Origin of the sequence: Streptomyces sp. MUSC 14 (assembly GCF_001866675.1) — a bacterium.
GTDB lineage: Bacteria > Actinomycetota > Actinomycetes > Streptomycetales > Streptomycetaceae > Streptomyces.
In genome coordinates this window covers 1-57671 of the sequence record NZ_MLYN01000052.1, presented here as the reverse complement: position 1 = coordinate 57671, position 57671 = coordinate 1, and the positions used below count along the sequence as shown (strand labels likewise).

The window sequence follows — 57671 nt, the reverse complement described above, 5'->3', positions numbered from 1 at the left end:
CATCTGCTGGGAGAACCGGGTGGTGCCGGTGGCCACGCCGATCTCCTGCGGAGGCACCACATTCTGTACGGCCAGCATCAGCGGTTGCAGACACATGCCGAAGCCCAGGCCCATCAGGATCATGATGAGGATGAGCACCGTCATCGAGGTGTCCGGCTTGACGGTGGCGAACAGGAACATGGCGACCATGGAAAGGCCGAAGCCGATCACGGTGACCGCCTTGTAGCGGCCGAGCTTCGCCATCGTGCGGCCGGCGCCGATCGAGCCGGCCATCGTGGCCAGCATCCACGGCACCAGCAGCAGGCCGGACTGGGTGGGGCTCTTGCCCAGGACGATCTGGAGGTAGAGCGGCGGCAGCAGGAAGCCGCCGAAGCTGCCGAAGCCGAGGACGAAGTTCAACACGTTGCTGACGCTGACCACCCCGTTCCGGAACAGCCGCATCGGGATCAGCGCGTTCATGCCCATCCGGATCTCGATCAGCACGAAGGCGATCAGGCCGACGACCGCGAGGGCGAACAGCGAAAGCGAACGGGCCGAGGTCCAGCCCCAGCCGCTGCCCTGTTCGGCGACGACCAGGATGGGCACCACGCCGATGATCAGGGTGAGGACGCCCCAGATGTCGATCTTGCGCTCCACGCGCTGGTGCGGGACGTTCAGCGCCTTCACGACGATGGCGAGGGCGGCCAGGCCCAGCGGGATGTTGACGAGGAAGATCCAGCGCCAGCCTGCCACGCCGAGGAACGAGTGCAGTCCGGCGAACGCGCCGCCGATCGGCGGGCCGATCACGCTGGCCACACCGAACACACTGAAGATGTATCCGGTGTATTTGCCGCGCTCGCGGGGCGACACGATGTCGCTGAGGATGACCATCGGCAGCGACATGACACCGCCGGCGCCGATGCCCTGCAGGGCGCGGAAGGCGGACAGTTCCCACAACGACTGCGCCGCGGTGGAGGCCAGCGAGCCGACCAGGAAGATCACGATGGCGGCGACGTAGAGGGGCTTGCGCCCGTACATGTCGGACAGTTTGCCGTACAGCGCCATCGAGATCGTCGACGTGACCAGGAACGACGTGGTCACCCAGGCCTGCTCGGCCTGGCCGTGCAGTTGGTCGGCGATGGTGCGCAGGGCCGTGACGACGACCGTCTGATCGAGCGCACCGAGCAACAGGCCCACGATCATGGCGCACAGCAGAAGCACGAATGCCCGCGGGGTCATCCCGGTCGGGCCGATGGTCTGTGCCTCCGTGGAGGCGGTCTGCGACATTTGCTCTCCTTTTGCTTGCCCGCCCTGCGGGGCACCGCGCAACCGGGCCTGGGTCATGCGGACGAGACCGGCAGGTGAGGAAACAGGCCGAAGATGTAAAGTGGGGACTGTCCCCGGAGAACGGTATCGGGGACAGTCCCCGTTTGCAACGCCGGAGGTGCCATGCCACGCAGGAGCGCAGCGAGCGAGGGGCAGGAACGCTCTGCGCGGCGGGTCGACGCCCGCCGCAACCGGGAGAAACTCCTGGCCGCCGCGGACGAGGTGCTGACCGCCCACGGGCCCTACGCACCGCTGGACGAGATCGCGAAGCGGGCGGGGGTCGGCAACGCCACGCTGTACCGCCACTTCCCCACCCGGCAGGCGCTGTTGGAGGCGATCTACTGGACCGAAGTGGAGGCCCTTCAGGCGGCCGGCAAGGAGCTGGAGGAGGCGAGCGACCCCGCCGAGGCCCTGGTCTCGTGGCTGCGCGCGTTCATCCGCCACGCCACCGCCAAGCGCGGCCTGGCGAGCGCCCTGGTGGCCGTGGTCGATGACGACGACTCTCCCCTGCTGGCCGCCTGCCACGACGCGATCCGCTCGGCAGGCCGGCCGCTGTTCGAGCGGGCGCAGCGGGCCGGCGCCATCCGGCCCGACATCACCCTCGACGAGCTGCTCATCCTGGTCACCGGCATCACGCTGGCCTTCAAGCGCGGCGACATCCTCGACAGCAGCACCCGGATGCTCACCTTCCTGATGGAAGGCGTACGCCAGGAGAAGTGACGGCTCACATCTCGACGGGGCCCGGGAAGGCCAGCTCGGGTCCCAGCCGGGACTGCAGGTGCTGGCGGGAGACGATGCCCAGCTTGCGGTAGATCCGGGTCAGGTGCTGCTCCACCGTGCTGGCGGTGACGTAGAGCTTGCCGGCGATCTCACGGTTGGTGTGCCCCTTCGCCGCGAGCTCGGCGACCCGCCGCTCCGCGTCGCTGAGCATGTCGGCCGCGGTGTCCTGCATGGCGTTCGGCACGGCCTCCGACGTCACGGCCCGTTCGGCATGGCAGGACTGCGCGATGCTGTTGGCCTTGCGCGCAACCGACCGGGCGCGGCCGGTCTGGCCCAGCTGGGTGTAGACATGGTGCAGGGCGGTCAACGCGCTCACCAGCTCGAACCTGTCACCACTGCGGTGCAGGACGTCCACCGCCTCACGCAGCACCGGCGGCCGGAGGCGCAGCTCGCGCGTCGCAGCCAGCACCCCGAGCGTACGTCCTCGCGCCCGCAGGTGGCCGGGCCGCATCCGGCGCAGCTGATCCTGCGCGTAGCGCGCGGCGGCGTCGCGGTCACCGAGCTGCAGGTAGGCCGCGGCGAGCTCGGCGCGCCACGGCAGTATCCCGGCCAGCTCCAGACCCCACTGCTCCAGCAGGTCGCCGACGGCCCGGAAGTCGTCCACGGCGGCCTCCGGTAACCCGCACTCGATGTAGTAGCGGCCTCGCGCGAGCAGGTAGAACAGGCCGGACGGCGTCTCGAACATCACGTCGGGCACGCGCAGGGTGAGCGTACGAGCGGCCTCGTCGTGCTTGCCCAGCAGCGTCTGTGCCGTCAGCAAGGTGCTCACCGGGAAGCCCGCGAGCACCCCCCACTCGGCGACGGGGACGAGCTCCAGCGCGGTGAACGCGTGCGTCTCCGCGGCGTCGAGGGAACCCCGGTGCAGGGCTATCTCGGCGGCCACGCCGCAGAACCACGCGTGCCGGGTGGGCGCCTGCTCGGTGAGGCAGGACTGCATCAGCGCCTGGCAGCGCTGCTCGGCCTCGTCCAGCCGGCCGGCGTGGAGCAGCGTATGAAGCGCGAGGACCAGCGGGAGCAGGCTCACGTCGTTCAGCGGCTGGTACCGGAGCACCTGGTCGGCGTGGACCAGGCTCTCTTTGGTGGGCCACTCGCCGAGGGTGTTCTTGAAGTGGTCGAGCATACGGTGCCCGATGCTGACGGCGGGCGTGGCCGACGAGCCGGTCTCCACGGCCTCGGTGTCCGCGCCCCGGAAGATGCCCGGGTACATGACGGTCAGCCAGATCCGGAGCATCTCGAACTCCCCGGTGGACCGGGAGCCGGGCAGCGACGTGGCGGCGACCCGCGAGAGCGCGGCGCCCGCGTCCGCCACCCGGCCCTGGATCGCCAAGAACATGATCGTCATCACCGCGTCCCCGCCCCCCAGGCGGCCGTTGAGCACCGCCTCGGTCAGCTCGGGGAGATGACTGGCCGAGCAGGCCGGGTTGACCCGCCACTCCGCCCGCAGCAACGAGGCCAGGATCCTGACCCGCCGCCGCTCGTCGCCGTCCACCTGGTAGGCCAGCCGCAGCAGTTCGATCGCCCGCCTCACGCGGCGCTCGGCCAGCGCCTGTTCGGCCCCCTCGACCAGGATCGGCACCGCCCGGGCATCGTCGAGGCGGCCGGAGGCCAGCAGGTGCCGCGCGATGCTGAGCGTGTCCGCGCCGTTCGCCTTCAGAAGCTCGACGGCACGCCAGTGCAGTTCGGCCCGTTCGGCAGCGGACAGGGCGTTCAGCACGGTGGTGGCGAACGCCCGGTGCCGCATCCGGCCGGCGTTCACCAGGCCGATCCGGGCGAGCACATCCGTGGCCGCGGCGACCCGGTCCGGCGCGACGCCCGTGAGCCGGACCAGCGCGGGCCGCGAGGAATCGTCGATCACCGCGATGCCGGCCGCGACCCGCACCGTCACCGGGTCGCACCGGTGCAGCACGATCAGCACCGCCCGTTCGACCTCGTCCCCGGCGACCGGGATGACGGCGGGGGCGTCGCGGCTGTCCCGGCGGGCCGCCCGGGTGTCCCCCGCGAAGGCACGGACCAGCAGCGGGTTGCCGCCGGTGAACGCGTGCACGTTGGCCGCCAGGGCCACCGCCGCGGTCTCGTCCAGACGCTCGGCCAGCAACTCGGTGACCCCGGCAGGGGACAGCGCGGTCAGCTCCAGGCGCCGGCAGTGGGCCTGTGGGTAGAGGTCGGTGTAGAGCAGCCGATGGTTGGCCGGGGTCGTCTCGATGTCGTCACGCCAGCCGAGGACGATCAGGAGCCGGGCCGCCCCGGCCCGGCGGGTGAGGTAGACGAGCCACTGCTGGGAGAACGCGTCCAGGTGCTGCGCGTCGTCGATGGCGATCACCACGGGGCGCTGCTCGGCCAGTTGCAGGACGGGTGCCGCCAGCCCGTCGAGCACCCGGGAGCGGCTCACTCCGTCCGTCGCCGCGTCGGCGAGCATCCGGTGGTCGAGGAGTTGGCCGACGGCGGCCGCCGTACCGCCGTCGAAGGTCTCGCCGGCGAGCAACTGGCGCACAATGCCCAGGGAGAGAGCCCTTTCGGTCGGCGCCCCGCTGGCTCGCAGCAGCCGTGCTCCGACGGCGCGGACCCGGCAGGCGAAATTGTCGATCAGGGCCGTCTTCCCGTTCGCCGCGGCGCCATGGACCACGACGACGCGCACTCCCACAGAAATCGATTCGTCAAATGCAGCATTTAATTCAGCAAATTCTGCTTCACGCTCGATCATGAGAACTGACCTCACCTTCTTCGGACGCGATCAGATACCCGGGCATGGAATGCAGCTCTTCGAGACGCTGGTTCTCTCGGTTCCTGAAGTCGAAGGCGTTCCGGGCTTCGAGCTTGATGAGGTGATGGTTACCGGGCCGCGTCGCGCGGGTCACTCGGAAACGTACGGGACGCTCTGCGGTGACCACATCCGTCACCGAACCCGCCCTCACGCGGCGCCGCCAAGGAGTCGAGCCGCCGTTTCGCCGAGGAAGGGACCACGGTTGACCGTGACCGAGGAACCTGCTTCATCAGACAGTCCTTGTGGTGGTGGCCGGTCGGACCTGGTACGTATCGGGCCGGAGCGGAACCCGGGCCGCTTGTATCCGTCGCAGCGTAGGCAGGCCGGCGCGGTACACGCTTGAACCACAGCGTCATCCGTGTGGAATATAAGCGCCACCAGAAAGCGCCGGAGAAATAAATGTAGGTGAATGACCAAAGTACCACCCGGCGCAGGTCAGGGACCTGGCACGGATGACTACACTGCGGCGACGCCAGCGGCACCCCCGGGTGAAACCGGCCGCAGGCTCCGCACCGTCACCGTCCGTAGAAGCAGATACGTTCATGCCACCGTCCCCCGAATCCACGAACGACGGGTCGCCTGCCATTGACGAAGACGCGATGTGCGACGGGAGTACTTCATGGGTGCCGATCACAGGGCAAGGGCGGTCGAGTGGTGCCGAAGCCGTCGATTACCCGATCCAGGGCAGTGCTGCCTCGGCCGAAGCGGATCCTGTCACTACGACACCGGTGACACCCTCGGCACACCGGGAGCCGTGGAAGCCGGCGGCACGGTGCTGAACGGTGCCGCGGGGGTGCCGGACGGCTCGCGTGGGGCGTTCTCCCTGGACTCCACCGTCCCCGGCGCGGTACCGCGAGGTTACGACGCCTTCCGTGACGCGTGGGAGACGCAGGTCGGCGCTGCCTTCCCGCTGCCGAACTTCACTCCGGACACGACCGCCGACCTCCGGGCCAGGACCCGCGTCGCCAGACTGTGTGACGTGGCGATCACCGATATCCACATCGCGTCCACCCTCCGGACCGCGGCCCCTGCGGGAGGGTGCGACGAACAGGTGTGGCTGCATGTGGTGCGGCGCGGCGCATGGATGCTGGGTGGGCCCGAGCGCAGCGAACAGACCGTACCGGCCGGGCAGTTCCTCCTCCGGCACGTCGGCCGGCCGTTTCACTTCGAGGCGGTGCCGCACACCACTGCGGAGCTCCTCGTCCTTCCCCCCGAGCCGCTCGCGCCGCTGCTCGGGAACCGGAGCATCGCCGGACCGGCGGACACCGCTGAAGTACGCCTCCTGACGGCCCATGCGAACATGGTCCACGCCACCATCGCCGACCTCGATCCGGCCGGCGTCCACGCTGCCCACAGCACCCTGATCGAACTGGCCAAAGCGGTGGCCTGGCGGCGTTTCGACGATGCGGAGCCCCTGCTGGTCCCGGCACTCGCCCAGGCGGCGAAAGAACTCTCCGACCGCCATCTCGCCGACCCCGAGCTCACCCCCAGGATGCTGGCGCGCGAACTCAAGGTCTCCGTCCGCACCCTCCAGCGGGCCTTCGCCACATCGGGAGAGTCACCGACCGCCTACATCCGCCGCCGGCGGCTGGAAGAGGCCAGGCGCGCTCTCACCGCGCAGTCCGGCCGGCTGAGCGTCTCGGAACTCGCCGCCCACTGGCAGTTCGCGGACACCAGCCACTTCACCCGGGCCTTCAAGAAGCACTACGGCCAGACACCCACCGAGTACGCGCACGCGCACAGGCCGGCCTGAACTTCCTGCGACTGTTCGGCCAACTGCGCAGCGCGCATGCCCCGTTCAGCAGTGTGACGCCGTCACGGCGCTTCGGACGGCGGCACCGGCCCGGAACGCCGCGACCGCCAGGGCGCACCCGGCATGACGACAGCCACTCAGTCGAATTCCCGCACGGGGCGCCGCCTGGTCACCGCCTCCCGTACGGTGGCGTAGCCGAGATAGCCGAGCCGGCCCACCGGGCCGAAGCGCTCCGCCCGTACGATGCCGTCCTCGATCATCGCGTCGTCGATGTGTACGTGCACGACGTGGCCGATGACGACGCTGTTCCGGTTCGGTCTGCCGTCCACGCCGGGCAGTTCGATGGTGCGCAGGTAGCGGCATTCGAGGCTTGCCCTGGCCGCCGCCACGGACGGCGGGGCCACCTTCTTGGACGGCCGCATCGCGACCCCCACCGTCTCCGGCTCGCTGACATGGTGCGGAAACGGCTCGGAGCAGGCCACCGCCAGATCGACGAGGTCCTCGGTGACCAGGTTGCAGACGAATTCCCCGGTCTCCTCCGCGTTCATCTGGCTGTCCTTGCGGCCGGCCGAGGAGAACATCACGTACGCCGGGTGCTCCGCGATCAGGTTGAAGTAGCTGTACGGGGCGAGGTTCACCACCCCGAACTGGTCCTGGGTGGACATCCAGCCGATCGGCCGGGGCACGATCAGCGCCTTCAGGGGGTCGTGCGGCAGCCCGTGGTCGCGCAGGTCGGGGTCGTAGTCCACGTCACCACGCCACGGGAATGTGCCGGTAGCCGCGAACCGCCGTACCGGACGTGATCGTCAGCTCGCCCGGATCGACGGCCAGTCGCAGTGCCGGAACCATCTCCACCAGTTTGGCGAACACGGTCTGCACCTGTACCCGGGCGAGGTGTGCGCCGAGGCAGTGGTGGATGCCGTGGCCGAAGGCCAGGTGCTGGTTCGCGCCCCGGTTCAGGTCGAACGCGTGCGGGCAGGCGAACTTGGCCTCGTCCAGGTTCGCCTGCGCCGTGTCCACCCAGATGATGGTGTCCGACGGGATGGTGTGACCGCCCAGCTCGACCGCGCGGGTGGTGTAGCGCGGCACACCGGGCAGCCCGTCACCGGCGACCGGCTCGATCCGCAGCAGTTCCTCGACCGTGGCCGGGATCAGGCCGGGGTCGGCCACCGTCCGTTCCCAGTGCTCGGGGCGGCTGAGCAGCCAGACCACACCGACGCCTATCTGGTTGACCGTGGTCTCCAGACCGGCCAGCAGGATCACCTGGGCCAGCCCCTGCAACTCCGACGTGGTCAGCGCGTCGTCCGTGTCGCGCTTGTGGATGAGCTCGCTGAGCAGGCTGTCCTCCGGCTCCCGCTGGCGCAGCGCGATCAGCTCCGTGAAATATTCCTCCATGGCGTTCTTCGCGGCACGTACGGTGTCGAGGTCGGCGGTGTCCGCGGTCTGGACGAGCGTGTCGGACCAGCCGCGGAACGCCGGGACGTCGCTCTCCGGCACGCCGAGCAGCCGGCAGATGATCGTGCTGGGGAGCGGCAACGCCAGCGCTGGGTAGAGGTCGGCGCCCGGGCCCGCGTCCAGCATCTTCTGGATCAGCTCGGTGGCCAGCTTCTCCATGCCCGGGCGCATCGACTCGACCCGGCGCGCGGTGAAGGCGTTCGAGACCAGCCGCCGGATCCGGGTGTGGATCGGCGGGTCGGACGCCAGGGTCTGCGTCGGGGTGCCGTCCGGCTCCGTCCGGGGCACCTGGCCCACGGCCAGGAACTTCGACCGGAACACCGCGTTGGCGAAGGTGTCGGAGTCACCGAAGACCCGCAGTGCGAGGTCGTAGCCGGTGATCACCCAGGTCTTGCCCATGGGTGAGTCGACGGCCCGGATGCCCGGGCCGCCGGTCTGGGCGGTGCCCTCCATGTCGGAATACCTCTCTCGTCGGTTTCAGTAGATGCCCTCGGGGGTCGCACGCAACCGGTGCAGCGGCTGCACGTTCGCGACGCCGTCGGTCGGCCATGACCCCTGTGTGTCGAAGCGGACGGCCTGGTCCCGCTCGAGGATGTTGGGCAGGAAGAGGTCTTCGTGCAGCGCGGTCATCCGCACCTGGCCGACCTCGCCGTACGGCACCACGCGGCGCCAGTCGCGGATGTCCACCACGTCGTGGTTGACCTGCGGGTAGTTCGGGACGCACGGCATCAGGTCGCCGTCGTCGCGGGCGGGCAGGCCGCCGCTGTTGCCCAGCGTGTTGCCGTACTGGTACTGCACGAGACCGCCGTCGAGCGCGGCGACGAACCCGCGGTACATGTCCGGGGTGATGTGTGTGCCGGTCAGTGTCACCCCGTCGAGTTCGGCGACCAGGTCGGGCCGCTTGCCGATCAGGAACTGCAACAGCGCCGCTGTGGTGGACAGGTAGTCGACGTGGAAGGTGCCGAGCACGTCGGCGATCTGCTCGATGAGGTGGTCGGTGTACTCGGCGGCGTCGCCCGCTCGGCCTGCCCGGGTCATCCGCTTCACCCAGCGCGGGTCCATGTCGATGGTGTAGACGACCGAGGCGAAGTGGTCCGCGAGCTCGTAGGCGCTGTGGCCGAACAGGTGCGGCCCGCTCGGGCCGGCGTGCAACCAGGCCCGGTCGGCGGCGAAGCCACCGCTCTCCCACAACCGGCGGCGGTAGGCGGCTCGGTGGTCGAGCATGTTCTTGGTGTGGAAGACCCGGCAGGGCGAGCCGGTGGTTCCGCCGGTCTCCCAGATCTTGCCGCGCAGCGGCCGGGGCACCGACTGCGGCACCATCTGCGCGGGGTCCTGGCTGCGCAGTACCTCCAGCGGGAACGGCCCGAAGGCGACCAACCCGTCGTACCCGGTGATCTCCAGCGGGTCGAAGGACAGCTCGGGCAGCCGGCTGAGCCAGTAGGGGCTGCCGCTCTGCGGGTCGAAGTGCCGGCGCAGCACATAGCGGGTCCACTCGTCGCGGTCCCGTGCCAGCCAGTCGTCCACGGCCTTGCCGTAATCGATCACCGGAAGTCCACTCCCAGCTCGAACATCGTCGACATCGCCTCCTCCAGGTCGTCGGGGGTCTGCACCTGGACCACCGGGAACGGGTACCGGTTCATCTCCGGTGCCGTGCCGGAGGCGAGGGTGATCCCCAACCGCGCGCCGAACTTGGTCAGTTCGGAGTGCAGGAAGGTGACGCTGACGTAACTGGTGTAGTTCTCGACGAAGTCGGCGCGCACCCCGGCCGCGTCCACTCGGCCCGGCACCCGCCCGGAGAAGAGCGGCAGCTGCGGATCGCGGAAGTCCACCGTGGCGAGATACGGCGCCATGACGTCCTTGATGTACTGGTTCAGGGGGCAGTGCAGCGCGCCCCAGCCCGGATAGACCTGTACGGTCCCGGGCCGGTCCGGGGTCTTCTCGAGCTCCTCTGCCAGCGCCGCCAGATCCTCGCGGTAGCCGGAGATCATCAGGATGCGGGAACCGTCGGCGAGCGTGCCGAAGTTGTTGGCGCCGACGTGAATGTCCGGGTGGTGGTCGCCGACGTAGAACTGCTCGTCCTCGCCGGCCGGCAGCATCAGGCCGCCGAAGGCGAGTTCACGGCCGTCCGGCGGGGTGTCGGGCACGTTCTTGTCGCTGTAGAGGAGGATCTCGCAGAGCTCCTGCCGGCTGATCGAGCCGGTGAGCGCGGCGCCGATCATCTCGCCGAGGCTCACTCCGCCGATCGCCCGCGGCCGTACGCCCATCCGGAAGAGCACGTCCGCGACGCCGAAGGAGAGCGCGATCTGACGGAACTGGGCCTCCGACCGCCTCTCGGGACGGGTGGTGAAGTCCTCCTCCAGCAGCGCGGGGAAGCTCGTCCCGGTCCACTCCCCGACCTCGGCGCAGGCCTGCCGCACCTCGGGATACCTCTCGTACAGCTCGATGCCGGCCGGCGCGAACGAGAATCCGCCGGACAGGACTAGACAGAGCGTCATCGATCTCCTCGGTTCCAGTGGTGAAATCGCCGGCGAACCGCTCAGCCCTGGCTGCGCACCAGGTAGGGCGCGACGCTGGAGAGCTTCTCGCAGGTCTCCTCGAACTCCCGGTCGGGCATCGAGTCGGTGACGATGCCGGCGCCGGCCCGCAGCCAGGCGCGCCCCTCCTGGCCGTACATGGCCCGCAACACGAGGGCGGCGTCGAGGGCGCCGTCATGGGTGAAGGTCAGCACCGCGCCGGAGTAGAGGCCGCGGCGCGTCTCGTCCAGCCGCACGATGGCGTCCAGCGACTCGCGTTTGGGGACGCCCGAGGCCGTCACCGCAGGGAAGACCGCCTCCAGCGCGTCCCACGGCGTGTGCGTCGCGCCGAGTGTGCCGCTCACCAGCGAGGCGAGGTGCTGCACGCTGCCGCGCTCCTTGATGTCCATGAAGTCCCGCACGGCGACGGTCCCGGGGCGGCAGACCCGGCGCAGCTCTTCCTGGGACGTCCGGACCGACACCGCGTGCTCGTAGATCTCCTTCGGATCCGACTCCAGGACCCGGCGGGCCTCGGCGTCGTTGCCGGCACCCCGGCCGAAGGCGCGGGTGCCGGCCAGCGGCTGCGTCATCACCTGCCCGGTCTCGTCGACGGTGAGCACCACCTCGGGGCTGAAGCCGGCCGACTCCCACGAACCGAGCCGCAGCAGGAAGGAGCGTGCCGGGTTGTTGCTCTCGCGGCCCAGCTCGTAGGTGGCGGCGAAGTCCAGCTCGAACGGGACGTCTACCGTGCGGGAGAGGATCACTTTCTGGTACTGGCCCAGACGGATCTCCTTGACCGCCTGGGCGACCCGCTCGCGGTAGCCGCCCTCGTCGGTCCGGATGTCGACCGCGCTGACGACGGGCCGGGGCGGCTCCGCCACGTCCTCCAGGATCTCGCGTATGCGCTCGTTGTCGGCGGCGTCCCAGGCGCGGCTGACGACGCCGCGCTCGTCGATCAGCACCTCGACCCGGGGTACGATCATCCGGGCCAGCTCGCCCTCGACCGGGACGGCTCCACGCGTCGCCAGGGCCGGGAGCAGGGCCGCGAACTCGAACATGAGGTAGCCGTACGCCGTCCAGTTCGCGACCGGCGCGGAAGCCTCCAGCGCGGCCCCCAGTGCGGCGCTCGACGAGCCCGTCCACGGCGTCGCGGACTCGCCCGCCCCGGTGACCGTCCGCACGTTCTCGGCGTCCAGCGTGACCGTGGTCAGCGCGCCGCCTGCGAACGCCCAGACGCCGTTGCGCTCGTAGACCACGTAGTCCTCGAACAGCCCGGCCCGTGCCAGTCGCATGACCGCCGAGAGCAGGGAGCGCGAGCCCAGCTTCTCGGTTCCGTAGGAGATTTCCGCGTAGGACCTCATGACACTCCTCGTACTCCTTCGTGAGGCCGGGCCGCGCCGGCCGGCGTGCCGCCCGTCCGCGCGTCGTATTCGTGGATCCAGCCGAACGTGTCGGGGAACCGCTTGAGCTCCTCGTTCCGGCTTCGTGCGGCGGGGCCGACGGGCAGGTGCAGCAGATCCGAAGCGAGCAGGGAACTTCGCTGGACGAGCCGGGTGCGGGCGCGGCGCAGCCGGTGGTAGCGGGCGAACGCTTCCCGGTAGGAGTCGCGGGTGGCTCCGGCGAGGCAGCCCGCCAGCACGACGGCGTCCTCGATGGTCTGGTTGGCGCCCTGGCCGTGGTGCGGCAGCATGGCGTGCACGGCATCGCCGATGAGCACCGCGCGGTCCCGGCTCCAGCAGCGCACCGGCGGCTGGCTCAGCAGGCCCCACCGCACGCTCTGCGGCACCGCGCCGAGCATTTCCACCACGGCCGGGTGCCAGCTTGCGAAGGAGCCCGCCAGTTGGCCCGGCTCGGCCGCCACCGGGCCGGAGCCGTCGGGCCAGCCGGCCGGCCCGTCCAGGACGGCGAGGAAGTTCACCAGGTCGCCGCCGACCGGGTAGTGCAGCACATGCGCGGCAGGTCCGACCCAGAACTGCAGGGCCTGCGGGTCCGGCATCGCCGGCATGCGGCCGATCGGGACCAGACCGCGAAAGCCGCTGGTTCCCGTGTAGAGCGGGGGCTGCTCGGCCGTCACCCAGGACCGTACGGTCGAGTGCACGCCGTCGGCACCTACCACGATGTCGGCCTCGAACTCCGTGCCGGCGGCCGTCTCGACCACCAGGGCGCCGCCGCGGCCGCCCGTGCGCAGTCCGGTGACGCGCTCGCCGAGGCGCAGCGCGGTGTCGCCTGTCGCGCCGGCCAGGGTGCGTTGCAGGTCGATGCGTTGGACGCAGTAGTACGGCGCTCCGAAACGCTCGTGGTAGGCGCCGTCGAGGCCGATGGGGTGCGCGACGAGCCGGGTGCCGTCGAACCCGTCACGGAAGACCAGTTCGCTCGGCACCACCGCGGCCTCGGCCAGCGCGGGGCCGAGACCGAGGCTCTGCAGCAGCCGGGTGGCATTGCCGGAGAGCGCCACTCCGGCGCCGATCTCCCGCAGCTCGGCCGCCTGTTCGAAGACGGTGGCCGTGATCCCGTGCCCGTGCAACGCGATGGCCAGGGTGAGGCCGCCGAGACCGCCTCCGACCACCGCGACGCGCAGTTCGCGGTGTGCCTCCATGACGGTCCCTCCTCACATGGGGGTGGCGAACATGATGAGCTTGACCTCGGCGCCGCCCTCGCCGGGCGCGAACGGGCGCCAGCCCATGAAGCCCGTCTTGCCGAGGAACCGGCCGCCGGTGCCGACGCCCGGGTAGTAGACCCACTGGCCGGAGAAGAGCGAACCCCAGTCGATCCAGCCCTGGATGCGCACCGAGCCGGAGCCGTCCTCCAGCACGATGTCGTTGGTCAGATAGGCCATCAGCTGGTCGTCGGACTCCCGGCGCATCATGATGCGGAAGCCGCCGGTCGTCGTGGCGATCTTCTTGCCGTCCTTGTCGAACAACTCGTGGGTGTACGAGCCGCTCTGCCCCACCTGCGGGTCGTCGTAGTCCTCGATGGTGTTCTCGACGTGGACGGCCGTCTCGGTCAGTTCCTCGAAGCTGTCGATCATCGTGCTGCTCCTTCGCTGGGTCGGGTCAGGCCTTGCGGTAGACGTCCTTGACGACGATCCGGTCGTCGCGCAGGACGAAGAGGTCGATACCGCGGGCGTGGACCTTGCCGTCACCCGACTGCAGCGTCCACCGCACGAGGTACTCACCGTCGCCGAACGGGACCGGGTCCTCGAAGCGGCCGTCGATGTCCTGCGCCAGCAGCTGTTCGTGCAGGCCGTTGAGCTTGACGATCAGGTCACCGATCTCGTTCTTGCGGTAGGTGGTGCCGGGCTCCGAGCCGTCCGGGGTGATCCACACGCCGTCGTCGGCGAAGCAGTCCACCGCGGCCTCGATGTCGCCCGCCTGACTGGTGCGCAGGAAACGCGCGATGGCGTCCTCGGTCATCGTGTTCTCCGTTCTCGTTTGGTCCGGCCGGGTCAGTCCGCGGTCCGGTCGAGCAGCACCGGCAGCCGTTCCAGGCCGCGGAACTGCAGGCTGTAGCGCCAGGCCAGCTCGTCCAGCGGCGCGGCGGCCCGCCAGCGCGGGAACCTGCGCAGCAACGCGCCGAGCACGATCTCGCCCTCCATCCGGGCGAGCGGCGCCCCGACGCAGTGATGGATCCCGTGTCCGAAGGCGACGTGGCCGCTCGCCGCCCGGGTGACGTCCAGCCGGTCCGGCTCGGGGAACCGCTCCGGGTCGCGGTTGGCCGAACCCAGAGCGATGAACACGAGCTCGCCGGCCGGGATCGTGGTGTCGCCGACGGTCACCGCCTCGGCGGTGCAGCGCAGGGTGGACAGGTTCAGCGGGGCCTCGTAGCGCAGGAACTCCTCGACCGCGCCGGGGATCAACTCAGGTCCTTCGCGCAGCAGTTGCTGCTGATCGGGATGGTCCAGCAGGGCGTACACGCCGCTGCTGATCAGGTTGGCGGTGGTCTCGTAGCCGGCGTTCATCACCAGGAAGACCGTGGAGAGGATCTCCGCGTCGGTGAACACGTCGTCGCCGTCGAGTTCGAGCAGCGCGGTGATGAGGTCGTCGTCGCGCCCGGCGTGCGCGCGCTTGTCCGCCACCAGCGACTTGATGTACTCCAGAGACGCCATGTACGCCTGGTACTTCTCGGCCGGGCCGGTGTCCACACCGGTCAGCAGCCTGTTCCACTCGCGCAGGTCGCCGTGGCCGGAGCGGGGCACACCGAGCAGGTCGCCGATCACCGAGATCGGGACGGTCATCGCGATCCGGTCGACGAGGTCGATCTCCTCCCCCGGCTTCACCTCGTCGAGCAGCGTCTCGGTGATCTCCTCGATCCACGGCCGCAGGCTCTCCACGCGGCGCATGGTGAACGCCTTGCCGAACAGGCGCCGCAGCCGCGTGTGGTCCGGCGGGTCGCTGAACAGCATGCTCTCCGAGCTGATCGCGCCGCCGCCCTGGCCCTCCTCGACCTTGTGCACCTCGATCGTCCGGCCCACGGCGGCCGCGTCCTTGGACAGCCGCGGATCGGCCAGCAGCCGGCGGGCGTCCTCGTAGCCGGTGACCAGCCAGGCGTGCAGTCCGGCGCCGAGGGTCTTGATGATGAGCCGTTCGGCGCCGCCCTGTTCGCGCATGCTCCGGTAGGTCAGGTAGGGGTTCTGGGTGAAGTTCCGGCTGAGCAGGTCGACCTCGCTCGCTGCTTCGCTCATGACACTTCCTTCGTGGTCGGGCCTGCTTGCTGGGGCTGCGCGGGCGGCCGGGCCAGCCAGTCGCTGATCGCCGTGGCGGTGGTCGCGGCATGGTCGTCGACCATGCTCAGGTGGTTGCCGGGCACGTCCACGGCGTCGTGGCCGGGTCCCCACCGGGCCTGCCACTGCTCGCCGGCACTCCTTGGGCCGTCCATCCGCTCGGTGGCGCGCAACAGCAGGGTGGGCACGCCGATGTCGGCCGGAGCCCAGTCCTCGAACATCTGCAAGTGGTGGGCCATGGCGGTGAGTTCGGCGCCGCGCAGCGGCTGCGTCGCCGTCCATTCCGCGTACGCGTCGCCGAGCAGGCCGAACTGGATCTCCGCCAGACCGGCGCTGCCGGGCACGTGGCTGTCCAGCAGTACGAGCGACTCCGGCCCGGCGTCAAGGGCGTTGAGCCGGTCAGCCGCCTCGTGCGCGATCCAGCCTCCGGAGGAGTATCCGATCAGGACGTACGGCCCCCGCACACTGCCTCGTACCGCCTCGGCGACCGCGGTGACCAGGTCGGCCCGGGTCGTGGGCAGGGGCTCGCCGTCGGCGTAACCGGTCAGCGGCAGCACGGTCATGTCGTGCCCGGCGCGCAGGGCCACGGCCATCCGGGAGTACTGGTAGACGTTGGAGGGCGCGACCACGGACGGGATGCAGACCAGGGTCCGGCCGCCGTGGCCCTGGGAGAAGCGCACCGGTTCCCGCATGGGCGGCGGTCCGGCGCTCACCCTCAGTCGGGCGGCGACGGCGAGCAGGTCCAGCCCGTCGCGCACCTGACCTTGCGCGCAGGCCTGGGCGAACAGGTCCGGCAGCGGGTCGGCGGCGGGACGTGCCGGGGTCGCCGGTACGTGCGACGGTGTGGCGGGTACGGCAGGTGCGGCGGGCGGCGGTTCGAGGTCGTCGAGCTCGGCGAGCCGTTCGGCCAGATGCTTGGCGACCGCGTACGGGGTCGGCTGGTCGACGACCAGGGCGCGGGGCAGGTCCAGCCCGGTGACGATGGCCAGCCGCTGATTGAGCCAGGTCGCGGTCAGCGAGTCGAAACCCAGCTCGGCGAAGCCCCGGCCGGCATCCACCTCGTCGGGGGTGCCGTAGCCCATCAACTGCGCCACCTGGTCGCGGACCTCGGCGAGCAGGATCTCGTCCCACTCCTCGCGCGGGCGGCCGGCGAGCCTGCTGCGTACGGACGGCGCGTCGGTGACCGCCTCGGCCATGACGGCGTCCGGCACCGGTGCGCCCGCCCCGGCGGCGATGCCCTGACTCGCCATCAGGCTCGCGCCGGGCGGCAGGTGGTCGACCAGCCAGTAGCGGCGGCGCTGGAAGGCGTATGTCGGCAGGTCCAGCTGGGCGGCGCCGGTGCCCGCGTACACGGCACGCCAGTCGATCGGCAGACCACGTACGAACAGGGCGGCAGCCGCGTCCAGCAGCGCGGCCGACTCGGTCCGGCCCGTACGCAGCGCCGGCACGAAGACCCGCTCGGGCACGTCCGGCCCGACGGGCGGCAGGCAGTCCCGGCCCAGGGCGGCGAGCACCCCGCCCGGGCCCAGCTCCAGGAAAGTGGCGACGTCGGCCTCGGCCAGCTGTACGACGCCGTCGTGGAACCGGACCGCCGCCCGGACCTGGGTGACCCAGTAGTCGGCGTTGCGCATCCGCTCGCCCCGGTCCGCCTCGCCGGGCGCCAGCGGCACGATCGGGATGCGCGGCGGATGGTAGGTCAGCCCCTCGATCGCGGCCCGGAAGTCGCCCAGCATCGGCTCCATCCGCGGCGAGTGGAACGCGTGGCTCACCCGTAGCTCGCGCGGGCGCAGGCCCTTGTCCGTCAGCGTCCTCGTCAGTTCGGTGAGCGTCTTCCGGTCACCGGAGAGCACCACGGAGGCGGGGCCGTTCACGGCGGCCACGGAGACCAGGCCGGCGAGCCCGTCCAGCAGGGGCAGGATGTCTTCCTCGGCCGCTCGGACGGCGACCATCGTGCCGCCGGGGGCCATGTTCTGCATCAGTGCCGCCCGGGCCGCGACCAGCGTGCACGCGTCGTCGAGCGACAGGATCCCGGCCACGTGCGCGGCCGTGATCTCGCCGATGGAGTGCCCGGCGACGAAGTCCGGGCGTACGCCCCACGACTCGACGAGCCGGAACAGGGCGACCTCGACGGCGAAGAGCGCGGGCTGGGCGAAGCCCGTGCGGTCCAGCAGCCCCTCCGGATCCTCCTCCGCGAACGTCAGGTCGCGCAGTGAGTGGCCGAGCGGCTTGTCGAGGTGCGCACAGACCGCGTCGAAGGCGTCGGTGAACACAGGCTGTTCCGCGTAGAGTTCGCGGCCCATGCCGGGCTGCTGCGCCCCTTGCCCGGTGAACAGGAAGGCGAGCCTGCCGCGTACGGTCGCTCCCGTGGTGACCCTGGCGTCGGGCCCGCCCTCGGCCAGCGCGGTGAGCCCGGCCAGCAGGCCGTCGCGGTCGGCGGCGACGATCACGCCCCGGTTCTCCAGCGCGGCGCGGGTGGTGGCCAGCGAGTATCCGACGTCGACCGGATCGGCCGGCTCGTCACGGCTCGTCAGGAAGGCCGCCAGCCGTACGGCCTGTGCGCGCAGAGCGGCGGGAGTACGGCCGGAGACCGGCCACGGAACAGCCGCGAGGGTACGGTGCGGGACGCCGTCGCCCTCCCGCCCGCCGCCGTCGTCGGATACGGCTTCCAGGATGACGTGGGCGTTGGTGCCGCCGATGCCGAAGGCGGAGACGCCCGCCCGCCGGGGCCGGTCACCCGTCGTCGGCCACGGCCGCGACTCGTGCAGCAGCTCGATGTCGCCGGCCGCCCAGTCCACCTCGGTCGACGGCGGGTCGGCGTGCAGGGTCTTGGCCAGCACGCCGTGCCGCAGCGACTGCACCGTCTTGATCAGCCCGCCCACCCCGGCCGCCGACTGGCTGTGGCCCAGGTTGGACTTCAGCGAGCCCAGGAGCAGCGGGCGGCCGGACGGCCGGCTCCGGCCGTACGTGGCCAGCAGCGCCTGCGCCTCGATCGGGTCGCCCAGCGTGGTGCCGGTGCCGTGCGCCTCGACAGTGTCGACATCGGCGGCGTCGAGGCCGGCCGCGGCCAGTGCGGCCCGGATCACCCGCTGCTGGGACGGGCCGCTGGGCGCGGTCAGCCCGTTCGAGGCCCCGTCCTGGTTGATGGCCGAGCCGCGTAGCACGGCGAGCACCCGGTGACCGTTGCGGCGGGCGTCGGAGAGCAGCTCGACCACGATCATGCCGACGCCCTCGGCCCAGGACGTGCCGTCGGCGGCGTCGCCGAAGGACTTGCACCGGCCGTCCGGAGCCAGCCCGCGCTGGGTGCTGAACTCGACGAACGAGCCGGGCGTGACCAGTACCGACACACCGCCGGCCAGGGCCAGCGAGCAGTCGCCCGCGCGCAGTGCCCCGGCCGCGAGGTGCAGCGCGGTCAGCGAGGAGGAGCAGCCGGTGTCGACGGTGACCGCCGGTCCCTCCAGGCCGAGCAGGTAGGAGATCCGGCCGGAGATGATGGCCCCGGCCAGTCCGCCCAGCAGCAGCCCCTCGAAGCCGGCCGGATACCGGGCCAGCAGGGCGGCGTAGTCCGTCACGCTCGGGCCCACGAACACCCCGGTGCGGCTGCCCTTCAGCGAGTTCGGGTCGATCCGCGCCCGCTCCAAGGCCTGCCACGACGTTTCGAGCAGCAGCCGCTGCTGCGGGTCCATCGCGATGGCCTCGCGGGGCGAGATGCCCCAGAATCCCGCGTCGAAGTCCGCGAGATCATCCAGGAAGCCGCCCTGCCGGGTGTAGCTGGTGCCGGGGTGGTCGGGGTCGAGATCGAACAACGATTCCAGGTCCCAGCCCCGGTCGTGCGGGAACGGGGTGATGGCGTCCCGGCCGGTGACCGCGAGCTCCCAGAGGTCCTCCGGGGAGCGCACGCCGCCCGGGTAGCGGCAGGCCATGCCGACGATCGCGATCGGCTCGCCGGCCTGCCGCTCCAGGTCTTCGGCGCGCTTGCGGGCCTGCACCAGGTCCGCGGTGACCCGCTTCAGGTAGTCCCGAAGTTTGTCCTCGTTGTTCATTCGCTCCTCGACTTCCCGCCGGTACCGGTGCTGGCACGCCGTCTGCGCGCGGACTACTCGCCCGGGCGGCCGAGTTGCTCGTTGATGAAGTCGAACAGCTCGTCGTCGGAGGCCGCTTCGAGCGTCTGCACATCGCCGTGGGCGCTCGCGGTCTGCCCCGCCCCGGTGAGCCGGCCGAGCAGCCGCTGCACCCGTCCGACCAGCAGTCCGCGTACCTCCTGGTCGGACGGCATCGCGGCGAGCGACGCCTCCAGCCGGTCGAACTCGGCGAGCGCCAGGTCGGCGGCCGACGGCACGCCGGCCGCCACCTCCGCGCGAAGGAACGACGCCAGGACCGCCGGAGTCGGGTAGTCGAAGACCAGGGTCACCGGCAGTCGTAGCCCGGTCGCCGCGTTGAGCCGGTTGCGCAGCTGCACCGCGGTCAGCGAGTCGAAGCCGACCTCCTTGAAGGCCCGTTTGCGGTCCACCTGTTCCGCGGAGTCGTAGCCGAGCACCGCTGCGACATGGGCGCAGACCAGGTCGAGTACGGCCGGTTCCCGGTCCTCCTCGGGCAGCGCGGTGAGCCGCTCGATCAGTGCGCCGCCGCGTACCCCCGCACCGGATCCCTCCGTCGACGCCAGCTGCCGTACGTCGGGCAGGTCGGCCAGCAGCGGGCTGGGCCGCAGGGAGGTGAAGCGGGGGTGGAAGCGGGCCCAGTCGACGCGTACCACCACCGGGCACGGCTCGTCGTCGGCGACGAGCCGGTCCAGGGTGGCCAGTCCGGTGTCCACCGGCAGCAGCGGGAGCCCGCCGCGGCGCAGCGAGTCGGCCGCCCCCTCGTCGGTCAGCATGCCCGCCTCCCAGGGGCCCCAGGCCACCGAGACGGTGTGGCCGCCGCGGTCGTGCCGCTCCCGGGCCAGGGCGTCGAGGTAGGAGTTGGCCGCCGAGTACGCAGACTGGTTGCCGACACCCCAGGTCGCCGAGATCGACCCGAACAGCAGCACCGTCTCGACGCTGTCGTGGTCGAGCAGTTCGTCGAGGTGAGCCGCGCCCAGCACTTTGGCCGCCAGGATGCCGCCGAACTCGTCGAGCGTCGTCTCCGCGAGCGGGCCGCCGTCGAGGCTGCCGGCGGCGTGCACGACCGTCGTGAGCGGCTGGTCCGCGGGCAATGAGGCCAGCAGCTGCGCCACCGCGGCCCGGTCGGCGACGTCGCAGGCAACCACCGATACCGGGACTCCCTTGTCGGCCAGTTCCTCGACCAGGCTCTCGGCGCCGGCCGCGGTGGCTCCGCTGCGGCTGGCGAGCACCAGATGCCCGGCGCCGCGGGCGGCCAGCCAGCGGGCCACCTCGGCACCGAGGCCGCCCGTGCCGCCGGTGACGAGTACCGTGCCGCCCGGCCGCCACTGTGGCATCTCCGGCTCGGCCGGTGCGGTTGCCCGGACGAGGCGGCGCGCCAGAACGGCCTGGGCCCGGACGGCGACCTCGTTCTCGCCGCTGGCGGCCAGCACCCCGGCCAGTTCCGCGACCGTGTGATCGTCCACGGTCTCCGGCAGGTCGACCAAGCCGCCCCAGAGCCGGGGGTGTTCGAGGCCGGCCACCCGGCCGAAGCCCCAGACGAGCGCCTGGGCGGGCGAGCCGATGCGGTCGTCCGCTCCGGCCGCCACCGCGCCACGGGTGACCGCCCAGAGCGGGGCGTCGAGTTCGGTGTCGAGCAGGGCCTGCGTGAGCACGACCGTGCCCGCCAGGCCCTGCGGCAGGGCCGCCGAGTCTCCGTACGGGGACTCGTTCTCGGCCAGCAGGGACACCACCCCGTCGAGCCGGGTGCCGTCCGCGACGACGCCCCGGAGCAGGCCCGCCAGCGCCGTCCGGTCCAGCTCCGCCGTCGGCACGGAGAGCGTGACCAGGTCGGGCACGTGGGCGGCGAGACGACGTACGGTCTCGGCGGCCCATCCGTTCTCCGGTTGCCCTTCTGCGACGACCGCGAGCCAGGTGCCGGTGATCGGTTCGGGAGTGCCGTGCGACACGGTGCGCCACTCGATGCGGTAGTGCCAGTCCTCGGCGGTCCTGCCTGTCGCGGCGTCGAGGGCGGCGCGCAGCTGCTCGGGACGGACCGGCCGGGCCACGATGGAGTCGAAGGTGGCGACCGGGCGGGCTGCCTCGTCGGCCAGCAATATGGTCGAGGAGTCCGCACCCTTGCGCCGGAAGGCCACCCGCAGCGAGCTCGCGCCCTGGGTGTGCACGGTGACGCCGTTCCAGGAGAACGGCATCAGGGCCTCGCTCTCGCTGGTGATGAGTCCGACGACCGGCACCTGCAGGGCCGCGTCCAGCAGCGCCGGGTGCAGGCCGAACCGGCCGGCCTCGCCACGGGCCACGCTCGGCAGCGCGACCTCGCCGTACATGTCGTCGCCGTGCTGCCAGAGAGCGCGGATGCCCTGGAAGGCGGGCCCGTAGGAATAGCCGCGTTCGGCGAGGCGGGCGTAGATGCCGGTGACGTCGACGGGCTCCGCGCCGGCCGGCGGCCAGACCTTGAGATCACCCGGCACCGGCCCGGTGCCGATCGGGGCCAGGGTGCCCTCGGCGTGCAGGAGCCACTCGCCGCTCGCGCCGGTCTCGGTACGGCGCGAGTGCACCGTGACGGACCGCCGACCGGTCGAATCGGCCGCGCCGACCGCCACTTGCACGGCCACACCGGACTTCTCGGGGAGTACCAGCGGCGCGTGCAGGCTCAGTTCCTCCACGAGGGCGCAGTCGACCTGGCGCCCGGCGTGGGTGACCAGCTCGACGAAGGCGGCGCCGGGAAGCAGCGTCGTGCCGAGCACGACGTGGTCGGCCAGCCACGGATGGGTCGCCAGCGACCACTTGCCGGTGAGCAGCATGTCGTCACCGCCCGCGCGTTCCACCGTGGCGCCGATCAGCGGGTGGTCGCCGGAGGTCAGCCCCAGGTCGGTGGCGCCGACGGCCGCCGGGCCGCCGGTCTCGACCCAGAGCCGACGGCGCTGGAAGGCATAGGTGGGCAGGTCGATCCCCTGGCCGGCGGGGAAGGCCGCGGCCCAGCGTACGGGCGCGCCGTGCACGAACACCTGGGCCAGTGAGCGGGTGAACTCGGCGTCGCCGGTGCCCCGGCGCAGCGACCAGCACGCGCTGATCTCGTCGCCCCGGGTCCGGGCGATCTCCTCCAGCGATTCGATGAGCGCCGCATGCGCGGAGAGCTCCACGAAGCCGCGATGTCCGTCGGCCAGCAGCGCCTCGACGGCCTCGCTGAACCGCACCGTCTCGCGCAGGTTCCGGTACCAGTACCCGGCATCGAGCGCGGTGCCGGACAGCGGCGCGGCAGTGACCGCGGAGTAGAACGGCACGGCCGCCTCGGCGGGCGTGACATCGGCCAGCGCCTCGATCAGCTCGTCGCGGAGCTGCTCCATGTCCTGCGAGTGCGACGCGTAGTCGACCAGGAGCTTGCGTACCCGTGTCCCTTCCGCTTCCAGCGCGTCGAGAAGGCCCTGCAACTGGTCGTCGGCGCCGGAGACGACCACGGACTCCGGTCCGTTGACCGCTGCGACACTGAGCGCCGGACGGTCGGCGATGCGCTCCCTGACCCGGTCGGCGCTCAGGCCGATCCAGCCCATTCCGCCGCGCTCGGCAAGGCCGTTGATCAGCCGCGAGCGCAGTGCGGCGATGTGGGCGCCCTCGGCCAGGCTGAGGACGCCGGCCACCACGGCCGCCGCGATCTCGCCCTGGGAGTGGCCGACGACCGCGGCCGGTTCGACACCGAGCGAGCGCCACAGCCGGGCCAGCGACACCATGACGGCGAACAGCGCGGGCTGCACCGCGTCCACCCGGTCCATGCTCGGTGCGCCCGGCGCTCCGGTGAGGACGTCCCGCAGCCCGGCGCCGTCCCAGCCGACATGGGGGGCCAGCGCGGCGTCGCACTCGGCCATGGCGGCGGCGAAGACCGGGCTGGCGTCCCACAGGTCGACCGCCATGCCGAGCCACTGTCCGCCCTGGCCGGGGAAGACGAAGACCGGGCGGTCCATGTCGTCGCCCTCGCCCAGCACGACGTCCTCGGTCAGGTCGGTCTCGCCGGCGGCGATCGCCGTGAGCCCGGCGGTCAGCGCCGCCACGTCTCCGGCGAGCACCACGGCCCTTCGGTCGTGCACACCGCGGCTGGTGACGAGCGAGCGGCCGAGCGCGTCGAGGTCCACGTCGGGGTGCTCGGCGAGGTAGGCGGTCAGCGCGGTTGCCTGGCCCCGCAGCGCCGCGGCGCCCCGGGCCGAGACCACGAACGGCTTCGCGGCCTGGGTGAGTATCCGGTCGGGCGCGGGCGGGGCGGGCGGTTCCCCGGTCCGCGGCGCCTGCTCCAGCACCACGTGCACGTTGGTGCCGCTGATGCCGAAGGCCGATACGGCGCCGCGGCGGGGCCGGTCCAGCTCCGGCCACCGGCGCGCCTCGGTCAGCAACCGCACCGCGCCGTCCGACCAGTCGACCTGCGGGGTGGGCTCCTCGGCGTTCAGTGTGCGGGGCAGGACGCCGTGCCGTAGTGCCTGCACCATCTTGATCACTCCGGCCACGCCGGCGGCGGCCTGCGCGTGGCCCAGGTTCGACTTCAGCGAGCCCAGCCAGAGCGGGCTCTCGTCGGAGTGTTCCTGTCCGTATGTGGCCAGCAGTGCCTGCACCTCGATCGGGTCGCCGAGCCGGGTGCCCGTGCCGTGGCCCTCCACCACGTCCACCTCGGCGGCCGTGACCCCTGCGTTGGCCAGCGCCTCGCCGATCACCCTCTGCTGCGCGCGGCCGTTCGGCGCGGTCAGCCCGTTGGAGGCGCCGTCCTGGTTCACGGCGGAGCCCTTCACCACGGCGAGGACCTGGTGGCCGTTGCGGCGCGCGTCCGACAGCCGTTCCAGTACGAGCAGGCCGACGCCCTCGGCCCAGCCGGTGCCGTCCGCCTCGGCGCCGAACGCCCGGCAGCGGCCGTCCGGCGAGAGGCCGCCCTGCCGCGCGAACTCCTGGAAGACCACCGGCGTGGACATCACGGCCGCGCCGCCGGACAGCGCCAGGTCGCACTCGCCGGTGCGCAGCGCCTGCGCCGCCATGTGCAGGGCGGTCAGCGAGGACGAGCAGGCGGTGTCCACCGTGACGGCGGGCCCCTCCAGGCCGAACTCGTACGCGATCCGGCCGGAGGCGACACTGGCCGCCGTACCGGTCAGCAGGTGGCCCTCCAGGCCGTGCGGATCTCGTGAGAGCAGGTTGCTGTAGTCGTAGCCGCTCAGGCCGGCGAAGACGCCGGTCCTGCTGCCGCGCAGTGTGGACGGGTCGATGCCGGCCCGCTCGAAGGCCTCCCACGCCGACTCGAGCAGCAGCCGGTGCTGTGGGTCCATCGCCGTGGCTTCGCGCGGTGAGATGCCGAAGAACTCGGGGTCGAACTCGGTCGCGCCGGGCAGGAAGCCGGCCGCCCGGGTCGTGGTCGTGTCGACCCGGTCGGGGTCGGGGTCGAACAGCCCGGCCAGGTCCCAGCCACGGTCGGTCGGGAACTCCGTGGCAGCGTTCCGGCCCTCCTCGACCATCGCCCAGAGCGATTCCGGTGAGTCGACCCCGCCGCCGTATCGGCAGGCCATGCCGACGATCACGATCGGGTCGGTGGCACCGCCGGTGCCGGCCGCGACGGGGGCGAGCGCCGCCGGGCCGGAGCCGACGATCTCACCGAGCACGTACTGGACGAGCAGGCCCGGATTGGGGTAGTCGAAGACCACGGTCGGAGGCAGCCGCAGGCCGGTGATCGCGGCGATCCGGTTGCGCAGTTCCACGGAGGCCAGCGAGTCGAAGCCGATGTCCTTGAACGCGCGGTCCGGCGAGACGTTCGACGCCGAGCTGTGCCCGAGCACGGCCGCCGTCTCGGCGACGATGGTGTCCAGCACCACCCGCTGCCGGGCGGCCGGGGACTGCGCGAGCAGGCGGCGGACCCACGACCTGGCATCGCCGCCGCCCGCGCCGGCCGTCCGGCGGGCCCGCCCGGTGACCTGGTTACGCAGGAGCGGGGGCACCTCTCCGCGGAAGGCGGCGAGGTCGAGCCGGACCGGCAGCACCACCGGGGCTCCGACGGCGAGGCCGGCGTCGTAGAGGGCCAGGCCCTCGTCGTCGGACATCGCCTTGATGCCGCCGCGGGTCATCCGTGCCCGGTCGGTGTCATCGAGGCCGGTGGTCATGTTGCCGGCCGTCGCCCACAGGCCCCAGTCGAGCGAGACGGCGGGCAGGCCCAGGCTGCGGCGATGCCGGGCGAGGGCGTCCAGGAAGGCGTTGGCCGCGGCGTAGTTGGCCTGGCCCGGCGCGCCGAACGCCCCGGCGGCCGAGGAGTAGAGCACGAAGGCGGAGAGGTCGAGCTCTTCGGTCAGCTCGTGCAACAGCCAGCCCGCGTCCACCTTGGGTCGCAGCACCTTGTCCAGCCGTTCGGTGGTCAGTGAGCCGACCACTCCGTCGTCGCTGACACCCGCGGTGTGCACGACGGCGGTCAGCGGGTGCTCCGCCGGGATCCCGGCCAGCACCCCGGACAGCGACTCCCGGTCGGACACGTCGCAGGCGACGGTCGTCACCGACGCGCCGAGCCCGGTCAGTTCGGCGGCGAAGTCGGTGGCGCCGGGGGCGTCCGCGCCGCGGCGGCTGGCCAGCACCAGATGACGTACGCCGTGCGCGGCGACCAGATGCCGGGCGACCAGGCCGCCCAACGCGCCGGAGGCGCCGGTCACCAGCACCGTGCCCTGCGGATCCGCCGGCACCGGCACGGTGAGGACGACCTTGCCGACGTGCCGGGCCTGGCTGAGGAAGCGGAACGCCTCCGGGGCCCGCCGGACGTCCCAGGTGGTCGTCGGCGGCAGCGTCAGCACGCCGCGGCCGAACAGCTCCAGCACCTCGACGAGCATCTCGCGCAACCGCTCGGCCGGCACTTTGACCAGGTCGAAGGCCTGGTAACGCACACCGGGGAAGGCAGTGGCGGCCCAGTCGGCGTCGCGGATGTCGGTCTTGCCCATCTCCACGAACCGGCCGCCGCGCGGCAGCAATCGCAGCGATGCGTCCACCAGCTCGTTGGCGAGCGAGTTGAGCACCACGTCGACGCCACGGCCTCCGGTGGCGTCGAGCAGTTCCGGCTCGAACTGCCCGGTGCGCGAGTGGGAGATGCGTTCCTGCGGGATACCCAGCTCGCGGACGGCCGCCCACTTGCCGGGGCCGGCCGTCGCGTAGATCTCGGCGCCCAGATGGGTGGCGAGCTGCACGGCCGCGATCCCGACGCCGCCGGCGGCGGCGTGGACGAGCACGGATTCGCCGGGTTGCAGGTCTGCCACGTCGACGAGGCCGAAGTACGCCGTCAGGTAGGTGATCGGCACGGTCGCGGCCTGGAGGTACGACCATCCGTCGGGCATCGGCACGACGGTGCGGTGGTCGGCGACGGCCAGCGGCCCGAACGGTCCGAAGAACAGACCCATCACCTTGTCGCCGGGCTTCAGGCCGGTCACCCCGGGGCCGACCTCGGTCACCACGCCGGCCGCCTCGCCACCGAGCACCTCCTGGCCCTGTACCAGGCCGAGGGTGCTCATGACGTCGCGGAAGTTCATCCCGGCGGCCCGGACGGCGACCCGTACCTGACCCTCGGTCAGTGGCGCGACGGCCTCCGGGGACTCGATGAGGGCGAGCCCGTCGAAGGTACCGGGCCGGGCGGCGGACAGGCGCCAGGCAGGCAGTTCCTCCGGTACCGCAAGCGTGGTCGCCGAGGTCACCCTGGTCAGCCGGGGCACCAGGATCGTGCCGGCGCGCACGGCGACCTCGTCCTCACCGGCGCCGAGCGCCGCCACGGCGGCCAGGTCGAGCTCGCCGGGCGCCAGGTCGACCTGGGCGAGCCGGCCGGGGTTCTCCGCCCGTGCCGACCGGAACAGGCCGTGCAGGGTGGCGCCGACCAGGTCTCGGATCGGTTCGCCGTCGTAGGTGGCCAGCGCGCCGCGGGTCACCAGGACCAGCCGGGCGTCGGCGAGCCGCTCCTCGGCCAGCCACTCACGGACCAGGCCGAGCATCCGGTCCGCGCCGGTGTGCACGGCCGCGGGCACATCGGCGCCGTCGCCGGGGACGGGGGCGACCAGCACCACCGTGGGCGCCTCGGCTCCCGCGTCGAGGGCGGCGCGCAGCGCGGCCAGGCCGTCGTACGCCGTGCCCACCGCGGGTGCTTCCCCGCCCAGGGTCGCCCAGCCGGTGGGCGCCGGGGCGTCGGCCGGGCCCACCGTGGTCCATTCGATCTCGTAGAGGGAGTCGCTGGCCGCCGGGCCGGTGCCGGAGAGCTGTCCCGCGGTCGCGGCACGCAGCGTCAGCGACTCGACCGACAGCACCGAGCGGCCGGTTCCGTCGGCGGCCAGGAGCGCCACGGAGTCCGTCCCGGCCGGGGTCAGCCGGACGCGCAGGCTGGAGGCGCCGACGGCGTGCAGCCGGACGCCGGACCACGCGAACGGGACGGCTCCCCGGCTCATGGCGGTGAGGGCGACCGCGTGCAGGGCCGCGTCCAACAGGGCCGGGTGCAGGCCGTACGAGCCGGCGTCGGTCACCTGCTCGGGCAGGGACACCTCGGCGAACACTTCCTCGCCGCGCCGCCAGGCCGCCTTCAGGCCCTGGAAGACCGGCCCGTAGCCGTATCCGGCCGCCGCGAACGTCTCGTAGGCGTCGCCGAGTTCGATCTCCTCGACGCCGGAGGGCGGCCACTCGGCCAGCTCCGGATCGTCCTCGGCCGCCCCGGTACCCGCCGAGACGAAGCCGCTGACGTGCCGGCTCCAGGGCATGTCGTGCTCGGGTGAGTCCGGGTCATGACGCCGGGAGGAGACCGTGATCGGGCGGCGGCCGGACCCGTCCGGCTCGCCGACCACGATCTGCAGGGCCACGCCGCCGCGCTCCGGCAGCAGCAGCGGCGCTTCGATGGTCAGGTCGTCGATCCGGTCACAGCCGACCTGATCGGCCGCGCGCAACGCGAATTCGACGAAGGCGGTACCGGGCAGCAGGCTCCGGCCGAACAGGGCGTGGTCGGCGAACCAGGGCTGGGTGGCCAACGACAGCCGGCCCGTGAAGAGGAAACCGCCGTCGTTGGCGAGCGAGACGCCCGCGCCCAGCAGCGGATGGTCGACCGAGCGCAGGCCGATCGAGCCGAGGTCGCCGCCGGCGACCTGGGAGGTCTCCAGCCAGAAGCGCTCGTGCTGGAAAGCGTAGGTGGGCAGGTCGACGCGGTGCGCGCCGGTGCCCGCGAAGAAGGCCGCCCAGTCGACCTCCACACCGGAGGTGTGCAGTGTGGCCATGGCCACGGCGACACACTTCGCCTCGTCGCGCTCACGGCGCAGGGTCGGAACCAGAGTGACCGGATCGTCGCCGCAGCAGTCACGGACATGGCCCATGAGCACCGCATCGGGCGACAGTTCGAGGAAACGTGTGACACCGCGTTCGCGCAGCCATGCGATGCCCTCGGCGAGGTCCACGGGCTCGCGCATCTGGCGCACCCAGAACTCGGGCGTGCACAGCTCCTCGGCCGGCACCACCATAGGGATGCTCGGCGGCGAGTAGGTGAGCGTCTCGCACACCTCCCGGAACCGGTCCTGGATCGGCTCCATGGTGACGGAGTGGCCGGCGACGCCGACGCGGAGCGTACGGCACCTGTGACCGAGCTCGGTGAGGCGCGCCACGGCCGTCTCGATCGGGCTCTCCAGCCCGGAGAGAGTGACCGAGCCAGGGCTGTTGATCCCGGCCATCGAGACGCCCGGCAGGTCGGCGATGACGGGCCTCACCACCTCGGCACCCGCCGCGACCGCGGCCATGACGCCTGCCGCCGAGGTCTGGATCAGCCGGGCGCGGGCGGTGGCCATCTTGGCCGCGTCCTCCAGCGTGAGCACGCCCGCGACGTGCGCGGCGGCGATGTCGCCGCAGGACTGGCCGAGGAGGTAGTCGGGCTTGATTCCCCACGAGCCGACCAGGCGGTAGAGGGCGACCTCGATCGCGAACAGCGCGGGCTGCGCGTACTCGGGGCGGTCGATCGCCGGGCTGCCCTCGGCGATCACGCGGGGCAGCTCGGGGTCGAGCAGCGCCAGGACCTCGTCGTACGCCTGCTTGAAGACCGGGAAGGATGCGGCGAGTTCGGCGCCCATGGCGATGCGCTGCGGGCCCTGGCCGGGGAACATCACCGCGGTCGTGCCCCGGTGCGCGGTGCCGGTGACGACGGCCGCACCGGCGCCGTCGGCGGCCAGGAGGTCGAGCTGCGCCAGCAAGTCCTCCTTGTCGGCGGGTACCACCGCGGCGCGGTGCTCGAACGCCACGCGGTGCAGCGCGAGCGACGCCGCGACGTCGGGCAGGGCGGCGTCCGACTCCGCGAGCCAGGTGCGCAGCCGCGTCGCCTGGCCGGCGAGCGCCTCCGGGGTGCGTGCGGAGAGCACGAAAGGCAGCGCGGCCGGCTCCACAGTGGCCCGCTCGGGCTCGGCGGCCTCGGGCTCCGGTGCCTGTTCGAGGATCACATGCGCGTTGGTGCCGCTCATGCCGAACGACGACACGCCGGCCCGGCGCGGCCATGCGTTCTCCGGCCAGGTGTGGGCCTCGGTGAGTACCTTGACGTTGCCCGTCGACCAGTCGACCTCGGGGGTGGGCTCGTCCACATGCAGCGTTTTGGGCAGCACGCCGTTACGGATGGCCATCACTGCCTTGATCACACCGGCCACGCCGGCGGCCGCCTGCGTGTGGCCCAGGTTCGACTTCAGCGAGCCGAGCCAGAGCGGCTCGCCGTCCTTCTTCTTGCGGCCGTACGTGGCCAGCAGCGCCTGCGCCTCGATCGGGTCGCCCAGCCGCGTGCCCGTGCCGTGCCCCTCGACCAGGTCGACCTGCTCCATCGGGACGTCGCCGTCGGCCAACGCCGCCTCGATGACCCGCCGTTGGGCGGGGCCGTTGGGGGCGGCCAGGCCGTTGGAGGCCCCGTCCTGGTTGATGGCCGAGCCGCGGATGAGGGCGAGCACCGGGTGGCCGTTGGCCCGCGCGTCGGACAGTCGCTCGATCAGAAGCACACCGACGCCCTCTGACCAGCCGGTACCGTCCGCGGCCGCCGCATACGCCTTGCACCGGCCGTTGGCGGCGACGCCGCGCTGCCGGCTGAAGTCCACCATGACCAGTGGGGAGCACATGGACGCGACGCCGCCGACCAGGGCCATCGTGGACTCGCGCCGTCGCAGGGCGCGCACGGCCCAGTCCAGCGCGACCAGCGAGGAGGAGCAGGCGGTATCGATGGTGACGGCGGGTCCCTCAAGGCCGAACACGTACGAGACGCGACCGGAGAGCACGCTGAGCGCGTTTCCCTGCAACAGATAGCCGTCGACCTCGCGCGGCGCGCCGACGGTCACCGGCACGTAGTCATGGGTGTTCGAGCCGATGAAGACACCGGTCCTGCTGCCCCGCAGTGTTTCCGGGTCGATGGCGGCGCGCTCGAACAACTCCCACGCGGTCTCGAGCACGATGCGCTGCTGCGGGTCCATCGCGAGCGCTTCACGTGGAGAGATACCGAAGAAGCCGGGATCGAACTCCGCCAGGCCGGGCATGAAGCCACCCTCGCGGGTGTACGTCTTGCCGGGCTTGCCGGGCTCCGGGTCATAGATGCTGTCCATGTCCCAGCCGCGGTCGGTCGGCGAGTCGCCGATCGCGTCGGTGCCGCTGGCGACCAGTTTCCAGAGATCCTCCGGCGACCACACATTTCCCGGAAAACGGCAGGCCATCGAGACGATCGCAATCGGCTCGTTGTCCTGAGATTCCATCTCGGTAATCTTCTGGCGCGCCTCGTAAAGGTCGCGGGAAACCCACTTGAGATACTCGCGAAGCTTCGCCTCATTCTCCATGGGAGCCCCCATCCATTCCAGGTGATCCGTGATCAGACGGGCCCGTCGAAGACGCGGCCGGAAGAAGACTTGTCCATGACCCGATCACGACGGGCCGCAGCACGATCGCGGGACCACCCTCGCCCGGGGCCCGCACGTCGAGGCACCCCCTAACTCCCCTAATCCACGCCCCGGCGCGGACGGTTCCCGCACGGCACTCTGTGGGGTGTCGGTGCCGCGGCTGAGCTGGAAGCATCAAGCGGCGGTAACTGGGCCGGCGCGTCCCGTGGACGTCTGCCGGAGACGAGCGAAGGGTCAGCCCGATGACCGACGAGGCGTTGGAATCCGAGCAGGAGCCAGAGGGAAGGGCAGCGTTCATCTTCAACCAGACCGCGCCGGGGCCGACCATGCCGTGGTCCTGGGCGGCGAAACTGCTGGCGACGGCACCCACTTACTGGCTTGCCACCGCCAGCCCGGACGGTGTCCCGCACAGCCGGCCGCTGTGGGGCGTCTGGCGGCAGAACGAGTTCTGGTTCTCCAGCCAGAACCGCTCCGGCGGATTCCTCGGGGCCAACCCGCGGGCCTCGGTGAGCCTGCAGGCCGGTGAGGACGTGGTGATGGTCGAGGGCAGCTGTGCCCGGGTGATCGGCGTCGACGGCATCAACGTGCTCGTCGAGGGGGTCAGGGTGAAGTACAACTGGGAGACCTCGGCCGGCGAGGACCGCATCCACACGCCGTTCGGGCAGAGCGCGCCCGTGTTCCGGCTGACCCCGGAGCGGGTGTACGGCTGGCCGGGCGTGATCGGCTGGGAGTCCGCGACGCGTTGGGATTTCCCGCTGTCGTGAACGCGCGCGGGTGATCAACTGAATCCCGACCACACCCCTAAAGCCGTGACCTGACATACGTGCCCGCGCTGCGGAATCACTGGGGTTCTAGGGGGTGTCCACGCACCGGTGCCGCGTATTTAGCATGAGGCCAATTCGCAATCAGGACCCTACATTTCCTCTTCCGGAAACAGGCGAGGCCCGAACCGGGAAGGACGCGACATGACAACATCAACGGAGGACGACAGTCTTTGGATCCGCCGCTTCCAGCCGGCCCGGCCGAACGCGCCGCGGCTGCTGTGCCTGCCGCATGCGGGCGGCTCGGCGAGCTTCTACTTCTCGACGGCGCAGGCGCTCGCGCCCGACGTCGAGGTGCTGGCCGTGCAGTACCCGGGCCGGCAGGACCGTCGCGCCGAGCCGTGCGTGCCGACCGTCCCCGAACTGGCCGCCCGGCTGCACAACGCACTCGGCGCCTGGACCGACCGGCCGCTGGCGATCTTCGGGCACAGCATGGGGGCCGTCGTCGGCTTCGAGCTCGCCGGGCTGCTGGAACGCGAGAGCGATCAGACCCCCACGATGCTCTTCGCCTCGGGACGACGTGCGCCGTCCCGGTTCCACGCCGAGTACGTGCACGAGGGCAGTGACGACATGCTGATCGCCGAGATGAAGAAGCTCAGCGGCACCGACTCCCGGATCCTGGGCGACGAGGAGTTGCTGCGCATGGTGCTCTCCGCGGTCCGCGCCGACTACAAAGCGGTCGAGACATATCAACCGGCCCCGGGAACACCACCGTTGAGCTGTCCGATCGCTGTACTTACCGGTGACAGCGACCCCCGGACGACGCTCGACGACGCGGCCGCCTGGCGCGAGCACACCACGGCCGGTTTCGGCCTGCGCGTCTTTCCCGGCGGTCATTTCTTCCTCACCGCACAGGCGCAACCCGTCCTCGCGCACGTGACCGAACAGCTCGCCGCTGTCGTGGCGCGATAGGAGAAGAGGGGCTATGACCACCATGTCCGAAGCCGTCATCGGCGGCGCACCACCCGAGGAACTGGCCCGGATCCCGCTGCCGACACGGACCACCGCGGCCCATGTCCGCGCCGAGGACGTCGACATGTTCCGCGGGGTCGCCGACAAGGACGTCCGCAAGTCGCTGCGGATCGGCACGGTACCGCTGCCCGAGCTGGCCCCGGACGAGGTCCTGCTCGCGGTCATGGCCAGCTCGATCAACTACAACACGGTGTGGTCGGCGATGTTCGAGCCGGTGCCGACGTTCCGGTTCCTGGAGCAGTTCGCGAGGCAGGGCGGCTGGGCGGTCCGGCACGATCAGCCCTATCAGGTCGTCGGCTCGGACGGCGCCGGAGTGGTCGTCGGGCTGGGGTCCGGTGTACGCGGCTGGAAGATCGGCGACCACGTGGTGGTCAGCCCCGCCTACGTCGACGACCAGGACCCGGCCACCCACGCGGACGGGATGATGGGCGCCGATCAGCGCGCCTGGGGCTTCGAGACGAACTGGGGCGGCCTCGCGACGTACTCGGTGGTGCGCGCCAGCCAGCTGATCCGCAAGCCGGCCCACCTGACCTGGGAGGAGGCCGCCTGCAACACGCTGTGCGCGGGCACCGCCTACCGCATGCTCGTCGGCGATCGGGGCGCGCGCATCAAGCAGGGTGACGTCGTGCTGATCTGGGGTGCCGCCGGCGGTCTGGGCGGCTACGCCGTGCAGTTGGTCAAGAACGGCGGCGGCATCCCGGTCGGCGTGGTCGGCTCGCCGGAGAAGGCCGAGCTCCTGCGCCGGCTCGGCTGCGACGTCGTGGTTCTCCGGGAAGAAATCGGGCTCGACACCCACGAGGAGACGACCCCGGAGCGAGTCATCGAGGTCGGCAAGCGGCTCGGCAAGCTGATCCGGGCGCGTGCCGGCGACGACCCGCACGTCGTCTTCGAACACGTGGGGCAGGCGACCTTCGGCATCTCGGTGTTCGTGGTCCGCCGCGGCGGCGTGGTGGTCACCTGCGGCTCCAGCACCGGCTACCAGCACGCCTTCGACAACCGCTATCTCTGGATGCGGCTCAAGCGGGTGATCGGCAGCCACGTCGCCAACCTGCAGGAGCAGTGGGAGTGCAACCGGCTCTTCGAACTCGGCCGGATCGTACCCACCATGAGCGATCTCTTTTCGCTGTCCGACGCCGCCGAGGCGGCCCGGCTCGTGCAGACCAACCGGCACACCGGCAAGGTCGGCGTGCTGTGTCTGGCTCCCGAGCCCGGCCACGGCGTCACCGACCAGCAGCTGCGCAACCGGATCGGGGTCGACAGGCTGAACCCGCTCTTCGGCCTCGGTTCCTCGGCGCGAAAGGCTTGAGGTCAATGTTCCCGTCGATCGGCTTTCTGAGCACCGGCTCCTACCTGCCGGACCAAGTGGTCACCAACGCGGAGCTGGAGGCCCTGATCCCGGACTGCACCGCGGAGTGGATCAGCCGTAAGACCCTCATCGAGACCCGGCGCTACGCGGCGCGGACACAGGCGACGTCCGATCTGGCCGCGGCGGCGGCGGACGACGCCCTGACCCGCGCCGGCACCACCGCCGACGACATCGACTTCCTGATCGTGTCGACCTCGACCGGCGACTTCCCTCAGCCGCCCACCGCCTGCCTGGTGCAGGAGCTGACCGGGGCGCGCAATGCGGCGTGCATCGACGTCAACGCGGTGTGCGCCGGCTTCGTCTACGGCATCGAACTCGCCCGAAGCCTGCTGGTCACCCATCCGGGCACGCGCGCGCTGGTGGTCGCCGCCGACCTCTACTCCCGCATCCTCGACTTCGATGACCGGCGCACTGCCGTGCTGCTCGGCGACGGGGCGGGCGCCGCGGTACTCGGCGAGGTGCCCGCACCGTACGGCATCCTGGAGACCGATCTGGCCACCATGGGCGAGGCCCAGGAGCTCATCAAGGTCGCGGCCGGGGGCAGCCGCACGCCGGCGTCGGCGGCCACGCTCGCCGCGGGCGGCCACTTCTTCCGGATGAACGGGCGCGGCGTGCGCGACTTCGTGATGGACACCGTTCCGCCGATCCTCAACAAGATGCTGGCGAAGGCGGGCTCGACGGCCGAGGACGTGAACTGCTTCGTTCCGCACCAGGCCAACGGCGTCCTCCTCGCCGAGCTTGCCGAGCGCTGCGGCCTCGGCTCCGCGCACACCCACCTGACCCTGAGCCGGTACGGCAACGTGGGCAGCGCCTCGGTCCCGGTCGCCCTGGACGACGCGGACAAACAGGGCCTGCTGGCCGACGGCGATCTGGTGCTGCTGGCAGGCTTCGGCGGCGGTATGTCGGTCGGCGCCTGCCTCGTCCGCTGGCGCCCGACCGGCGCTGACGCCCCGCTGCGACGCGCCGAGGTGATCTCATGACCGTCGAACGCGTCGGCGTGGTCGGCTGTGGCCTGATAGGCACCGGCATCGCGGACATCAGCGCGCGGGCCGGATTCGAGGTGCGCGTCGCGGTCTCCAGCGAGCCGGCGATCGAACGTGCCCGCCGGCGCTGCACCGCCTCCCTCGACCGGGCGCTGCGCAAGGGCAAACTCGCCCCCGAGGAACACCAGGCGGCGCTGGGCAGGCTCACGTTCACGGCCGACCTGAACGAACTGGCCGACCGGCAGCTCGTGTTCGAGGCCGTGCCTGAGGAGCAGGAAGCGAAGGTCCAGGTCTTCGGGCAGCTCGACAAGACGGTCACCGACCCGGAGGCGATCCTCGCGTCCGTCACGTCGGCCATCCCGATCATCCGCCTCAGCCGCGCGACGGCTCGACCGGAACGCGTCGTCGGCGCGCACTTCTTCAACCCGGTGACCGCGCTGCCCCTGGTCGAGGTGATCGCCTCGAAGCTGACCTCCGACTCGACCGTCGAGCGGCTCACCGAGCTGCTGGTCGGCCCGTTGCAGAGGCAGGTGATCCGGGCCCAGGACCGCTCCGGCTTCGTCGTCAACGCGCTGCTGATCCCCTATCTGCTGGCCGCGATGCGCATGGTCGAGGCGGGCACGGCGACCGCGGACGACATCGACCGGGGCATGACACTGGGCTGCGGACACCCGATGGGTCCGCTCGCCCTCGCCGACCTGATCGGCCTGGACGTCGTCGAGGCGGTGGGCAACTCACTGTTCGAGGAGTTCCGCGAGCCGCTCCACGCTCCGCCGCCGATCCTGGTGCACATGGTGGAGGTCGGCCTGCTCGGCCGCAAGACCGGCCGCGGCTTCTTCGAGTACAAATGAGAGTGATCATCAACAACGGTTGACAACCACCCCAGGCGAAGGACTGAAGTTGATGATGCCTCAGGCGACCGGGCCGACTCCCAGGGACGAACCGCACACCGCGCTCGACGGACCGGACGAGTCCTGGCACGGTCTGCCCGCCGAACAGCAGCCGGAGTGGCCGGACACGGCGGAACTGCGCGAGATCGTCACCGCACTGCGGACCCTCCCGCCCTTGGTCTTCGCCGGCGAGTGCGACCAACTGCGCAGCCGGCTGGCCGCCGTGGCGCGCGGCGATGCGTTCCTGCTCCAAGGGGGCGACTGCGCCGAGACGTTCGCCGCCGTGTCCGCCGACCAGATCAGCAGCAAGCTGAAGACGTTGCTCCAGATGGCCACGATCCTGACCTACGCCGGATCCGTGCCCGTGGTCAAGGTGGGCCGACTGGCGGGGCAGTACGCGAAGCCCCGGTCCGGCTCCGTCGAGGACCGGGCGGGCATGACGCTGCCCGCCTACCGGGGAGACGCCGTCAACGGCCTGGAATTCACTCCGGGAAGCCGCCGTCCCGATCCACGGCGGCTCATGACGATGTATCACGCGTCCTCGGCGACACTGAACCTGGTGCGCGCCTTCATGGCGGGCGGCTACGGCGGCTTGCGGCAGGTGCATTCCTGGAACCGCGACTTCGTCAGGACGTCTCCGGCAGGCCGGCGTTACGAGGCACTGGCCCGGGAGATCGACAACGCGCTGAGTTTCATGGCTGCTTGCGGGAGCGAGCCGGACGAGCGGCTGACGAACGAGTTCTACGCGTCGCACGAGGCGCTTCTTCTGGACTACGAAGGGGCGCTCACCCGCGTCGACTCCCGTACCGGCGAGCGATACGCCACCTCCGGCCACATGGTCTGGATCGGAGAGCGCACCCGTCGGCTCGACGGGGCACATGTCGCCTTCGCGGAGTCCGTGCGCAATCCCATCGGGGTGAAGCTCGGCCCCACGACCACACCTCAGGAGGTACTCGATCTGGTCGAGCGTCTGGACCCCGCCCGAGATCCGGGCCGGCTGACGTTCATCTCCCGGATGGGCGCGGCACAGGTACGCGATCTCCTGCCCGCCCTGGTGGAAAAGGCACAGGCGGCGGAGGCACAGCTGGTATGGGTGTGCGATCCCATGCACGGCAACACCGTCAGGACGGCGTCCGGCCGCAAGACACGTCACTTCGACGACGTGCTCGACGAGGTGAAGGGGTTCTTCGAGGTGCACCAGAGCCTGGGCAGTCACCCGGGCGGCATCCACGTCGAGTTGACGGGGGACGACGTCACCGAGTGCACGGGCGGAGGCCAGGAGATCCTCCCGGACCAGCTGGACCAGCGCTACGAGACCGCCTGCGATCCCCGGCTGAACCGCAGCCAGTCCCTGGACCTCGCCTTCCTCGTGGCTGAGGTACACCGGTCCCCGAACGGACGGACACGGTCGTCGAACCGGCACGACGTACGGGAGTAAGGTGCCCGGCGCCGATCGAGTGGCTGGTCGCCTGAGTCGTTCACGCGGTGGCGCAGCAGGATGACGCACTACGTTCATCGTGTGGTCACCTGCATGCGGGCCGACACAGGCAGTGTGACCCGTACAAGGCGGTGGACGGAGAGGCCCTGAAACGTGGCGATGTGGTGGCACGGAACGGTAACCGCGGCTCGGTCGAGGACATGGATGCCGGTGTCGGCCTGGGCGGTGACGCGAGCCGCGCTGCTGCTGACGCTCTTCGGTGCCGTGCGCTTCCCCGGTGCCGACGTCCGCCCCGACGTGGTCGTCATCTATCACGGCTGGTACGAACGGCTGCTGACCGGTAGCTTTCCGGTCCACGACGTCACCTGGCAGTACCCGCCCGCCGCGGCGGCGGTCTTCCTCGCCCCGGCACTGCTGCCGTTCCTGACGTACTCGCACGCCTTCTACCTGCTCGCCTGCGCCGCCGATGCGACGGTCCTGGCGATGCTGCTGCGGGCCGGTCGGGTCCACGGCCGGGACCTGGCCGGCGCCTGGCTGTGGGTCGCCGGGGTCGCCGTGCTCGGCCCGCTGGCCCTGGCCCGCTACGACGTGATGGTCACCGCCCTCGCGGTCGCCGCCCTGCCGGCCGCCGCACGGCGCCCCCGGGTGGCGGGCGCGCTGGCCGGGATCGGCGCGCTGGTCAAGGTCTGGCCGGTACTCGTCCTCGCCGGTGCGCGGCCGGGCCGCACGACCCGCCGCTCCTGCGGAGCGGCGCTGGTCACCGCCGCCGGTGTCGGCGCCGCGTTCCTGGCGTTCACCCGGGGACCGTTCGCGTTCCTCACCGAGCAGCGTCAACGCGGCGTCGAGATCGAGTCGTTGGGCGCCCTGCCGTTTCACGTCCTGCGCCTGCTCGGCCTGTGGCACGGCACCTCCCGGCTGCACTACGGGTCGTTCGAGTTCCTCGGCCCGTACGTGCCCACCGCGGCCCGGATCGCACTGGCCGGCGCGGTGCTGGCCTTCTGCTGGCTGGTCTGGTGGCGGGTACGCGCCCGCACGTTCAGCGACGTCGTGCTCTACGACGCGGCGTTCGCCGCGGTGCTGGTCTTCGTCACCACCAGCCGGGTGATCAGCCCGCAGTACATGATCTGGCTGCTCGGCCTCGGCGCGCTCTGCCTGACCAGCCGCTCCACGGTCCAGCGCCGTCCTGTGCTGCTCGTCCTGGCCGCGTGCTTCTTCACGGTGCTCGAATTCCCCGTCGGCTTCGGCCAGGTCGTGCGGAGCGATCTGCCGGGCATCGTCGTCCTGCTGATCCGCGACGGGCTGCTGCTGGTGGCGACGGTCTCGGCCTGCCGCCGGCTCTGGCGCAGTACGGCCTGGCGCCCGGAGGCGATCCCTGACGACGCGGCGGGGCTGGGCGACACGGTGACGATCGTTGGATCGTCCTAGGCAAGTGTGGCGGGCAGGCTTCTGTGTCCGTTGGAGATGAAGGAGGGAACTGGATCGCTCTGGTCCGGGGCCTGGGCCAGTGCGAGAGACGGGAAGCGCTCGAACAACGCCGGGAGTGCAGTGGCCGCCTCCAGGCGGGCGAGCGGCGCCCCCAGGCAGTAGTGCACTCCGTGACCGAAGGCGAGATGGTCCTTGTTCTCCCGGGTTGCGTCGAAGACTCCTGCCGATGGACCGTGCTGCTCCGGGTCCCGACCGGCGGCTGCGTAGGACGCCAGGATGGCGTCGCCCTTGGGGATGGTCGTGCCGCCGACGGTGATGTCCTCGACGGCGTAACGCAGTGGCAGGTGGGCCACGGGGGCGTCGCTGCGCAGGCTCTCCTCGATCACGTCGGTCCAGGCGACCTGGCCGGTACGGACGAGGTCGCGCTGGGCCGGCGCGGTGAGCAGCGCGAAGACGGCGTTGTCGAGCAGGTTCACGGTTGTCTCGTGCCCGGCGCCGATGATCAGCAGAAGTGTGTCGATGACTTCTGCCTCGGTCAGTGACTCGTCGCTGTCCCCGGCAGAGACCAGGTAGCTCGTGAGGTCGTCCCCCGGTTGCCTCCTGCGGTGGTCGACCAGGTCGTTGAGCAGGATGTAGGTGGTGCGGTAGTTGTCGGCGGCTTCCTGCGGGCCGAGTCCCGTGTTGAAGATGTTGTCGATACAGGTGCGGATACCGACAGCCAGGGAGCCTTCGGGGACACCCATGAGCTGCGTGATCACCTGCACCGGAATCAGGTAGGCAAAGTCCCGCCGCAGGTCCACCACGCCGTCGACCGCGGTGTGCGGCAGATCGTCCAGCACACGCGCGACGATGCGCTCGACCTGCGGGCGCAGCTGCATGGTCCGGCGGGCGGTGAAGGCCGGCGTCACCAGGCGCCGCAGCCTGCTGTGGTCGCTGCCGTAAGCGGTGAACATGTTGGTGACGGACACCCAGGCGTACAGCGGCCATTCGGAGGTGATGTCCCCGGCGATGAATCGGGGCCAGTGCCGACGGGGGTCTTTCGATACCCGCGGATCGGTCAGGAGTTGTTCGAGGGCGGTGTGGCTGGTGACCGACCACGCCGGGATGCCGCCGGGGAGGATCACCTTCGTGACAGGGCCCCGGGCACGGAGTCGGGCGCCCTCCGCATGTATGTCGCGGCCTGTGGGGTCGAGAACGTGGGGATGCTGATCGTCGGTTGGCAACTGTCCGCCTCTCGTGGGTGCGGAATGGTCTTGCCGGTGACTTCGGTCCCGGCCCCGGGCGAGGGCGAAACAGCCGACATGCTCCGCTTCGTTCGCCCGCAGGTGCCGGAGTGCTGCCGGGCGATGGTGCTCCGTGGTCGACGTGATGGCCACCCCGCCCGTGGGTTTTCGGCCTGGATACGGGTGTTCGTGACTTCGGCCGGTCCGTCTCCGTGGGCCGCTTGTGGGCGACGACGCCGTCCGGGTCGGCGCCCTCGGCGACGTGCGCGTCCTGTTCGCCGGGGACGGCTTGCGACACATCCACTCGACCTCGCCCCGGAGGTCCTGCGCCACCAGGCCGTGCTGCCCGCCCTCGTCAGGCAGGGCTATTCACCGTCCGGTTCACCCTCGATGCCCACAGCGTCCTGAGCGGCGGCGTCCCCGGACGAGGCTTCGCTGACGGTCTCTTCGACACCAGGCGCCGCAGCGTCGGGGTCCACGTCCCCGACGAGGTTCCTGGGCGCGGCTCCCCCGGTCCAGTCCGGCATGGCTGATCCTTTCGCCGTCCTCACGCACCCGTGCGTTCCCTCGCGAATCTACGGTCGGCAACGCGCCGTGAGGAGTGTCCAGTTGCACAGTGAGCAGCGGATTCCGGTGCAGCTGTGCACAGCGAGCATGGGAGCCTCGGCCGCGCTCGTCTCGGGACCGGGGCCGGACGAACCGGCGGTCGGGCCGCGTGCCGGTCCGTGCCTTCGGCGCGATCCTCATCCATCGGCTCGGCCGCATGACCTTCATGCGTCGGGCCGTACGAATCCCGCTGCGGCTGGATCGACGAGGAGTACAGGAACCCGGATGCCTACCAGACCTTGCCGACCGGCGCCTTCGACGTGCGCGGCAGCTCTCGTCCGGTTGCCGCTTCTCTGGCCGGGCACGCGACGGTGCACACCGGCGGTCGCGGAGAACAACAAGCTGCCCGCCGGTCTGGTGAATCGGGCCGCGACCAGGATGCCCTCGGCAGCGGACGCCGTGAGGGCGCCAGGCCGCATCCCGGTCGACCTGTACTCGCGTGCACCGCGAGCCGTCATGGGCGTCGTGCCGGCTGCACCAGCGTGCTCCGTCAGCTTGACGAAGGTGTCTGGTGTTCCCGTAGAGCGTGATCTGGCCGATCATCGATCCGTCGAGGTCGACGATGAAGAGACCGGGGCGCCGCCTGGGCACTCTCGGCATCTCGCGCGCCACTTCGTCTCGTGGTCGAGGGCCGCCGAGGAAGGTGCGTCCGGCATCGTTCGCGAATTAGGACGTGATCTGACCTCCATGGCCCATAGCGTGGTCCTTGACCGACAGAGCAGGAACACCGGAAGGCGAAGACGATGACTTTCAACGAGCAGACCACCCGCGACCTGGCTGGGGACCCGGCCGTCACCGGTGAGCGCGCCGATTTGCTGGAGATGCTGACCAAGCACCGGCACTTCCTGCGCTTCACCACCCGTGACCTCACCGACGAGCAGGCAGGCCGGCGGACCACCGCCAGCGAGCTCTGTCTGGGCGGCTTGATCAAGCACGTCACCGCGGTCGAACGGAACTGGGTGGACTTCATCCTGAACGGCCCGTCGGCGATGCCGGACTTCACGGCCATGACCGAGGCCGACTGGGCCCGGCGGGCCGACCAGTTCCGGCTGCTGCCCGGTGAGACGCTGGCCGGCGTGCTGGCCGACTACGCCGAGGTGGCCCGCCGGACAGACGACCTGGTCGCCACGCTGCCCGACCTGGCGGCCACCCATCCGCTGCCGAAGGCCCCGTGGTTCGAGCCCGGCGCGCAGTGGTCGGCCCGCCGGGTGCTGATGCACGTCATCGCCGAGACCGCTCAGCACGCCGGCCACGCCGACATCATCCGCGAGTCCCTGGACGGCGCCAAGAGCATGGGCTGACCGACGGCGCGGTGACTGACGTCTTCGGATGAGGCCGGGCCGTAGCACGCACGGCTGGGCCCGGCCCACGGATCAGGCAGGACGGAGGAGCGGGAGGAGGCCGACGAGCCGTTCCAGCTGTGCGAGTTGCTCGCGGAGAGTGAGTGCGCCGAGGCGGAGGATCAGGTCGCGGGCGCCGGCTTCGATGTACGGGGTCAGCCGGTCGGCGAGTTGTGCGGCCGTTCCCGCAGCGACGGCCTGGATCTTCTCCAAGTCCTCGAGCGGAAGGCCGTAGTTGACTCTCGCGAACTCGTCGAGTGAGCGCCTGCAGGATTCGATGCTGTCGGCGGTCCGGACGTTGACGAAGACCGCAGGGGTGATCGTTCCCGGGTCTCGTCCTGCTTCGACGGCGGTCCGGCGGAGGTCGGCCAGGCCGGTCCGGTAGTCATGCGGGTCCGGTGGATACGGGAACCAGCCGTCGTAGTGGCGTCCGGTGCGGGCGAGTGCTGCCGGGGTGGCGCCGCCGAGCCACAGCGGTGGCCCGCCGGGGCGGTAGGGCCCGATCGACGGCGGGATGTCGTCGAAGTGCAGGAGTTCGCCGTGGAAGGAGGTGTGACCGTCGGCCTTCCAGATCTGCCGCCAGAGCGTGACGGTTTCGTCGAGTCGTGCGAAGCGCCGCGCCCAGGAGACTTCTGACAGCGTGTGGAGCGGCCGTCCGAATGTCCCGGGGAAGCCGGCTCCGACGCCGACGGTCAGGCGTCCGCCGGCGAGCCGGTCGACCGAGGCCAACGCGTGTGCGGTCTGGACCGGCCGCCGGAGTACGGGCATGAGGACACCGGTGCCGAGGGTCAGCCGCTCGGTGACGACGGCCAGGGCGGAGAGCATGGCGAGCGGGTCGACGATCGGCACCCGGATCGAGTCGCCGACGAACACCGAGTCGTAGCCGAGCCGTTCGGCCCTGGCGGCGAAGTCGATCAGTTCCCGAGGGTCCGTACCGGGACCCCATTGGCTCTTGCTGGTCGGCAGGAACACGCCGACCCGGATCGTGTCCGTCATACCCGTCGCTGTCATACCCGTCACCCTGGGCGCACCGGGGATGCCGCTCAATTCCCCGGGAGGAATGGCGCGTTCGGCGGAGCGACGGTTATAACCTCTCGGTGGACTTTCCCGAAGCGCTGCGGGCGCGCCGTACCGGACGGCAGATCAGCCAGTTGGAGCTGGCGAACCGGGCCGGGACGACGCAGCGGCACGTCAGCTTCATCGAGAGCGGTCGCTCGGTCCCGGGGCGCACGATGGTGCTGCGGCTGGCCGAGTCGTTGGAGTTGCCGTTGCGGGAGCGGAACGAACTGCTGCTTGCGGCGGGTTACGCGGCAGCGTATCCGGAGACTCCCCTGGACGCCGCCGGCCTGGCGCCCGTACGGGAGGCGCTGCGGAGCATCCTGGACGGGCACCTGCCGTACCCGGCCGTCGTGGTGGACGGTGGGGGCGGCCTGGTGGCGGCCAATGCGGCGTTCGTGCTTCTCACGCTGGGCGCAGATCCGGAGCTGTGCCGGTCCGGCGCGAACATGTACCGAATGGCGCTCCACCCGAGGGGGCTGGCACCGAGGGTGGTGAATCTCGCGGCCTGGGGCCGGCACATCGTCGAGCGGCTGCGCCGGCTGGAGGCGGAAGGCCGGTCCGGGGGCGGCCGGGAGCGGAACCGGCTGGTGGAGGAGCTGGCGGGCTACGTGCCCACCGGGCCTCCGGTCCAGGGCCCGTACCTGGGCTTCGCCGTCCCGCTGGAATTGCGGAGCCCCTGGGGTGAGCTGCGGTTGATCACCACCGTCACGACCTTCGCGACGGCGGTGGACGTGACCCTGGCCGAGCTGAAACTGGAGGCCTTCCTCCCTGCGGACGGCCGGACGGCGGCAATCCTGCACCAGCAGCCCTGGCAGCAGGATCAGGAGACTTGAACACCACCGCGCACCGCCCCGGCGCACACTCCCATCCGGCCCACCTGATCAAGGCCGCCGGTGTCCGGCTTTCGTCATCTCTCAGGTGCGCAGCAGACGCGCCAGGAGTGGGCGGTAGTGCGCGAAGGCCGGCACGGTGGCTCGCGGGTCCTTGGCTGCCTCGTCCCAGCGCCTGAGGGCTACGGCCTGTTCGGCGTGCGGCAGGGCGGCGAACCGGTCGGCTTCGGCGTCCGACATGGGGCCGCCCTGCACGTTGAGGGTGTAGAGGGAGGCCGGTGAGAGGCGTTGGAGGTAGCCGGGTTCGACGGCGCACAGGTAGCGCTTGGCCGCGACGTGCAGGCGGACGGGTTCGGTCACGTCCTTCGGGAACCAGGCGGCGAGACGGTCGGCGCCGGTGTGGCTGTGCCGGTTGTCGGTGCCGTTCATCAGCTGGTGGCCGCTGATCCCGCCCGTGAAGTGGCCGATGTCGTGCAGGAGCGCGGCCGCGACGAGGGCGTCGGGGGCGCCTGCCGCCTCGGCGTGTGCGGCGGTCTGCAGCATGTGCTCGGCCTGGGTGACCGGTTCGCCGAGGTACTCGCCGGCGCCCTGGTCGGTGAAGAGCTGTTCGAGTTCGGCGACGATGCCGAGCGCGCGGCGCAGGACGGCCAGCTCGCTGGCGGCGGCGTCGAGGTCGGCGTAGCAGCCTTGCAGGTGCCGGGCGCCGTCGGCGGTGAACGCGGAACGGGCGTGCAGGATCCGGGTGTTGTCGAAGATCACGCAGTCGCCGGGTTCGAGACGGAAGCCGATCCGCGCGGCCGGGCGGTAGAGCAGTTCGGAGAAGACACGGTAGGCCTGGTAGAAGGCAGCGATGCGGTCCGGTTCCAGCGTGATCGGCCGCATGGAGCGGTTGTTGAACCGGATCTGCCTGATCCAGCCGAGTGGATCGAGACCGATGAGCGGGGCGGTCGTACTCAGGTCCGCACCGGAATCGGCGTAGCGGAAGGTCACGGGAGTGCGGGTGAGCACGTCGAAGGCGTCCGGCTGCTCACGGCGCAGCGTCGCGGCCGCGTGGAAGCCGTCCACCAGGCCTGAGTCGCCGCCCTGCGCCGCATTGGCCAGGCAGTGCAGCAGCTGGATCGTCGGGACCGGGTCCCGATAGGGGTTGTCGGTGTGGGGCAGGATCTGACGGGAAGTGAACGCCAGGTTCGCCGGATTCTCCTCGACGCGTACCTCGAACATCTCGCCGTAGTTGGTCTCGCGCACGTAGCCGAACGCCCTCGCGACGTCCAGTACGGCGCGGTCCGCGACGGGTACGCCGTGGAGGACGACGAAGCCCTGGGTCAGCAACGCGTCCAGGCAGCGCGCGCGTTCGGCGGGGTCGTCGGCGAAGGAGGGCCAGGCGCCCGAGGGTAGGGCGTCCAGGTCGGCAGCGGTCCAGAGCGCTTTGGCGTCCTCGGCGCGGTCGTCGTACGGCGGTGCCGTGCCGGGCCGGTGGGTGTCCAGCCAGGTGTGGGTGAAGTGCGAGCGGTGCCCGTCCGGGGCGAACACGATCCGCACGCCGTCGGCATCGTCCTCGGCCTGCGCGATCACGATGTCGGGCGCGAGGTCGGCGAGGTCGAACAGCTTCTGGCCACTGCCAGGGATCTGGCACGCGCCGCACGGGCAGTTGTCGCGAAGCCACAGGGCGGGAAAACGCGCCCCGTCCTGGCGGATCAGCTCGGTCTGCATGGTGGTTGTCACCTTCAGGTCGCAGGGGGCAGGTCGCGGACGAGGGGAGAAGCAGCGATCGAGTTGCGGATGGTGAAGGCGACGGCGTCGCCGAGGTAGCGGTCCTGCGACCATTCCAGGGGCCGGCCCTGGTGGTCGGTGGAGCGTCGCCGCTCGCGCAGCAGCGCGGTGCCGGGCGGGACCTCCAGCAGCCGGGCGTCCTCGGCGTCGGCGTTGACCGCGTCGATGGCGTGTTCGGCGTGCGCGAAGACGATCCCGTGCTCCTCCAGCCGTTCGCAGATCGACTCCCGCTCCAGGTCGACGTAGGAGAACAGCACACCGACCCGCTCCGGATAGGCCGTACGCTCGATCATCACCGGGACGCCGGTCAGCAGCCTGACACGCACGAGGTAGACCACCGGGTCGCCGGGCTCCAGTCCGAGCTCGTGCGCCTGCTCCTCATCGGCGGGCCTGCGCTCGAGCACGTCGACGCGTCCGGACGGCACCTCCCCGATCGAACGGGCCCAGCGCGAGAACGACCGCAGCTCCCCGAAGTTCTGCAGCCTGGGCAGGGCGAGCACCGTGCGGCGCGCGCCCTGCTGCGAGGACATCAGACCGTCCTCACGCAGGACCTCCAGGGCACGCCGCACCGTGTTGCGGGACACGCCGTACTCCTGGGCGAGGACGTGTTCCGAGGGCAGCCGGGACCCCGGAGGGAACTGCCCGTCGGCGATCGCCTCGCGCAGCCGCCCGGCCATGTCCAGGTAGAGGGCTTCACCCTGGCCTGTCATCACACTCCCTGACTTGTAGGAACAAGCTCAAACCTGTACCCACAAGTTAGTCGGTGCGGGCGCGACGGACAAGAGCGGTGGTGTGTCCCCACGCACGAACGACTCGTCGCGCCACCACCGGAGGGAAGTCCCCGCGGTGCCGGGTCATTCGTCCCTGGATCGCGGTGGCGTGACCAGGGTGAGGTGACCGGTGGCGGTGTCGTAGCTGTAGCCCGAGACTCGAATGCGGCCCGAGGCGGAGGGCGAACGCAGGATCTTGTCGACGTCGATGCGAACGGTGGCGGCCGGATCGGTGACCGCGGTGGCCCGCAGGGCCGTCTCCTCGAAGCCACGCTGGACGAAGCCGCGCCTCAGCCTGTCGTCAGCCATCAGGGCCGATCCGCAGTCGGTGTGGTGGATGACGGCCAGTTCGAACCAGTCGGCGTCGGGGGTCACCGTCTCGTGCAGGTAGCTGATCCATGCGAGATCGTCGAGGAACGACTGGTTCACCCGGCCGCCGACGGTACGTGCCACGATCGCGTCCCCGAGTCGCAGACCGAGGACGGCCGCGGGGTCGACACGAGGATCGATGCAGGTCAGGACATAGACCTGCTGGTTGGGCAGGAACGGTATCTCCGGCAGGTGGTCCCTGAAGTCGGTGGCCGCGAACCGCTTGTTGTTCTCGAGCAGCTTGTCGAAGTTGGTCATGTGCCCAAGGTCGCAGCCCGGCGGGGTCGTGATCGTGCCGATCCGGCCAGCTGTCGTCAGACTTGCGCCACCCGCGCTGTCATGCCGGGGGCCCCTCCGGGACACGGCGGTGGGCTCGGCGGTATTCGGTGGGTGTCGTACCCAGCGCGCGCGACATGTGCAGGCGCAGGTTGCCCGCGGTGCCCAGCCCGCACCGCTCGGCGATGTGGTCCACCGGCAGGTCGGTCGTTTCGAGGAGCCGTTGCGCCTCCAGTACGCGTTGCGAGGAGAGCCAGCGCATCGGTGTCATGCGGGTTCGGTCACGGAATCGGCGGGAGAACGTGCGCGTGGGCATGCCCGCATGCCGGGCCAGGTGGGTCAGCGACAGCGGCTGGTGCAGCCGTTGGATCGCCCATTCGAGGGTTCGGGCGAACTGGTCGGCGTCGTCGTCGCGCGCCTCCCTGCGCGGGTCCTGGGCCTGGTCGCCGGAGCGGTGGGTGGCCACGACCATGCGGCGGGCCACCGTGTCGGCGACGCCCGCCCCGAAGTCCGAGCGGATCACGTGGATGTAGAAGTCGATGCTTCCGGACTGGCCCGCGCCGGTGAGGATGCTGCCACCGTCGACGAACAGCACGTCCGGGTCGAGCCACACGCTCGGGTAGCGCCGGCGGAACTCGTCGGCTTCGCGCCAGTGGGTAGTGGCCCTGCGGCCGTCGAGCAGACCGGCGGCGGCCAGCGCGAACGCGCCCAGACATACCGAGGCCAGGCGTGCGCCACGGTCGTGGGCGGACCACAGTGCCTCGCGCACGGCGGCGTCCGGTTCCACCGGTGGGTAGAAACCGGGCACGATCACCGTGTCAGCCGTGGCCACGGCTTCGAGGCCTGCCGCTGCGTCGATGTCGAAGCCCGTCGAGGTGGGGACCGGGCCCGGTCGCAGCCCGCACACGGTGAACGAGTAGCGCGCGGCTTCGTCGCGGAACCCGAAGACCTGAGCGGCGGTGGCGAGATCGAATGCCACGACTCCCGGCAACGCCAGTGCGACGACCGCGTGCGGTCGCTCGTGCGGCCATGTCATGAGGTCACCTGGTCCGGCACCATCGCGATCCCCTTCACAGACACGCACGTCCCGACATCGCACGGTTACGGATACCTCCTGGTCCGATCTTGCCTTGCCGGCCTCGGCTGCGTCCCGGTCCTTCACGGATGCGGCAGTCAGTCACGGGGGCGGAGGCTGGCTTCTTCGAGGTCGAGTTCGTACTGGATCCGGCGCCGGGTGGCGTTGCTGATCCTGTTCGCCTCGTAGAGGCGCTGGAGCTCGGCCGCCTCGATCGCGATGAGTGTCCGGCGAATCTCGCGGTAGGCGTCGGCAGGACGGGCGTCCGGGTCGCTGTAGTGGGCGTCCTCGACCTGGTGGATGCGGGCTTCCAGATGACGACGGGCCTGTTTGAGCGCGCCCTCCGCGGCGGCACCGAGATCGGCGAGCTGATCCAGATCGCCCAGCAGTTTGAGTTCGTCGAGGGCGGCGTGCGCGATGCGTCGGCGGGTCCGGGCCTCCTCGCGGACGGTGTGCTCCGGTTCCAGAGCGATGCCGGAGCGGCGGACGACCGGGGCCAGGGTGAAACCCTGGAAGACGAGGGTGACCGCGACGGTCCCGGTGGTGAGCATGAGAATGAGTGCCCGGTGCGGCAGCGGCGCCCCTGTGTGGGTGGCCAGGGGGATGGAGAGCGCGGCGGCCAGCGGCATGACGCCTCGGGTGCCCGCCCAGGACAGGACGGCCGGAACGCGCCAGGAGAGGCGGTTGTCGCCCTCCCCGTGCCGGCGGTGGATCAGGGCGGACAACGGGAAGATCCACAGCAGGCGGATCGCCAGCAGCGTGAAGGCGATCACCGGCACCCACAGCGGCCAGCCGTGCTCGTCGCGCGCGAGATGACGGACGGTCGAGGGAACCTCAAGGCCGATCAGGGCGAAGACGACGCTCTCCAGCAGGAAGGTCACGGTGTCGTAGACGGCGTGGACCTGGAGGCGGACGGAGGCGTTGCCGAGCTTGTGGCCGGTGCTGCCGAGGACGACCCCGGACACGATGACGGCGGTCACGCCGGACGTGTGCGACTGTTCCGCGACGACGTAGGAGGCGTACGGAGTGACCAGTGCGATGACGGTCTCCAGCATGGGATCGTCGGTCCGTCTGCGGATCAGGGTCACCACTGCGGCGACCGCGGCGCCGATGAGGGCTCCCCCTCCTGCCAGGATCAGGAACTGCAGGGCGGTCCCGGGCACGCTGATGGCGCTGCCGGACACCGCGGTGGCCACGGCGACCTTGTAGAGGACCAGCGACGTGGCATCGTTGAACAGGCTTTCCGCCTGCACCATGGCCTGCACGCGCGGGGGGAGGGACAGGCGCCGGCCCAGCGCGGTCACGGCCACGGGGTCGGTGCTGGCCAGGACAGAGCCGAGGATGAACGCGGTCGCGGCGGTGAGCGGGGTGATCGCATGGGCCACGTACCCGACGGTGACGGCCGAGGCGAGGACCAGGCCGAAGACCAGACCGGTCACGGGCCGCCACACGGCACGCAGGTCGCGGACGGAGATCTCCCCGGCCGAGGCGTAGAGCAGCGGTGGCAGCACCAGCACGTTGATCACGTGAGGCGGCAGGCGGACTTCGGGGACCCAGGGCATCAGTCCCACGAGCAGACCCGCGACCACGAGGAGCGAGGGGGCGGGCAGGCTCCAGCGGCGGGCGCCCGTCGCCACGGCGGTGGCCAGGACCACCAACAGCAGGACGACGATCAGGCCGGTCATGGCGCGTCCCCGGTGAGATACGGCGAGTGCTCCCCCTGTGACCAGGTGCTTCACCAACGTAACCGACATACGGCGGTGCCGCAGCCGACGGTCGGACCAGTGCGGCAGTGCTCGGGGACGCCGTGGCGTCCTTGAGCGAAAGCGGTGGTCAGGTACGGCGGGCCAGGAGGCTCAGGAGTGGTACCGGATCGTCGCGGAAGTAGAAGCGGCCCCCGGGGAACCGACGCACGCGTACGTACTCGGTGCTGTGCTCCTTCCCCTGTGTGAGGGCCTCGGCGGGGACGACGTCGGCCTCCCCGCCCAGCACGTCGAGGGGCACCGGGAGCGGCTCGCCCTCCCCGTGACGGTGCTTGTCCAGCAGGGTGAGGTCCGCGCGGAACACCGGGAGGAGCAGAGCCGTCAGATCGGCGTCCGCGGCGATCTGCGGCGGGATGCCGCCGTAGCGTTCGTCGAGGTCCGCGACCAGCTCGGCGTCCGTTCTGTCGGAAACCCGTGCCGCGTGGCGCGGTAGGCGGGGCGCGGGAAACGCCGACACGACGAGACGTTCGGGCAGCGGGCGGCCCCGGGCGATCAGTTCCCAGCGCGTCCGCGCCTTCCCCGCTGAGCACGACCCGCGCATGCCGCGCCACGTGCCCGCTGAAGAGATACGGGGTGATGTTCTTGTCGCCGAACGGCGTCGGCTGGTCCTTCGCGGCGAGCACCTCCGCCAGCGTCACCGGGTCCAGCAACTCCTCGGGCCGGACCGCGACTTCCCGGTGGTCGCAGCCCCACAGCCGGACCACCTCCTCGGCGTACGGCCGGCCCGGGACGGGAGCGGAGGTGTCACCGAACAGCACGGTGAAGGTTTGCGGCGCGCTGCCGCCACCGGAGGCGACAAGACCCGTCAGCACGCTGGAGTCGAGTCCGCCCGACAGCAGGACGGCGGCTCTCTCGCCGGGCTCGACCCTTGCCACCGCGTCCTCGAGCAGATCCCTGAGGTGCTTCACGGTCCCGTCGAGGTCGAGTTCGTGAGTGCGGGCCTCCGGACGCCAGTACGGCTCCTCGGAGCGGCCCTCCGTCGCGATGCACAGGGTATGACCGGCCCGTACCACGCGCACGCTGCGCAGTACGCCCTGACCGGGGCTGCGCAACTGCGTGAGAACGGCGCCCAGTCCCGCCGCGTCGAGCTCGGCCCGCACCATCGGATGGCGTACGACGGTGGCCACGTCGGAGGCGAACACGACTCCGTCAGGGGTGAGCGCGTAGCTCAGGGGTTTCACCCCCCAACCGGTCGCGGCCGAGGAGCAGTTCCCCGGTGCGCACGTCCCAGACGGCGAAGGCGAACGCCCCGTCCAGACGAGCCGGGGCGGAGCGGCCCCACCGCAGGTAGGCCTTGAGCACGGCCCGCGCCGCCGGACTGCCACCGGTGACCGGCATGTCCGAGCCGGTCGTCGGCGAGTCGAGATCGGCGGGGGGCAGCACATGTCCGTCGCACACCGCGACAGCGAGGGTGTCACCGAGGGCATCGCGTGCGACCGCGGCCTGGCGCGCCTGCGGAGCCTGCACCGAATCGCTCTCGATCAGGGCGACTTGTCGTTCCTGCCGAACGATCTTGGAACGGGGAGCACCCTCGGCGAAGTCCGGGAGAACACCGACAGGCCTAATTCCCGGGAAATACCGCGCACTCCCCCGTCCGGAAAGGACGCCTGCGCCCGCCAGAATCCCCTGACGGCGCCTGGCGTTTACCTTTGCGTCACCATGATGTCCTGTTTCCGACAGACCGAGCTCCCGACGCAGCAGGACTCCGAGCCCGCACCCACCCCAAGTGTTCTGCGCACGGCCATCCCTCCGTGGAATTCAGGCCGTTGCCGCTGCCACGGACCCCCGGCAGAGTCCTCAACATGTCTGAACAACTTTTCCCGATGCCCGAGTCCGCACCAGGCGACCGGGCCGATACGACGACCGCCACCACCCGCCGCCGGTTCCTCCAGGGCGCGGGGGTCGCCGCCGGGGCGCTGGTGCTCGGCGGGACCGCCGGGACGACCGGCGCGAACGCCGCCCCGAAGCGCGGGTACGTCCTGCCGAAGGGCTTCAAGGGCGACATGTCCGATCTGAAGCACGTCGTGATCCTGATGCAGGAGAACCGGTCCCTCGACCACTACTTCGGCACGTTCCCCGGCATACGCGGCCTCAGCGACAAGCAGGCGCTGCGGTTCCAGGACGGCACCACCGTCTTCCAGCAGAAGGACGGCAGCGGCAACATCGTCACCCCGCGGGTCGACGACGGGACCTGGGGCAACGACCACGGGGCCTGGGGCGACGTCAACCATCGCAAGTGGGACCTGTGGGTACAGCACAACGGCGCCAGCTGCATGAACCACCACAGCGACGCCTACATGGGCTTTTACCACTCGGTCGCCGCGCAGTACACCATCGCCGACCAGAACTTCTGCTCCGAGTTCGGGCCGACCGACCCCAATCGGAAGTACCTGTGGAGCGGTACCGCCAACAGCGAGACGGGCAACGGCGACGAGTCCAACTACTCCCGTCCCTGGATCACGGTGGCCGAGCAGCTCCAGGACGCGGGCATCGACTGGCGGCTCTACTCCGACAACAGCGGCAACGGGCGCCAGGGTTACCTCAGCGCCTGGGTCGGCGACTACGGCGACAACGAGCTGAAGTACTTCAAGGGGTTCGACCCGCAGGGGCTGAGCGCCGACGACCCGAAGCTGCGACCCGGCACCGGGCTGATCTGGCGCGGCAACGCCACGTACTACTCCGGCACGACCTCGCCGGACGACGACTCCGAGGCGAACCTCGACGCGGTCCTCAAAGACCTCCGTGACGCCTGCCTGCCGGGCGCGGAGCACCCCCTGCCGGCGGTCTCCTGGCTCGTGGCGCCGTACGGCTGGTCCGAACACCCGAGCGCGGACTCCCTGCACGGCGAGCGCTACGTCAAGAAGGTGCTCGACATCCTGCAGAGCAACCCCGACATCTGGAACCACACCCTGTTCATCCTCAACTACGACGAGAACGACGGGAAGTTCGACCACGTGCTGCCGCCGTGGCCCGAGCCGGGCACGGCGGGCGAGTACGCCGGCGACTACCCGCTCGGCTTCGGTCCGCGAGTGCCGATGCTGCTGGTCTCGCCGTGGACCCGCGGCGGGTACGTCGCCTCGGAGGTCTTCGACCACACCTCGACGATCAAGTTCCTCGAAACCTGGGCGGCCCACCTCGGCAAGCCGTTCCGCTGCCCCAACATCAGCGACTGGCGGCGCTCGATCGCGGGAGACCTGACCAGCGCGATCGACTTCGCCCACCCGCAGCCGGGGCCGGCCGCCTTCCCGGACCCGCTCGCCGAGCAGCCGGCGTCGATCGCCGCCGACCACATGAAGCCGCGCCCGCTGAGCTTCCATCCGCACGCGACGATCTCGCAGGACCGCGCGTCGGGGACGGTCACCGCCACGATGACGCTGCCCGGCGGCGCGAAGGGCAAGGCCATGAGTTTCCAGGTCTTCCCCGACAAGTACCAGGCGTTCTCCAGCACACCGTTCACCGTCACCGCGCAGAAGCCACGCACGTACACCTGGGACACCAAGGCCACCAACGGCAAGTACGCGTTCTCGATCTACTCCAACGACGGCTTCGTGCGCTCCTTCGCCGGCGAGGTCGCACCCGCTGGAAGGGCGGCCGGTGGCCTCCCGCACGTGGACGTCGCCCTGCTGAAGGGCGAGGGCACCAAGATCGAGGCTCAGGTGAAGCTCACGTTGCACAACGACGGCACCAAGCCGGTGCGCTACACCCTCGCCGCCAACGACTACCGCGGCAGCACCCGGAACGTCACGGTGGCCGCGGGCAGGACGAACGTCGTCATGTGGCCGACCCAGCTGGGCTACTACGACGTGGTCATCACCGTCGACACCGACACCACCTGGACGCAGCGCTACGCCGGCCGGATCGCCACCGCCGAAGAGGGCTGATCCGCCAGGACACCGTGGCGTCGGCAGCGGCCCCGGCCACCGACGCCACGGCGCCCGTCGTACCGGTCGTCCTGCCGCGGCGGTCTCGATCGACGTGGCTCGGCGGCCCGGGTGACCCGCCGAACGGGGATTGCGGCAGGGAGGCCACGTGACTCCGCCAGGACCGGCCCGGTGCCGGTGTGGGTCGACTGGTGCACGTGGAAGACAGCCGGGGGTAGGTACGGGGCGGTGCGGCGAGCGGTTCCCAGCCTCCTCCCCAGCCGCCGAGGACCAGCGCTCCCGAAAGCGCCCACGGCAAGTCAGTCCCACGACGTTCATGCCCCGGACATCCGTGACGACCTGCGCGGATGCCGCCCGGTGCCATCGTGAGCCCAGGACCGCCGGCCGCACCTGACCGCGTACGGGCGCGTGAGCCAGGGCGGTCGTCCGGCACCGGCTCCGGAAAGGCTTGAGCGATGGTGAGGAACCGATGAAGCCGAGCGACGTCGACCGTACAGAACAGACCGCCGCCGAACATGAAGCCGATCACGAGGCCGGAGTCAAGCCGCTGCTCGACGCCCCCCAGACGGCCGCGGCGGCGGTCGCGATGTGGACCTTTGTCGTCGGCCCGATGATCTGTCTGGTCATCGCGGTGCCCTTGGCATGGGGACGGGGTCTGTCCGCGCTGGACATCGGCATGGCCGTGGTCGCCTACCTCGTGTCCGGCTTCGGTCTCACGGTTGGCTACCACCGTCTCTTCACGCACCGCTCGTTCAAGGCACGGCGGGGCCTGCGCATCGCTCTGGCTGTCGCGGGCTCGCTGGGGGTCGAGGGCTCGCCGGTCCAGTGGGTGGCGAACCACCGGCGCCATCACGCCTTCGCCGACCGGGAGGGTGACCCGCACTCGCCCTGGCGCTACGGGACCGACATTCGCGCGCTGCTCAAGGGACTTCTCCACGCGCACATCGGATGGATGCTGAAGCGTGAACTGAGCAACCGGGCCAGGTTCGCGCCCGACATCGCCGCCGATCCCGATCTGCGTCTCATAGGCCGACTCTTCGGGCCACTGACCGCCGTCTCGCTCCTGGCCCCGGCGCTGGTCGGCGGGCTCGTCACCGGTACCTGGACCGGTGCGCTGTCCGGGTTCATCTGGGCCGGCTTGATACGGATGGCGCTGCTGCACCATGTCACCTGGTCGGTGAACTCCATCTGCCACGTCGCAGGCAAGCGCCCCTTCACCAGCCGGGACAAGGCCACCAACTTCTGGCCGCTCGCACTGCTGTCCTTCGGTGAGAGCTGGCACAACTCGCACCACGCCGACCCCACAGCCGCGCGCCACGGCGTACTGCCGGGACAGCTCGACCCGTCGGCCCGCCTCATCTGGGTGTTCGAGAAGCTTCACTGGGTCCACGACGTGCGCTGGCCGAGCTCGGACCGCCTCAGCGCTCGACTGCTGCCCAAACCGGGTACTCCTCACGAGTCCACGGGCTGACGCCGCTCGGACAGCACGTCGCCGCGGTTTCCGCTCGTGTGCTCCCGGTGAGCGGGCGGTCGGTGCGATGACGACGGCCGCCGCGCCGGGGCATGCCGTGGAGTGTGCTCGTACAGCAAAAGCTCCAGTGGACAGGCGCCGCGACCCTCGCGCCCCTCCCTGATCTCCTCTCCCTGGTCCGGTGCCTGCCCGAGGGCATCCCGGCCGTCGTCCGCCGCCGGACCGACGGTGACACGCACTCACCGCGAGCGGCTGCCGCCGGGCCTCCCCGATTCCGCGGAGGTACGGCGACTGCGCGCATACGCGGACCGACGCCCACACCCGCCCCGGCCAGGCGCCCGGGGACAGGCTCGGAGCGCGCTCACCAGGACTCCCCCGGTCCCGCCACTCGCTCCCCGCGGGAACCAGCACCGCGCAGGGCCCCGCTATCTCCCCCGTGGCCCCGTCGGCACACAGTGCCACGCCAGGACCGCCGCGGCCAGGTAGGCGAGCGCGCCGACGGCCATGCTGGTACGCAGCCCGCCGGTGTAGTGCGCGGCCGCGGCGAGGAGGCTGCCTCCCAGCGCCACGCCGGTGGCGCTGCCGATCTGGCGAGCGGTGTTGAACAGGGCGGAGGCGGCACCCGAGTACGGCGCAGGCGCAGCGCCCATCACCGTCGTGGTGGAGCCGGTGAGCGCGAAGGACGTGCCGAATCCGGCGGCCATCATGGGCGCCACCAGCAGCGGGTAGGCGGGATCGGCGCCCGCCGCGGCCCAGCCCGCGAGCCCCAGCGCGGCCAGGAGCATACCGGCGACGACCAAGGGGCGATCACCGGTACGGCGGGACAACCGCCCTGACAGGACGGAGGCGAACATGGTCATCGCCACCGCCGGGAACAACGCCAGCCCGGTACGCAGGGCGGAGAAGCCGCGCTGGTGCTGGAACTCCAGGCTCGCGGTGAACACCATCCCGTAGAAGCCGAAGTTGAACAGCAGGCCGATCGCGGCCCCACCGCTCAACTCCCTTGAGCACAGCAGGCGAAGAGGCAGCACGGGCGAGCGGGCCAGTCGCTCACGCACCACGAAGGCCGCACCGGCCACCACGGCTGAGCCCAGCCCGGCCAGCACCGCCGGATCCGTCCAGCCCCGCCGTCCGGACTCGTTGAGCGCGGCGGTCAGCAGCGCCACCGCCGCCACGACCGCCACCTGGGCCCGCCAGTCCAGGGGCCGGGCAGCCTGTCGAGCTGAACGCGCCACGTGCCGCAGGGTCAGCGACAGGCACGCCGCACCGACGGGAAGGTTGATGAGGAACACCCAGCGCCACCCCACCGTGGACACGAGCAGACCGCCCAGCAGCGGCCCGGCCGACGCCGCGATGCCCGCCATCGAACCCCAGAGCCCAAAAGCCCGGGAGCGTTCCACCGGCCCCGGATAAGCCTGCTGAAGAAGGGCCAGGGAACCGGGCACGATCAGTGCCGCGCCGAACCCCTCCAGCAGCCGGGCAGCGACCAGAACGGCGGCATCGGGAGCGAGGGCACACGCGACCGAGGACACGGTGAACAGGGCCGTCCCCCAGCAGAAGACCCGCCGGCTGCCGAGCCGGTCTCCCAGCCCGCCACCGGTCAGCAGGAAACCGGCGAAGACCAGGGTGTAACCATCGGTGATCCACTGAATGCCGGTCAGTGAGGTGCCCAGATCCCGTCCGATCACCGGCACGGCGACGTTGATGACCGTCACATCCAGGATGACCATGAAATACCCGGCGCACACAGCCACAAGCGGCGCCCAGGAACGCCGCCCGGACCAGGGGCCCGACGCGCGACGGGACAGGGGCTCACCGCCACCGCCCGGCTCCACGAACGCCACGCTCTCCCCTCCCGCACACGGAGACATGTCACCGGACGCCACCGTAGGGGACGTACACCCCATATCCCGGGACCGGCCGTACGCCTCACCTCACCAGCGGGCGAGCGAAAGACCGCGACATCACCGCCCGCACGAAGGCAAGTACAGCCGGTGGACGCAGCACACCTCCACCCGCTCAGCCCCACGGGCGGACGGCAGCCGCACCGTCGCACCCGTGGCATCGCCTCAGGGATTCGACGTAACCGGTCCACTAACACGGA

37 protein-coding genes and 1 pseudogene (1 of these 38 running past the window's edge) are annotated in these 57671 nt (G+C 71.0%); 13 read left to right on the top strand and 25 right to left on the bottom strand.

Annotated elements, in window-relative coordinates; translation table 11 throughout:
- A protein-coding gene (locus tag BIV25_RS31915; protein ID WP_071375964.1) for an MDR family MFS transporter crosses the window boundary here: on the bottom strand, window positions 1-1266 show its 5' portion. 429 nt of this gene lie to the left of the window's left edge; 1266 of the gene's 1695 nt are visible here — the first part of the coding sequence; it begins with the start codon at window positions 1264-1266; the stop codon falls past the left edge of the window.
- A gap of 162 nt (window positions 1267-1428) precedes the next feature.
- On the opposite strand from BIV25_RS31915, the gene BIV25_RS31910 reads away from it, so the two are divergent.
- Window positions 1429-2025: a TetR/AcrR family transcriptional regulator gene (locus BIV25_RS31910; protein WP_071375963.1), complete on the top strand. Its 597-nt coding sequence runs from the start codon at window positions 1429-1431 to the stop codon at window positions 2023-2025.
- Between the two features lie 4 nt (window positions 2026-2029).
- Here the strand turns inward: BIV25_RS31910 and BIV25_RS31905 are convergent, their stop codons facing one another.
- Entirely contained in the window at window positions 2030-4786 is a 2757-nt protein-coding gene (locus BIV25_RS31905) for a LuxR family transcriptional regulator (RefSeq protein ID WP_071375962.1), read from the bottom strand.
- 814 nt (window positions 4787-5600) lie between these two features.
- Here BIV25_RS31905 and BIV25_RS31900 point away from each other — a divergent pair.
- Entirely contained in the window at window positions 5601-6599 is a 999-nt protein-coding gene (locus BIV25_RS31900) for a helix-turn-helix domain-containing protein (protein ID WP_256256378.1), read from the top strand.
- A gap of 137 nt (window positions 6600-6736) precedes the next feature.
- On the opposite strand, the gene BIV25_RS31895 is transcribed toward BIV25_RS31900, so the two are convergent.
- Genes BIV25_RS31895 through BIV25_RS31845 form a run of 11 tightly spaced genes read right to left on the bottom strand, consistent with a single transcriptional unit; the run spans window position 6737 to window position 31179 of the window.
- A complete protein-coding gene (locus BIV25_RS31895; RefSeq protein WP_071375961.1) occupies window positions 6737-7348 on the bottom strand; it encodes a flavin reductase family protein in 612 nt (203 codons plus the stop codon).
- A gap of 1 nt (window position 7349) precedes the next feature.
- Complete coding sequence (locus BIV25_RS31890) at window positions 7350-8507, bottom strand: cytochrome P450 (protein ID WP_071375960.1); 1158 nt, start codon at window positions 8505-8507, stop codon at window positions 7350-7352.
- Window positions 8508-8531: 24 nt separating this feature from the next.
- On the bottom strand, window positions 8532-9599 hold the full coding sequence (locus tag BIV25_RS31885; protein WP_071375959.1) for an arylcarboxylate reductase: 1068 nt from the start codon (window positions 9597-9599) through the stop codon (window positions 8532-8534).
- Window positions 9596-10549 (bottom strand): hypothetical protein, encoded by a 954-nt coding sequence (locus BIV25_RS31880; RefSeq protein ID WP_071375958.1) that lies wholly within the window; start codon window positions 10547-10549, stop codon window positions 9596-9598. Before BIV25_RS31880 ends, BIV25_RS31885 begins: the two co-directional genes overlap by 4 nt.
- Before the next feature lie 41 nt (window positions 10550-10590).
- Complete coding sequence (locus BIV25_RS31875) at window positions 10591-11928, bottom strand: salicylate synthase (RefSeq protein WP_071375957.1); 1338 nt, start codon at window positions 11926-11928, stop codon at window positions 10591-10593.
- Window positions 11925-13163, bottom strand: coding sequence for an FAD-dependent monooxygenase (locus tag BIV25_RS31870; protein ID WP_071375956.1), 1239 nt, complete (start codon window positions 13161-13163; stop codon window positions 11925-11927). The genes BIV25_RS31875 and BIV25_RS31870 overlap by 4 nt, the downstream gene beginning before the upstream one ends.
- 12 nt (window positions 13164-13175) lie before the next feature.
- Window positions 13176-13595 carry a hypothetical protein gene (locus BIV25_RS31865; RefSeq protein WP_071375955.1) on the bottom strand — a complete coding sequence of 140 codons (420 nt, stop codon included), beginning with the start codon at window positions 13593-13595 and terminating at the stop codon, window positions 13176-13178.
- Window positions 13596-13620: 25 nt separating this feature from the next.
- The gene (locus BIV25_RS31860) at window positions 13621-13980 is read right to left on the bottom strand and encodes a nuclear transport factor 2 family protein (RefSeq protein ID WP_071375954.1); all 360 of its coding nucleotides are present in this window, start codon (window positions 13978-13980) and stop codon (window positions 13621-13623) included.
- 32 nt (window positions 13981-14012) lie between these two features.
- On the bottom strand, window positions 14013-15248 hold the full coding sequence (locus tag BIV25_RS31855; protein ID WP_071375953.1) for a cytochrome P450: 1236 nt from the start codon (window positions 15246-15248) through the stop codon (window positions 14013-14015).
- Window positions 15245-19327 (bottom strand): type I polyketide synthase, encoded by a 4083-nt coding sequence (locus BIV25_RS31850; protein WP_071375952.1) that lies wholly within the window; start codon window positions 19325-19327, stop codon window positions 15245-15247. The genes BIV25_RS31855 and BIV25_RS31850 overlap by 4 nt, the downstream gene beginning before the upstream one ends.
- A gap of 53 nt (window positions 19328-19380) precedes the next feature.
- A complete protein-coding gene (locus BIV25_RS31845) occupies window positions 19381-31179 on the bottom strand; it encodes a type I polyketide synthase (RefSeq protein ID WP_071375951.1) in 11799 nt (3932 codons plus the stop codon).
- Between the two features lie 302 nt (window positions 31180-31481).
- Here BIV25_RS31845 and BIV25_RS31840 point away from each other — a divergent pair, with 302 nt between their 5' ends.
- The 7 genes from BIV25_RS31840 to BIV25_RS31810 all read left to right on the top strand — a co-directional run bounded on the left by BIV25_RS31840 (window position 31482) and on the right by BIV25_RS31810 (window position 39134).
- Complete coding sequence (locus tag BIV25_RS31840; protein ID WP_071375950.1) at window positions 31482-32003, top strand: pyridoxamine 5'-phosphate oxidase family protein; 522 nt, start codon at window positions 31482-31484, stop codon at window positions 32001-32003.
- Between the two features lie 201 nt (window positions 32004-32204).
- Window positions 32205-32972, top strand: a complete 768-nt coding sequence (locus BIV25_RS31835) for a thioesterase II family protein (protein WP_071375949.1) — start codon at window positions 32205-32207, stop codon at window positions 32970-32972.
- Window positions 32973-32985: 13 nt separating this feature from the next.
- Entirely contained in the window at window positions 32986-34338 is a 1353-nt protein-coding gene (ccrA, locus tag BIV25_RS31830; protein ID WP_071375948.1) for a crotonyl-CoA carboxylase/reductase, read from the top strand.
- 5 nt (window positions 34339-34343) lie between these two features.
- On the top strand, window positions 34344-35378 hold the full coding sequence (locus BIV25_RS31825) for a 3-oxoacyl-ACP synthase III family protein (RefSeq protein WP_071375947.1): 1035 nt from the start codon (window positions 34344-34346) through the stop codon (window positions 35376-35378).
- A complete protein-coding gene (locus BIV25_RS31820) occupies window positions 35375-36232 on the top strand; it encodes a 3-hydroxybutyryl-CoA dehydrogenase (RefSeq protein WP_071375946.1) in 858 nt (285 codons plus the stop codon). The genes BIV25_RS31825 and BIV25_RS31820 overlap by 4 nt, the downstream gene beginning before the upstream one ends.
- Window positions 36233-36284: 52 nt before the next feature.
- The gene (locus BIV25_RS31815; protein ID WP_256256375.1) at window positions 36285-37709 is read left to right on the top strand and encodes a class II 3-deoxy-7-phosphoheptulonate synthase; all 1425 of its coding nucleotides are present in this window, start codon (window positions 36285-36287) and stop codon (window positions 37707-37709) included.
- 204 nt (window positions 37710-37913) lie between these two features.
- Window positions 37914-39134, top strand: coding sequence for a glycosyltransferase 87 family protein (locus BIV25_RS31810; RefSeq protein ID WP_107486425.1), 1221 nt, complete (start codon window positions 37914-37916; stop codon window positions 39132-39134).
- On the opposite strand, the gene BIV25_RS31805 is transcribed toward BIV25_RS31810, so the two are convergent.
- Window positions 39131-40258 (bottom strand): cytochrome P450, encoded by a 1128-nt coding sequence (locus tag BIV25_RS31805; RefSeq protein WP_256256374.1) that lies wholly within the window; start codon window positions 40256-40258, stop codon window positions 39131-39133. The two genes, BIV25_RS31810 and BIV25_RS31805, sit on opposite strands and share 4 nt — an antisense overlap.
- A gap of 464 nt (window positions 40259-40722) precedes the next feature.
- The gene (locus BIV25_RS51470) at window positions 40723-40884 is read right to left on the bottom strand and encodes a hypothetical protein (protein ID WP_177235486.1); all 162 of its coding nucleotides are present in this window, start codon (window positions 40882-40884) and stop codon (window positions 40723-40725) included.
- Window positions 40885-41706: 822 nt separating this feature from the next.
- Between BIV25_RS51470 and BIV25_RS31800 the strand changes: the two genes are divergently transcribed.
- Window positions 41707-42264 (top strand): DinB family protein, encoded by a 558-nt coding sequence (locus BIV25_RS31800; protein ID WP_071375943.1) that lies wholly within the window; start codon window positions 41707-41709, stop codon window positions 42262-42264.
- Window positions 42265-42336: 72 nt separating this feature from the next.
- On the opposite strand, the gene BIV25_RS31795 is transcribed toward BIV25_RS31800, so the two are convergent.
- Complete coding sequence (locus BIV25_RS31795; protein ID WP_071375942.1) at window positions 42337-43299, bottom strand: LLM class flavin-dependent oxidoreductase; 963 nt, start codon at window positions 43297-43299, stop codon at window positions 42337-42339.
- Window positions 43300-43400: 101 nt separating this feature from the next.
- On the opposite strand from BIV25_RS31795, the gene BIV25_RS31790 reads away from it, so the two are divergent.
- Window positions 43401-44195: a helix-turn-helix domain-containing protein gene (locus tag BIV25_RS31790; RefSeq protein WP_071375941.1), complete on the top strand. Its 795-nt coding sequence runs from the start codon at window positions 43401-43403 to the stop codon at window positions 44193-44195.
- An 81-nt stretch (window positions 44196-44276) separates the two neighbouring features.
- On the opposite strand, the gene BIV25_RS31785 is transcribed toward BIV25_RS31790, so the two are convergent.
- The 8 genes and pseudogenes from BIV25_RS31785 to BIV25_RS31755 all read right to left on the bottom strand — a co-directional run bounded on the left by BIV25_RS31785 (window position 44277) and on the right by BIV25_RS31755 (window position 51682).
- Window positions 44277-45902, bottom strand: a complete 1626-nt coding sequence (locus BIV25_RS31785) for a phosphonate degradation HD-domain oxygenase (protein WP_071375940.1) — start codon at window positions 45900-45902, stop codon at window positions 44277-44279.
- A 14-nt stretch (window positions 45903-45916) separates the two neighbouring features.
- Window positions 45917-46672 (bottom strand): GntR family transcriptional regulator, encoded by a 756-nt coding sequence (locus BIV25_RS31780; RefSeq protein ID WP_071375939.1) that lies wholly within the window; start codon window positions 46670-46672, stop codon window positions 45917-45919.
- A 144-nt stretch (window positions 46673-46816) separates the two neighbouring features.
- On the bottom strand, window positions 46817-47359 hold the full coding sequence (locus tag BIV25_RS31775; RefSeq protein ID WP_071375938.1) for a carbonic anhydrase: 543 nt from the start codon (window positions 47357-47359) through the stop codon (window positions 46817-46819).
- A gap of 79 nt (window positions 47360-47438) precedes the next feature.
- On the bottom strand, window positions 47439-48413 hold the full coding sequence (locus tag BIV25_RS31770; protein ID WP_071375937.1) for a GlxA family transcriptional regulator: 975 nt from the start codon (window positions 48411-48413) through the stop codon (window positions 47439-47441).
- A 137-nt stretch (window positions 48414-48550) separates the two neighbouring features.
- On the bottom strand, window positions 48551-50137 hold the full coding sequence (locus BIV25_RS31765; RefSeq protein ID WP_071375936.1) for a Na+/H+ antiporter: 1587 nt from the start codon (window positions 50135-50137) through the stop codon (window positions 48551-48553).
- Window positions 50138-50285: 148 nt separating this feature from the next.
- A complete protein-coding gene (locus BIV25_RS53385) occupies window positions 50286-50756 on the bottom strand; it encodes a thioesterase II family protein (protein ID WP_071375935.1) in 471 nt (156 codons plus the stop codon).
- Window positions 50728-51318: pseudogene (locus BIV25_RS54625) on the bottom strand (asparagine synthase-related protein); the annotation flags it as partial. The gene BIV25_RS53385 and the pseudogene BIV25_RS54625, both read right to left, overlap by 29 nt.
- Before the next feature lie 46 nt (window positions 51319-51364).
- On the bottom strand, window positions 51365-51682 hold the full coding sequence (locus BIV25_RS31755) for a hypothetical protein (RefSeq protein WP_071375934.1): 318 nt from the start codon (window positions 51680-51682) through the stop codon (window positions 51365-51367).
- 335 nt (window positions 51683-52017) lie between these two features.
- Here BIV25_RS31755 and BIV25_RS31750 point away from each other — a divergent pair, with 335 nt between their 5' ends.
- Together BIV25_RS31750 and BIV25_RS31745 are read left to right on the top strand one after the other, a co-directional pair.
- Window positions 52018-54096 (top strand): alkaline phosphatase family protein, encoded by a 2079-nt coding sequence (locus BIV25_RS31750; protein ID WP_071375933.1) that lies wholly within the window; start codon window positions 52018-52020, stop codon window positions 54094-54096.
- Window positions 54097-54565: 469 nt separating this feature from the next.
- Window positions 54566-55567 (top strand): fatty acid desaturase, encoded by a 1002-nt coding sequence (locus tag BIV25_RS31745; protein WP_071375932.1) that lies wholly within the window; start codon window positions 54566-54568, stop codon window positions 55565-55567.
- 425 nt (window positions 55568-55992) lie between these two features.
- On the opposite strand, the gene BIV25_RS31740 is transcribed toward BIV25_RS31745, so the two are convergent.
- Window positions 55993-57438: an MFS transporter gene (locus tag BIV25_RS31740; protein WP_079177005.1), complete on the bottom strand. Its 1446-nt coding sequence runs from the start codon at window positions 57436-57438 to the stop codon at window positions 55993-55995.
- Window positions 57439-57671 lie beyond the last annotated feature (233 nt).

Bases quoted from the DNA above. Each gene is read 5' to 3' on its own strand.
- BIV25_RS31875 (WP_071375957.1), bottom strand. From the start codon at position 11,928: ATGAGGTCCTACGCGGAAATCTCCTACGGAACCGAGAAGCTGGGCTCG.
- BIV25_RS31835 (WP_071375949.1), top strand. From the start codon at position 32,205: ATGACAACATCAACGGAGGACGACAGTCTTTGGATCCGCCGCTTCCAG.
- BIV25_RS31865 (WP_071375955.1), bottom strand. From the start codon at position 13,595: ATGATCGACAGCTTCGAGGAACTGACCGAGACGGCCGTCCACGTCGAG.
- BIV25_RS31890 (WP_071375960.1), bottom strand. From the start codon at position 8,507: ATGGAGGGCACCGCCCAGACCGGCGGCCCGGGCATCCGGGCCGTCGAC.
- BIV25_RS31815 (WP_256256375.1), top strand. From the start codon at position 36,285: ATGATGCCTCAGGCGACCGGGCCGACTCCCAGGGACGAACCGCACACC.
- BIV25_RS31740 (WP_079177005.1), bottom strand. From the start codon at position 57,438: ATGTCTCCGTGTGCGGGAGGGGAGAGCGTGGCGTTCGTGGAGCCGGGC.
- BIV25_RS31825 (WP_071375947.1), top strand. From the start codon at position 34,344: ATGTTCCCGTCGATCGGCTTTCTGAGCACCGGCTCCTACCTGCCGGAC.
- BIV25_RS31780 (WP_071375939.1), bottom strand. From the start codon at position 46,672: ATGACAGGCCAGGGTGAAGCCCTCTACCTGGACATGGCCGGGCGGCTG.
- BIV25_RS31845 (WP_071375951.1), bottom strand. From the start codon at position 31,179: ATGGAGAATGAGGCGAAGCTTCGCGAGTATCTCAAGTGGGTTTCCCGC.
- BIV25_RS31750 (WP_071375933.1), top strand. From the start codon at position 52,018: ATGTCTGAACAACTTTTCCCGATGCCCGAGTCCGCACCAGGCGACCGG.
- BIV25_RS31770 (WP_071375937.1), bottom strand. From the start codon at position 48,413: ATGACATGGCCGCACGAGCGACCGCACGCGGTCGTCGCACTGGCGTTG.
- BIV25_RS31880 (WP_071375958.1), bottom strand. From the start codon at position 10,549: ATGACGCTCTGTCTAGTCCTGTCCGGCGGATTCTCGTTCGCGCCGGCC.
- BIV25_RS31785 (WP_071375940.1), bottom strand. From the start codon at position 45,902: ATGCAGACCGAGCTGATCCGCCAGGACGGGGCGCGTTTTCCCGCCCTG.
- BIV25_RS51470 (WP_177235486.1), bottom strand. From the start codon at position 40,884: ATGCCGGACTGGACCGGGGGAGCCGCGCCCAGGAACCTCGTCGGGGAC.
- BIV25_RS53385 (WP_071375935.1), bottom strand. From the start codon at position 50,756: ATGCGCGGGTCGTGCTCAGCGGGGAAGGCGCGGACGCGCTGGGAACTG.
- BIV25_RS31820 (WP_071375946.1), top strand. From the start codon at position 35,375: ATGACCGTCGAACGCGTCGGCGTGGTCGGCTGTGGCCTGATAGGCACC.
- BIV25_RS31775 (WP_071375938.1), bottom strand. From the start codon at position 47,359: ATGACCAACTTCGACAAGCTGCTCGAGAACAACAAGCGGTTCGCGGCC.
- BIV25_RS31745 (WP_071375932.1), top strand. From the start codon at position 54,566: ATGAAGCCGAGCGACGTCGACCGTACAGAACAGACCGCCGCCGAACAT.
- BIV25_RS31800 (WP_071375943.1), top strand. From the start codon at position 41,707: ATGACTTTCAACGAGCAGACCACCCGCGACCTGGCTGGGGACCCGGCC.
- BIV25_RS31860 (WP_071375954.1), bottom strand. From the start codon at position 13,980: ATGACCGAGGACGCCATCGCGCGTTTCCTGCGCACCAGTCAGGCGGGC.
- BIV25_RS31810 (WP_107486425.1), top strand. From the start codon at position 37,914: ATGCCGGTGTCGGCCTGGGCGGTGACGCGAGCCGCGCTGCTGCTGACG.
- ccrA (WP_071375948.1), top strand. From the start codon at position 32,986: ATGACCACCATGTCCGAAGCCGTCATCGGCGGCGCACCACCCGAGGAA.
- BIV25_RS31905 (WP_071375962.1), bottom strand. From the start codon at position 4,786: ATGATCGAGCGTGAAGCAGAATTTGCTGAATTAAATGCTGCATTTGAC.
- BIV25_RS31795 (WP_071375942.1), bottom strand. From the start codon at position 43,299: ATGACGGACACGATCCGGGTCGGCGTGTTCCTGCCGACCAGCAAGAGC.
- BIV25_RS31855 (WP_071375953.1), bottom strand. From the start codon at position 15,248: ATGAGCGAAGCAGCGAGCGAGGTCGACCTGCTCAGCCGGAACTTCACC.
- BIV25_RS31850 (WP_071375952.1), bottom strand. From the start codon at position 19,327: ATGAACAACGAGGACAAACTTCGGGACTACCTGAAGCGGGTCACCGCG.
- BIV25_RS31765 (WP_071375936.1), bottom strand. From the start codon at position 50,137: ATGACCGGCCTGATCGTCGTCCTGCTGTTGGTGGTCCTGGCCACCGCC.
- BIV25_RS31910 (WP_071375963.1), top strand. From the start codon at position 1,429: ATGCCACGCAGGAGCGCAGCGAGCGAGGGGCAGGAACGCTCTGCGCGG.
- BIV25_RS31870 (WP_071375956.1), bottom strand. From the start codon at position 13,163: ATGGAGGCACACCGCGAACTGCGCGTCGCGGTGGTCGGAGGCGGTCTC.
- BIV25_RS31840 (WP_071375950.1), top strand. From the start codon at position 31,482: ATGACCGACGAGGCGTTGGAATCCGAGCAGGAGCCAGAGGGAAGGGCA.